At 46.4% G+C, this 57,671-nt stretch carries 48 protein-coding genes, 3 tRNA genes, 6 rRNA genes and 1 riboswitch (2 of these 58 running past the window's edge); of the genes, 14 read left to right on the top strand and 43 right to left on the bottom strand.

Going from position 1 to position 57,671, the window contains the following annotated elements; genetic code table 11:
• Nucleotides 1–596, bottom strand: the 5' portion of a protein-coding gene (gene murB, locus FR741_RS00860) for a UDP-N-acetylmuramate dehydrogenase (RefSeq protein ID WP_167426149.1). Its footprint begins 448 nt before the window's first position; 596 of the gene's 1,044 nt are visible here — the first part of the coding sequence; its start codon is at nt 594–596; the stop codon falls past the left edge of the window.
• Between the two features lie 101 nt (nt 597–697).
• On the opposite strand from murB, the gene FR741_RS00855 reads away from it, so the two are divergent.
• Together FR741_RS00855 and pssA are read left to right on the top strand one after the other, a co-directional pair.
• Nucleotides 698–1,129 carry a GNAT family N-acetyltransferase gene (locus FR741_RS00855; protein ID WP_031780708.1) on the top strand — a complete coding sequence of 144 codons (432 nt, stop codon included), beginning with the start codon at nt 698–700 and terminating at the stop codon, nt 1,127–1,129.
• A gap of 71 nt (nt 1,130–1,200) precedes the next feature.
• Nucleotides 1,201–2,541, top strand: a complete 1,341-nt coding sequence (gene pssA, locus FR741_RS00850) for a CDP-diacylglycerol--serine O-phosphatidyltransferase (protein ID WP_031780707.1) — start codon at nt 1,201–1,203, stop codon at nt 2,539–2,541.
• Between the two features lie 487 nt (nt 2,542–3,028).
• Here the strand turns inward: pssA and FR741_RS00845 are convergent.
• The 9 genes from FR741_RS00845 to FR741_RS00805 all read right to left on the bottom strand — a co-directional run bounded on the left by FR741_RS00845 (nt 3,029) and on the right by FR741_RS00805 (nt 13,650).
• Nucleotides 3,029–3,105 (bottom strand) — tRNA-Asp (locus FR741_RS00845).
• 46 nt (nt 3,106–3,151) lie between these two features.
• Nucleotides 3,152–3,268: ribosomal RNA gene (gene rrf / locus FR741_RS00840) — 5S ribosomal RNA — on the bottom strand.
• Between the two features lie 85 nt (nt 3,269–3,353).
• Nucleotides 3,354–6,243, bottom strand: a 23S ribosomal RNA gene (locus FR741_RS00835).
• A 262-nt stretch (nt 6,244–6,505) separates the two neighbouring features.
• Nucleotides 6,506–6,581, bottom strand: a tRNA-Ala gene (locus FR741_RS00830).
• Nucleotides 6,582–6,623: 42 nt separating this feature from the next.
• A tRNA-Ile gene (locus tag FR741_RS00825) sits at nt 6,624–6,700 on the bottom strand.
• Nucleotides 6,701–6,766: 66 nt separating this feature from the next.
• Nucleotides 6,767–8,319, bottom strand: a 16S ribosomal RNA gene (locus FR741_RS00820).
• 329 nt (nt 8,320–8,648) lie between these two features.
• A 5S ribosomal RNA gene (gene rrf / locus FR741_RS00815) occupies nt 8,649–8,765 on the bottom strand.
• Nucleotides 8,766–8,929: 164 nt separating this feature from the next.
• Nucleotides 8,930–11,819: ribosomal RNA gene (locus tag FR741_RS00810) — 23S ribosomal RNA — on the bottom strand.
• Between the two features lie 278 nt (nt 11,820–12,097).
• Nucleotides 12,098–13,650 (bottom strand): 16S ribosomal RNA (locus FR741_RS00805).
• Together the 16S, 23S and 5S rRNA genes with 3 tRNA genes alongside form the textbook arrangement of a ribosomal RNA operon.
• A gap of 554 nt (nt 13,651–14,204) precedes the next feature.
• On the opposite strand from FR741_RS00805, the gene FR741_RS00800 reads away from it, so the two are divergent.
• Nucleotides 14,205–14,660: an RNA-binding protein gene (locus FR741_RS00800; protein ID WP_031780357.1), complete on the top strand. Its 456-nt coding sequence runs from the start codon at nt 14,205–14,207 to the stop codon at nt 14,658–14,660.
• On the opposite strand, the gene murI is transcribed toward FR741_RS00800, so the two are convergent.
• The 3 genes from murI to btuB are packed head-to-tail and all read right to left on the bottom strand — an operon-like array spanning nt 14,623 to nt 18,045.
• On the bottom strand, nt 14,623–15,426 hold the full coding sequence (gene murI / locus FR741_RS00795) for a glutamate racemase (protein WP_109170351.1): 804 nt from the start codon (nt 15,424–15,426) through the stop codon (nt 14,623–14,625). The genes FR741_RS00800 and murI overlap by 38 nt on opposite strands.
• Nucleotides 15,427–15,466: 40 nt before the next feature.
• Nucleotides 15,467–16,150 carry a Dph6-related ATP pyrophosphatase gene (locus tag FR741_RS00790; RefSeq protein WP_005393709.1) on the bottom strand — a complete coding sequence of 228 codons (684 nt, stop codon included), beginning with the start codon at nt 16,148–16,150 and terminating at the stop codon, nt 15,467–15,469.
• A gap of 59 nt (nt 16,151–16,209) precedes the next feature.
• Complete coding sequence (gene btuB / locus FR741_RS00785; RefSeq protein WP_167426148.1) at nt 16,210–18,045, bottom strand: TonB-dependent vitamin B12 receptor; 1,836 nt, start codon at nt 18,043–18,045, stop codon at nt 16,210–16,212.
• A gap of 56 nt (nt 18,046–18,101) precedes the next feature.
• A riboswitch (cobalamin riboswitch) is annotated at nt 18,102–18,298 on the bottom strand.
• Nucleotides 18,299–18,484: 186 nt separating this feature from the next.
• Between btuB and trmA the strand changes: the two genes are divergently transcribed.
• Entirely contained in the window at nt 18,485–19,594 is a 1,110-nt protein-coding gene (gene trmA / locus FR741_RS00780) for a tRNA (uridine(54)-C5)-methyltransferase TrmA (protein ID WP_053304467.1), read from the top strand.
• 67 nt (nt 19,595–19,661) lie between these two features.
• Here trmA and FR741_RS00775 read toward each other — a convergent pair whose 3' ends face one another.
• Nucleotides 19,662–20,027, bottom strand: coding sequence for a YijD family membrane protein (locus FR741_RS00775; RefSeq protein ID WP_005378634.1), 366 nt, complete (start codon nt 20,025–20,027; stop codon nt 19,662–19,664).
• Nucleotides 20,027–20,668: an HTH-type transcriptional repressor FabR gene (gene fabR, locus FR741_RS00770; RefSeq protein ID WP_005378632.1), complete on the bottom strand. Its 642-nt coding sequence runs from the start codon at nt 20,666–20,668 to the stop codon at nt 20,027–20,029. The genes FR741_RS00775 and fabR overlap by 1 nt, the downstream gene beginning before the upstream one ends.
• Before the next feature lie 263 nt (nt 20,669–20,931).
• Between fabR and sthA the strand changes: the two genes are divergently transcribed.
• Nucleotides 20,932–22,362, top strand: coding sequence for a Si-specific NAD(P)(+) transhydrogenase (sthA, locus tag FR741_RS00765; RefSeq protein WP_167426147.1), 1,431 nt, complete (start codon nt 20,932–20,934; stop codon nt 22,360–22,362).
• Between the two features lie 57 nt (nt 22,363–22,419).
• Here the strand turns inward: sthA and dinF are convergent, their stop codons facing one another.
• From dinF to lexA, 3 genes are all read right to left on the bottom strand, one after another.
• Nucleotides 22,420–23,769 (bottom strand): MATE family efflux transporter DinF, encoded by a 1,350-nt coding sequence (dinF, locus tag FR741_RS00760; RefSeq protein ID WP_167426146.1) that lies wholly within the window; start codon nt 23,767–23,769, stop codon nt 22,420–22,422.
• A gap of 55 nt (nt 23,770–23,824) precedes the next feature.
• A complete protein-coding gene (locus tag FR741_RS00755; protein ID WP_005393777.1) occupies nt 23,825–24,619 on the bottom strand; it encodes a class I SAM-dependent methyltransferase in 795 nt (264 codons plus the stop codon).
• 199 nt (nt 24,620–24,818) lie between these two features.
• Nucleotides 24,819–25,442, bottom strand: a complete 624-nt coding sequence (gene lexA, locus FR741_RS00750) for a transcriptional repressor LexA (protein ID WP_005393778.1) — start codon at nt 25,440–25,442, stop codon at nt 24,819–24,821.
• Between the two features lie 368 nt (nt 25,443–25,810).
• On the opposite strand from lexA, the gene plsB reads away from it, so the two are divergent.
• Complete coding sequence (gene plsB, locus FR741_RS00745; protein ID WP_167426145.1) at nt 25,811–28,237, top strand: glycerol-3-phosphate 1-O-acyltransferase PlsB; 2,427 nt, start codon at nt 25,811–25,813, stop codon at nt 28,235–28,237.
• 67 nt (nt 28,238–28,304) lie between these two features.
• Here the strand turns inward: plsB and ubiA are convergent, their stop codons facing one another.
• The gene (gene ubiA / locus FR741_RS00740; protein ID WP_005393780.1) at nt 28,305–29,159 is read right to left on the bottom strand and encodes a 4-hydroxybenzoate octaprenyltransferase; all 855 of its coding nucleotides are present in this window, start codon (nt 29,157–29,159) and stop codon (nt 28,305–28,307) included.
• The gene (locus tag FR741_RS00735) at nt 29,160–29,699 is read right to left on the bottom strand and encodes a chorismate lyase (protein WP_167426144.1); all 540 of its coding nucleotides are present in this window, start codon (nt 29,697–29,699) and stop codon (nt 29,160–29,162) included.
• 161 nt (nt 29,700–29,860) lie between these two features.
• On the opposite strand from FR741_RS00735, the gene FR741_RS00730 reads away from it, so the two are divergent.
• Entirely contained in the window at nt 29,861–30,271 is a 411-nt protein-coding gene (locus tag FR741_RS00730) for a flagellar basal body-associated protein FliL (RefSeq protein ID WP_046874381.1), read from the top strand.
• Between the two features lie 58 nt (nt 30,272–30,329).
• On the opposite strand, the gene glpG is transcribed toward FR741_RS00730, so the two are convergent.
• The 6 genes from glpG to ftsY form a co-directional block, all read right to left on the bottom strand.
• Nucleotides 30,330–31,172 carry a rhomboid family intramembrane serine protease GlpG gene (glpG, locus tag FR741_RS00725; protein ID WP_005393785.1) on the bottom strand — a complete coding sequence of 281 codons (843 nt, stop codon included), beginning with the start codon at nt 31,170–31,172 and terminating at the stop codon, nt 30,330–30,332.
• Entirely contained in the window at nt 31,172–31,492 is a 321-nt protein-coding gene (glpE, locus tag FR741_RS00720; RefSeq protein ID WP_167426143.1) for a thiosulfate sulfurtransferase GlpE, read from the bottom strand. The genes glpG and glpE overlap by 1 nt, the downstream gene beginning before the upstream one ends.
• Nucleotides 31,493–31,985: 493 nt before the next feature.
• Nucleotides 31,986–32,843 (bottom strand): RNA polymerase sigma factor RpoH, encoded by an 858-nt coding sequence (gene rpoH / locus FR741_RS00715; protein WP_005378693.1) that lies wholly within the window; start codon nt 32,841–32,843, stop codon nt 31,986–31,988.
• 177 nt (nt 32,844–33,020) lie between these two features.
• On the bottom strand, nt 33,021–33,989 hold the full coding sequence (gene ftsX, locus FR741_RS00710; RefSeq protein ID WP_005393793.1) for a permease-like cell division protein FtsX: 969 nt from the start codon (nt 33,987–33,989) through the stop codon (nt 33,021–33,023).
• Nucleotides 33,979–34,653, bottom strand: a complete 675-nt coding sequence (ftsE, locus tag FR741_RS00705) for a cell division ATP-binding protein FtsE (RefSeq protein WP_005393800.1) — start codon at nt 34,651–34,653, stop codon at nt 33,979–33,981. The genes ftsX and ftsE overlap by 11 nt, the downstream gene beginning before the upstream one ends.
• A 22-nt stretch (nt 34,654–34,675) precedes the next feature.
• Nucleotides 34,676–35,917, bottom strand: coding sequence for a signal recognition particle-docking protein FtsY (ftsY, locus tag FR741_RS00700; RefSeq protein ID WP_167426142.1), 1,242 nt, complete (start codon nt 35,915–35,917; stop codon nt 34,676–34,678).
• Nucleotides 35,918–36,147: 230 nt separating this feature from the next.
• On the opposite strand from ftsY, the gene rsmD reads away from it, so the two are divergent.
• The gene (gene rsmD, locus FR741_RS00695; protein ID WP_012841297.1) at nt 36,148–36,747 is read left to right on the top strand and encodes a 16S rRNA (guanine(966)-N(2))-methyltransferase RsmD; all 600 of its coding nucleotides are present in this window, start codon (nt 36,148–36,150) and stop codon (nt 36,745–36,747) included.
• Between the two features lie 25 nt (nt 36,748–36,772).
• Nucleotides 36,773–37,039 carry a DUF1145 domain-containing protein gene (locus FR741_RS00690; protein ID WP_005378704.1) on the top strand — a complete coding sequence of 89 codons (267 nt, stop codon included), beginning with the start codon at nt 36,773–36,775 and terminating at the stop codon, nt 37,037–37,039.
• 57 nt (nt 37,040–37,096) lie between these two features.
• Here FR741_RS00690 and FR741_RS00685 read toward each other — a convergent pair whose 3' ends face one another.
• From FR741_RS00685 to FR741_RS00670, 4 genes are all read right to left on the bottom strand, one after another.
• A complete protein-coding gene (locus FR741_RS00685) occupies nt 37,097–37,681 on the bottom strand; it encodes a YhgN family NAAT transporter (protein ID WP_005393807.1) in 585 nt (194 codons plus the stop codon).
• A gap of 107 nt (nt 37,682–37,788) precedes the next feature.
• On the bottom strand, nt 37,789–38,010 hold the full coding sequence (locus FR741_RS00680; protein ID WP_005393809.1) for a YecH family metal-binding protein: 222 nt from the start codon (nt 38,008–38,010) through the stop codon (nt 37,789–37,791).
• A 69-nt stretch (nt 38,011–38,079) separates the two neighbouring features.
• On the bottom strand, nt 38,080–38,700 hold the full coding sequence (locus FR741_RS00675) for a lysoplasmalogenase (RefSeq protein WP_005393811.1): 621 nt from the start codon (nt 38,698–38,700) through the stop codon (nt 38,080–38,082).
• 1,082 nt (nt 38,701–39,782) lie between these two features.
• A complete protein-coding gene (locus FR741_RS00670) occupies nt 39,783–40,151 on the bottom strand; it encodes a hypothetical protein (RefSeq protein WP_005393815.1) in 369 nt (122 codons plus the stop codon).
• A gap of 328 nt (nt 40,152–40,479) precedes the next feature.
• On the opposite strand from FR741_RS00670, the gene FR741_RS00665 reads away from it, so the two are divergent.
• Nucleotides 40,480–40,809, top strand: coding sequence for a DUF2500 domain-containing protein (locus FR741_RS00665; RefSeq protein ID WP_012841295.1), 330 nt, complete (start codon nt 40,480–40,482; stop codon nt 40,807–40,809).
• On the opposite strand, the gene FR741_RS00660 is transcribed toward FR741_RS00665, so the two are convergent.
• From FR741_RS00660 to rhtB, 7 genes are all read right to left on the bottom strand, one after another.
• Nucleotides 40,806–41,819: an acyltransferase gene (locus FR741_RS00660; RefSeq protein ID WP_005393819.1), complete on the bottom strand. Its 1,014-nt coding sequence runs from the start codon at nt 41,817–41,819 to the stop codon at nt 40,806–40,808. The genes FR741_RS00665 and FR741_RS00660 overlap by 4 nt on opposite strands.
• Nucleotides 41,820–42,097: 278 nt before the next feature.
• Nucleotides 42,098–43,315: an organoarsenical effux MFS transporter ArsJ gene (gene arsJ / locus FR741_RS00655; RefSeq protein ID WP_167426141.1), complete on the bottom strand. Its 1,218-nt coding sequence runs from the start codon at nt 43,313–43,315 to the stop codon at nt 42,098–42,100.
• Between the two features lie 256 nt (nt 43,316–43,571).
• Entirely contained in the window at nt 43,572–44,066 is a 495-nt protein-coding gene (locus tag FR741_RS00650) for a cyclin-dependent kinase inhibitor 3 family protein (RefSeq protein ID WP_152815605.1), read from the bottom strand.
• A gap of 12 nt (nt 44,067–44,078) precedes the next feature.
• Nucleotides 44,079–45,080 (bottom strand): ArsJ-associated glyceraldehyde-3-phosphate dehydrogenase, encoded by a 1,002-nt coding sequence (locus FR741_RS00645; RefSeq protein ID WP_167426140.1) that lies wholly within the window; start codon nt 45,078–45,080, stop codon nt 44,079–44,081.
• A gap of 42 nt (nt 45,081–45,122) precedes the next feature.
• Nucleotides 45,123–45,458, bottom strand: coding sequence for a metalloregulator ArsR/SmtB family transcription factor (locus FR741_RS00640; protein ID WP_005393826.1), 336 nt, complete (start codon nt 45,456–45,458; stop codon nt 45,123–45,125).
• 155 nt (nt 45,459–45,613) lie between these two features.
• A complete protein-coding gene (locus tag FR741_RS00635; protein ID WP_074190029.1) occupies nt 45,614–46,837 on the bottom strand; it encodes an EAL and HDOD domain-containing protein in 1,224 nt (407 codons plus the stop codon).
• 24 nt (nt 46,838–46,861) lie between these two features.
• Nucleotides 46,862–47,479 (bottom strand): homoserine/homoserine lactone efflux protein, encoded by a 618-nt coding sequence (gene rhtB, locus FR741_RS00630; protein ID WP_005393828.1) that lies wholly within the window; start codon nt 47,477–47,479, stop codon nt 46,862–46,864.
• 65 nt (nt 47,480–47,544) lie between these two features.
• Between rhtB and FR741_RS00625 the strand changes: the two genes are divergently transcribed.
• Together FR741_RS00625 and FR741_RS00620 are read left to right on the top strand one after the other, a co-directional pair.
• Complete coding sequence (locus FR741_RS00625) at nt 47,545–48,552, top strand: alpha/beta fold hydrolase (protein ID WP_167426139.1); 1,008 nt, start codon at nt 47,545–47,547, stop codon at nt 48,550–48,552.
• A gap of 237 nt (nt 48,553–48,789) precedes the next feature.
• A complete protein-coding gene (locus FR741_RS00620; RefSeq protein ID WP_005393831.1) occupies nt 48,790–49,614 on the top strand; it encodes a Cof-type HAD-IIB family hydrolase in 825 nt (274 codons plus the stop codon).
• A gap of 53 nt (nt 49,615–49,667) precedes the next feature.
• Here the strand turns inward: FR741_RS00620 and FR741_RS00615 are convergent, their stop codons facing one another.
• The gene (locus FR741_RS00615; RefSeq protein WP_109170341.1) at nt 49,668–50,138 is read right to left on the bottom strand and encodes an EVE domain-containing protein; all 471 of its coding nucleotides are present in this window, start codon (nt 50,136–50,138) and stop codon (nt 49,668–49,670) included.
• Nucleotides 50,139–50,185: 47 nt separating this feature from the next.
• Between FR741_RS00615 and FR741_RS00610 the strand changes: the two genes are divergently transcribed.
• Together FR741_RS00610 and FR741_RS00605 are read left to right on the top strand one after the other, a co-directional pair.
• Complete coding sequence (locus tag FR741_RS00610) at nt 50,186–51,736, top strand: COG3650 family protein (protein WP_167426138.1); 1,551 nt, start codon at nt 50,186–50,188, stop codon at nt 51,734–51,736.
• Entirely contained in the window at nt 51,736–52,350 is a 615-nt protein-coding gene (locus FR741_RS00605; protein ID WP_167426137.1) for a tRNA-uridine aminocarboxypropyltransferase, read from the top strand. The genes FR741_RS00610 and FR741_RS00605 overlap by 1 nt, the downstream gene beginning before the upstream one ends.
• Before the next feature lie 73 nt (nt 52,351–52,423).
• On the opposite strand, the gene FR741_RS00600 is transcribed toward FR741_RS00605, so the two are convergent.
• From FR741_RS00600 to dapF, 5 genes are all read right to left on the bottom strand, one after another.
• Entirely contained in the window at nt 52,424–54,910 is a 2,487-nt protein-coding gene (locus tag FR741_RS00600; RefSeq protein ID WP_053807596.1) for an EAL domain-containing protein, read from the bottom strand.
• 138 nt (nt 54,911–55,048) lie between these two features.
• Nucleotides 55,049–55,765, bottom strand: coding sequence for a 5-amino-6-(5-phospho-D-ribitylamino)uracil phosphatase YigB (yigB, locus tag FR741_RS00595; RefSeq protein WP_167426136.1), 717 nt, complete (start codon nt 55,763–55,765; stop codon nt 55,049–55,051).
• Between the two features lie 8 nt (nt 55,766–55,773).
• Nucleotides 55,774–56,706, bottom strand: coding sequence for a tyrosine recombinase XerC (gene xerC / locus FR741_RS00590; RefSeq protein WP_167426135.1), 933 nt, complete (start codon nt 56,704–56,706; stop codon nt 55,774–55,776).
• A complete protein-coding gene (locus FR741_RS00585) occupies nt 56,672–57,403 on the bottom strand; it encodes a DUF484 family protein (RefSeq protein WP_174856084.1) in 732 nt (243 codons plus the stop codon). Before FR741_RS00585 ends, xerC begins: the two co-directional genes overlap by 35 nt.
• Nucleotides 57,397–57,671, bottom strand: the 3' end of a protein-coding gene (gene dapF / locus FR741_RS00580) for a diaminopimelate epimerase (protein ID WP_006743008.1). Its footprint extends 556 nt past the window's final position; only the last 275 of its 831 coding nucleotides appear in the window; the start codon falls outside the window, past its right edge — the gene reads right to left on this strand; it ends in the stop codon at nt 57,397–57,399. The genes FR741_RS00585 and dapF overlap by 7 nt, the downstream gene beginning before the upstream one ends.

Below are 57,671 nucleotides of genomic sequence, written 5' to 3'. Positions count from 1 at the left end.
TCTTTTAAAGGACCATATTGATTAATCGGTTGCCATTGCTTAGCCAACTTAAGCCCTAGTGCGGTAATAAAGCACTTTTCATGCAAAGCGTGTTTAAAAATGGAGTCTCGGTAGCCAAAGTCACAGTCTCTGGCGCTCATTCTTCTATGTTCAAATGTAGTTAGATCAAGAACATCCACGTAATCACAAATGTCTTTTAGCTCTAGCCCATAGGCTCCAATGTTTTGAATAGGAGCCGAGCCTGCACAGCCAGGGATCAGGGCTAGGTTTTCTAACCCACCAATTCCCTGACTCACACACCAGGAAACCAACTCAGGCCAGTCTTCACCACCTGCAATATGCAACAGGTATTGGTCATCCGTTTCCGTCACATGTTTACCCATGATTCGATTAACGATCACTAACCCGTCAAAATGCTCAGTGAAAAGAACATTACTTCCTTTACCTAAAAAAAGTTTCGGTAAATGGGTGAATCTCGGGTCTTGAAATAGTTGGGTAACCTCCTCGAGCGACTCGATGGTCGCTAAATAGGAACACGACTGTTCAATCCCAAAAGTATGGTAAGCCTTAAGGCTTGCATTTGTTTTAATTTGCATAGTAGGTTTGCAACGTCAGATAAGATTCTCTTAAACTGTCGACATTCTACATTAGTTATCTTTTAACCGCAGTGACAATACCTGACTCATTAATCATAGAAGTGTTAAATCCTATCAAGCTCCCTCTCATTAAGAGGTTGTACAAAGCGCATTACCCTTCGGGTCGAGCCAAAAAGGATGAACTGATCATTACAGCGAGCCATAAAGGTGAAATCGTTGCGTTACTACGCTTAAAAACCGTAGATAGATCTCGATTGCTGACGGGAATGCTGGTCATTCCAACACTTAGGGGAACTGGCATTGGAAAAGAACTACTAACTCATTGTAAAAACAATGTTTTCACTGATGGCGATTATTGCTTCGCGTTTACACATCTCGAATCCTATTATTCCAAGCATGGATTCAAAACCATTGATTGCTCTGAGCTACCACACCCGCTAAAAATGGCATTTCAACGCTATGTAGATAGCGGTAAAGATCTCATTCCAATGCAATTCATCTCTTCAACGACATCAAAACGCGCGCTTTTGTAGCCAGGTAAATCATATCTTTGATAAAATGGCAGGTTCGCAATATTGCACTAAACTAAGGTACTCATACCGATATGATAGTAAGTAGGAATCCATTCGAACAGTTGCCAAGTCTCGCTGTCAATCCGGAAGACTTTGATGTTCTGTATTCAGCAGAATCATTCAGGACTCGTCTTTTGGATGCAATCAGTAAAGCAACGTCGCGAATTTACCTAGTCGCTCTATATCTGGAAGATGATGAAGCTGGACGTGAAATCCTCACTGCGCTTTATGAAGCGAAACAGCGTAATCCTGGGTTGGACATCAATATCTGTGTCGACTGGCATCGAGCGCAGCGTGGCCTTATTGGTGCGGAAACATCTGAGGGTAATTCTGCGCTTTACAAAGCGTATGCCAATAAGTACCAACACCCGATCCCTGTCTATGGTATACCTGTGCGTGGCAGAGAGGTTTTTGGGGTACTGCATTTAAAAGGCTTCATTGTCGATGATACTGTCATCTACAGTGGGGCAAGCTTAAATAACGTTTATCTGCACTATCACGAACGGTATCGCTTTGATCGTTACCATGTGATTCGACATGAGTCTTTAGCTAATTCAATGGTGCAATTCATTCAGGAAGAGATGATTGCTCACCCAGCTGTCAATGATCTTGCTGGAAAAGATAAGCCAGAAACCAAAGAAATTAAGTCGGCGATTCGTCAACTGAGAGCTTCACTTGCTCAAGCTAATTATCAGTTTGAAGACCAACCTGCAACAGAGGAAAGTGTAAAAATCACCCCGCTAGTTGGTCTAGGCAAACGCCGCAATCTGCTCAATCAACAGATTGTAAAGTTACTAGCGGCCGCCCAAAACGAAATCTTTATCTGTACGCCTTACTTTAACTTCCCTAAAGCGCTGCATCGTGAAGTGAAGCGAGCCATGAAACGCGGTGTGAAAGTAACTATTGTTGTGGGCGACAAGACAGCAAACGATTTTTATATTGCCCCTGAGGAAGACTTTAAAACCATTGGTGGACTTCCATATCTGTATGAAGTAAACCTACGCCGCTTTGCGAAAGCAAATGAAGCGAATATCGCTGCGCGTAAACTGTCAATTCACCTCTGGAAGCATGACAATAATAGCTTCCATCTCAAAGGCATTTGGGTTGATAAACGCTATATGCTACTGACGGGGAATAACTTAAATCCTCGGGCTTGGTCACTTGATCTAGAAAATGGACTTCTCATCCAAGACAATTATGCGAAACTCACTGATAAGTTCGAAGATGAGGTTTCGCGTATCCTTGAGCATACCCACCTTATCTGTACTTATAAACAGTTAGAAAAAGTGGAAGATTATCCGATAGGGGTGCAACGGTTAGTAAGAAAAATAACCCGCCTAAAAGCAGATGGGGTTTTAAAACGCATCCTGTAAGCATAATTAACTTCAAAGCTCAGCATTTTCCTGCTGGGCTTTTTTATTATTCCTAGATCCAACAGCTTAATACTCTATTAGACCTCTATATTAGTAGACTTCAGTAAATAAGCTTGCGAGACGCAACTTAACCCCAAACGCAACAACCTAGAATCTAGAAAGGCAATACATGCGTTAGTGGCTAGGTGCTTAATAACTCAGTCTTCCGATCTTACTCTTTCTTACACTACGCTAGTGAATAAGCTTTCTAACACGTAATAAAGGGGAGCTTTAATGAGTCAGCATAGGGGATAAAAACTAGCGCTCGAGACTGGGATCCTGTTCAGCAGGAACTGCGCATCAACTCGTTCATGACAGGGCTTAGAAAGCATAGCGAAGAGGGAAGTCTGCCTCTCGATGCAAGGTTTCAATATGGAAATGAGGTTAAGGTAAGTCGGGTAACCAAAACGAAAAAAGCCCCAGTCTTTCGACTGAGGCTTAATATAAGTGGCGGAGTGGACGGGACTCGAACCCGCGACCCCCGGCGTGACAGGCCGGTATTCTAACCAACTGAACTACCACTCCGCAGTGGTATCACTCGCTTGTAATCAGCAAGTGTCCATAATTTAAAGCCTGGCGATGTCCTACTCTCACATGGGGAAGCCCCACACTACCATCGGCGCTATTTCGTTTCACTTCTGAGTTCGGCATGGAAGTCAGGTGGGTCCAAAACGCTATGGTCGCCAAGCAAATTCTTTAATTCGGAAAGCTGTTTTCGTTCTTACACATTCAATGTTCTTTCATTGAGTCCATCAAAACCCCTTGGGTGTTGTATGGTTAAGCCTCACGGGCAATTAGTACAGGTTAGCTCAACGCCTCACAACGCTTACACACCCTGCCTATCAACGTCGTAGTCTACGACAACCCTTTAGGATACTTAAAGTATCAGGGAGAACTCATCTCAAGGCTCGCTTCCCGCTTAGATGCTTTCAGCGGTTATCGATCCCGAACTTAGCTACCGGGCAATGCGTCTGGCGACACAACCCGAACACCAGAGGTTCGTCCACTCCGGTCCTCTCGTACTAGGAGCAGCCCCTTTCAATTCTCCAACGCCCACGGCAGATAGGGACCGAACTGTCTCACGACGTTCTAAACCCAGCTCGCGTACCACTTTAAATGGCGAACAGCCATACCCTTGGGACCGACTTCAGCCCCAGGATGTGATGAGCCGACATCGAGGTGCCAAACACCGCCGTCGATATGAACTCTTGGGCGGTATCAGCCTGTTATCCCCGGAGTACCTTTTATCCGTTGAGCGATGGCCCTTCCATTCAGAACCACCGGATCACTATGACCTGCTTTCGCACCTGCTCGAATTGTCATTCTCGCAGTCAAGCGGGCTTATGCCATTGCACTAACCTCACGATGTCCAACCGTGATTAGCCCACCTTCGTGCTCCTCCGTTACGCTTTGGGAGGAGACCGCCCCAGTCAAACTACCCACCAGGCACTGTCCGCAACCCCGATAAGGGGTCGACGTTAGAACATCAACACTACAAGGGTGGTATTTCAAGGACGGCTCCACGCAATCTAGCGACTGCGCTTCAAAGCCTCCCACCTATCCTACACATGTAGGGTCAATGTTCAGTGCCAAGCTGTAGTAAAGGTTCACGGGGTCTTTCCGTCTAGCCGCGGGTACACTGCATCTTCACAGCGATTTCAATTTCACTGAGTCTCGGGTGGAGACAGCGTGGCCATCATTACGCCATTCGTGCAGGTCGGAACTTACCCGACAAGGAATTTCGCTACCTTAGGACCGTTATAGTTACGGCCGCCGTTTACCGGGGCTTCGATCAAGAGCTTCGACCGAAGTCTAACCCCATCAATTAACCTTCCGGCACCGGGCAGGCGTCACACCGTATACGTCATCTTGCGATTTTGCACAGTGCTGTGTTTTTAATAAACAGTTGCAGCCACCTGGTATCTGCGACTCTCAATAGCTCCATCCGCGAGGGACTTCACCGTCGAGAGCGTACCTTCTCCCGAAGTTACGGTACCATTTTGCCTAGTTCCTTCACCCGAGTTCTCTCAAGCGCCTTGGTATTCTCTACCCGACCACCTGTGTCGGTTTGGGGTACGATTCCTTACAATCTGAAGCTTAGAGGCTTTTCCTGGAAGCATGGCATCAATGACTTCACATCCGTAGATGCTCGACGTCGTGTCTCAGCCTTAAAAAGAGCCGGATTTACCTAACTCTTAAGCCTACGCACTTGAACCTGGACAACCGTCGCCAGGCCCACCTAGCCTTCTCCGTCCCCCCATCGCAATTGTAAGAAGTACGGGAATATTAACCCGTTTCCCATCGACTACGCCTTTCGGCCTCGCCTTAGGGGTCGACTTACCCTGCCCCGATTAACGTTGGACAGGAACCCTTGGTCTTCCGGCGAGGAGGTTTTTCACCCCCTTTATCGTTACTCATGTCAGCATTCGCACTTCTGATACGTCCAGCATGCGTTACCACACACCTTCAACCGCTTACAGAACGCTCCCCTACCCAATGCACTAAAGTGCATTGCCGCAGCTTCGGTTTACTACTTAGCCCCGTTACATCTTCCGCGCAGGCCGACTCGACCAGTGAGCTATTACGCTTTCTTTAAATGATGGCTGCTTCTAAGCCAACATCCTGGCTGTCTGAGCCTTCCCACATCGTTTCCCACTTAGTAGTAATTTGGGACCTTAGCTGGCGGTCTGGGTTGTTTCCCTCTCCACGACGGACGTTAGCACCCGCCGTGTGTCTCCCGGATAGTACTTACTGGTATTCGGAGTTTGCAAAGGGTTGGTAAGTCGGGATGACCCCCTAGCCTTAACAGTGCTCTACCCCCAGTAGTATTCGTCCGAGGCGCTACCTAAATAGCTTTCGGGGAGAACCAGCTATCTCCAGGTTTGATTGGCCTTTCACCCCTAGCCACAAGTCATCCGCTAATTTTTCAACATTAGTCGGTTCGGTCCTCCAGTTGATGTTACTCAACCTTCAACCTGCCCATGGCTAGATCACCTGGTTTCGGGTCTATATCCAGAGACTGAACGCCCAGTTAAGACTCGGTTTCCCTACGGCTCCCCTAGATGGTTAACCTTGCCACTGAATATAAGTCGCTGACCCATTATACAAAAGGTACGCAGTCACAGGACAAGCCTGCTCCTACTGCTTGTACGTACACGGTTTCAGGTTCTATTTCACTCCCCTCACAGGGGTTCTTTTCGCCTTTCCCTCACGGTACTGGTTCACTATCGGTCAGTCAGTAGTATTTAGCCTTGGAGGATGGTCCCCCCATATTCAGACAGGATATCACGTGTCCCGCCCTACTCGATTTCACTGAATATGCGTCGTCAGTTACGGGGCTATCACCCTGTATCGCCAAGCTTTCCAGCTTGTTCACCTAACGCCTATAAAGCTTAAGGGCTAGTCCAATTTCGCTCGCCGCTACTTTCGGAATCTCGGTTGATTTCTTTTCCTCGGGGTACTTAGATGTTTCAGTTCCCCCGGTTCGCCTCGTTATGCTATGTATTCACATAACGATACTTACTTATGTAAGTGGGTTTCCCCATTCGGAAATCCCAGACTCAAGTGGTTTTTACTACCTAATCTGGGCTTATCGCAAGTTAATACGTCCTTCATCGCCTCTGACTGCCAAGGCATCCACCGTGTACGCTTAGTCACTTAACCATACAACCCGAAGGAGTTTCGAATTGATGTTAAACAACCAAAGTTGTCTCTCATTATTTGAATGAGCGAGAGACATTCGATTTTGCCGGACTCAAATTCCAAGAACACTTGAATGTGTTATTAGTTGTATTCATAAATGAATACTTTGAGAACTTTACAAACAACAATAAATTGTTGTTTTGTCAGCTTTCCAAATTGTTAAAGAGCTAGATTTTCTGATGAAAACCATTTTTAAAGATTCTTTTTCAAGAACACTTAAAGATGGTGGAGCTATGCGGGATCGAACCGCAGACCTCCTGCGTGCAAGGCAGGCGCTCTCCCAGCTGAGCTATAGCCCCATCAAGGTGTCGATACTGTCGCCAATTCCTTGGGAAGGAAATTGGTGGGTCTGAGTGGACTCGAACCACCGACCTCTCGCTTATCAGGCGAACGCTCTAACCACCTGAGCTACAGACCCAGTATCGTCTCTTTACTTTATAAACCGTATCAATCTGTGTGAACACTCATCGCAATAATCATCGTATAAGGAGGTGATCCAGCGCCAGGTTCCCCTAGCGCTACCTTGTTACGACTTCACCCCAGTCATGAACCACAAAGTGGTAAGCGTCCCCCCGAAGGTTAAACTACCTACTTCTTTTGCAGCCCACTCCCATGGTGTGACGGGCGGTGTGTACAAGGCCCGGGAACGTATTCACCGTGGCATTCTGATCCACGATTACTAGCGATTCCGACTTCATGGAGTCGAGTTGCAGACTCCAATCCGGACTACGACGCACTTTTTGGGATTCGCTCACTTTCGCAAGTTGGCCGCCCTCTGTATGCGCCATTGTAGCACGTGTGTAGCCCTACTCGTAAGGGCCATGATGACTTGACGTCGTCCCCACCTTCCTCCGGTTTATCACCGGCAGTCTCCCTGGAGTTCCCGACATTACTCGCTGGCAAACAAGGATAAGGGTTGCGCTCGTTGCGGGACTTAACCCAACATTTCACAACACGAGCTGACGACAGCCATGCAGCACCTGTCTCAGAGTTCCCGAAGGCACCAATCCATCTCTGGAAAGTTCTCTGGATGTCAAGAGTAGGTAAGGTTCTTCGCGTTGCATCGAATTAAACCACATGCTCCACCGCTTGTGCGGGCCCCCGTCAATTCATTTGAGTTTTAATCTTGCGACCGTACTCCCCAGGCGGTCTACTTAACGCGTTAGCTCCGAAAGCCACGGCTCAAGGCCACAACCTCCAAGTAGACATCGTTTACGGCGTGGACTACCAGGGTATCTAATCCTGTTTGCTCCCCACGCTTTCGCATCTGAGTGTCAGTATCTGTCCAGGGGGCCGCCTTCGCCACCGGTATTCCTTCAGATCTCTACGCATTTCACCGCTACACCTGAAATTCTACCCCCCTCTACAGTACTCTAGTCTGCCAGTTTCAAATGCTATTCCGAGGTTGAGCCCCGGGCTTTCACATCTGACTTAACAAACCACCTGCATGCGCTTTACGCCCAGTAATTCCGATTAACGCTCGCACCCTCCGTATTACCGCGGCTGCTGGCACGGAGTTAGCCGGTGCTTCTTCTGTCGCTAACGTCAAACAACGCCGCTATTAACGACGCCGCCTTCCTCACGACTGAAAGTACTTTACAACCCGAAGGCCTTCTTCATACACGCGGCATGGCTGCATCAGGCTTGCGCCCATTGTGCAATATTCCCCACTGCTGCCTCCCGTAGGAGTCTGGACCGTGTCTCAGTTCCAGTGTGGCTGATCATCCTCTCAGACCAGCTAGGGATCGTCGCCTTGGTGAGCCCTTACCTCACCAACTAGCTAATCCCACCTAGGCATATCCTGACGCGAGAGGCCCGAAGGTCCCCCTCTTTGGCCCGTAGGCATCATGCGGTATTAGCCATCGTTTCCAATGGTTATCCCCCACATCAGGGCAATTTCCTAGGCATTACTCACCCGTCCGCCGCTCGACGCCGTTATCGTTCCCCGAAGGTTCAGATAACTCGTTTCCGCTCGACTTGCATGTGTTAGGCCTGCCGCCAGCGTTCAATCTGAGCCATGATCAAACTCTTCAATTTAAGATTTTGTTCGGCTCAATGAATACTGAACATTACATAAGTAATGTTTGAATTGACTGTGCTGAATCTTTCGATTCAATGGTCACTTCGTTTCATTGAAACCTAATTTGAAACCCCTCTTTATTAAGAGAAATTTCTAATTGGATTATCATCAACGAGTGCCCACACAGATTGATAGGTCTATATTGTTAAAGAGCTTGGCTTTCAGTGCCTTAGCACTTAAGCGAGGTGCGTATAATACGCTTTCCACTTTGAAAGTCAACATAAAACTCTAAAAAGATTAGAACTTTATGGTGACTTGCTTAAATCTTAAGCAAGTGCAAAATAAAGCCTGGCGATGTCCTACTCTCACATGGGGAAGCCCCACACTACCATCGGCGCTATTTCGTTTCACTTCTGAGTTCGGCATGGAAATCAGGTGGGTCCAAAACGCTATGGTCGCCAAGCAAATTCTTTATCAATTTGCTCGCAAATTCAAACGCACTTTAGTGCGGCCCTTTAGGGTGAGATTTGCTTGCAAATCGAATAATTCGGAAAGCTGTTTCTTAATTCTCGTTCTTACACATTCAACGTTCTTTCATTGAGTCCATCAAAACCCCTTGGGTGTTGTATGGTTAAGCCTCACGGGCAATTAGTACAGGTTAGCTCAACGCCTCACAACGCTTACACACCCTGCCTATCAACGTCGTAGTCTACGACAACCCTTTAGGATACTTAAAGTATCAGGGAGAACTCATCTCAAGGCTCGCTTCCCGCTTAGATGCTTTCAGCGGTTATCGATCCCGAACTTAGCTACCGGGCAATGCGTCTGGCGACACAACCCGAACACCAGAGGTTCGTCCACTCCGGTCCTCTCGTACTAGGAGCAGCCCCTTTCAATTCTCCAACGCCCACGGCAGATAGGGACCGAACTGTCTCACGACGTTCTAAACCCAGCTCGCGTACCACTTTAAATGGCGAACAGCCATACCCTTGGGACCGACTTCAGCCCCAGGATGTGATGAGCCGACATCGAGGTGCCAAACACCGCCGTCGATATGAACTCTTGGGCGGTATCAGCCTGTTATCCCCGGAGTACCTTTTATCCGTTGAGCGATGGCCCTTCCATTCAGAACCACCGGATCACTATGACCTGCTTTCGCACCTGCTCGAATTGTCATTCTCGCAGTCAAGCGGGCTTATGCCATTGCACTAACCTCACGATGTCCAACCGTGATTAGCCCACCTTCGTGCTCCTCCGTTACGCTTTGGGAGGAGACCGCCCCAGTCAAACTACCCACCAGGCACTGTCCGCAACCCCGATAAGGGGTCGACGTTAGAACATCAACACTACAAGGGTGGTATTTCAAGGACGGCTCCACGCAATCTAGCGACTGCGCTTCAAAGCCTCCCACCTATCCTACACATGTAGGGTCAATGTTCAGTGCCAAGCTGTAGTAAAGGTTCACGGGGTCTTTCCGTCTAGCCGCGGGTACACTGCATCTTCACAGCGATTTCAATTTCACTGAGTCTCGGGTGGAGACAGCGTGGCCATCATTACGCCATTCGTGCAGGTCGGAACTTACCCGACAAGGAATTTCGCTACCTTAGGACCGTTATAGTTACGGCCGCCGTTTACCGGGGCTTCGATCAAGAGCTTCGACCGAAGTCTAACCCCATCAATTAACCTTCCGGCACCGGGCAGGCGTCACACCGTATACGTCATCTTGCGATTTTGCACAGTGCTGTGTTTTTAATAAACAGTTGCAGCCACCTGGTATCTGCGACTCTCAATAGCTCCATCCGCGAGGGACTTCACCGTCGAGAGCGTACCTTCTCCCGAAGTTACGGTACCATTTTGCCTAGTTCCTTCACCCGAGTTCTCTCAAGCGCCTTGGTATTCTCTACCCGACCACCTGTGTCGGTTTGGGGTACGATTCCTTACAATCTGAAGCTTAGAGGCTTTTCCTGGAAGCATGGCATCAATGACTTCACATCCGTAGATGCTCGACGTCGTGTCTCAGCCTTAAGAGAAACCGGATTTACCTAATTTCTCAGCCTACGCACTTGAACCTGGACAACCGTCGCCAGGCCCACCTAGCCTTCTCCGTCCCCCCATCGCAATTGTAAGAAGTACGGGAATATTAACCCGTTTCCCATCGACTACGCCTTTCGGCCTCGCCTTAGGGGTCGACTTACCCTGCCCCGATTAACGTTGGACAGGAACCCTTGGTCTTCCGGCGAGGAGGTTTTTCACCCCCTTTATCGTTACTCATGTCAGCATTCGCACTTCTGATACGTCCAGCATGCGTTACCACACACCTTCAACCGCTTACAGAACGCTCCCCTACCCAATATACAAAAGTATATTGCCGCAGCTTCGGTTTACTACTTAGCCCCGTTACATCTTCCGCGCAGGCCGACTCGACCAGTGAGCTATTACGCTTTCTTTAAATGATGGCTGCTTCTAAGCCAACATCCTGGCTGTCTGAGCCTTCCCACATCGTTTCCCACTTAGTAGTAATTTGGGACCTTAGCTGGCGGTCTGGGTTGTTTCCCTCTCCACGACGGACGTTAGCACCCGCCGTGTGTCTCCCGGATAGTACTTACTGGTATTCGGAGTTTGCAAAGGGTTGGTAAGTCGGGATGACCCCCTAGCCTTAACAGTGCTCTACCCCCAGTAGTATTCGTCCGAGGCGCTACCTAAATAGCTTTCGGGGAGAACCAGCTATCTCCAGGTTTGATTGGCCTTTCACCCCTAGCCACAAGTCATCCGCTAATTTTTCAACATTAGTCGGTTCGGTCCTCCAGTTGATGTTACTCAACCTTCAACCTGCCCATGGCTAGATCACCTGGTTTCGGGTCTATATCCAGAGACTGAACGCCCAGTTAAGACTCGGTTTCCCTACGGCTCCCCTAGATGGTTAACCTTGCCACTGAATATAAGTCGCTGACCCATTATACAAAAGGTACGCAGTCACAGGACAAGCCTGCTCCTACTGCTTGTACGTACACGGTTTCAGGTTCTATTTCACTCCCCTCACAGGGGTTCTTTTCGCCTTTCCCTCACGGTACTGGTTCACTATCGGTCAGTCAGTAGTATTTAGCCTTGGAGGATGGTCCCCCCATATTCAGACAGGATATCACGTGTCCCGCCCTACTCGATTTCACTGAATATGCGTCGTCAGTTACGGGGCTATCACCCTGTATCGCCAAGCTTTCCAGCTTGTTCACCTGACGCCTATAAAGCTTAAGGGCTAGTCCAATTTCGCTCGCCGCTACTTTCGGAATCTCGGTTGATTTCTTTTCCTCGGGGTACTTAGATGTTTCAGTTCCCCCGGTTCGCCTCGTTATGCTATGTATTCACATAACGATACTTACTTATGTAAGTGGGTTTCCCCATTCGGAAATCCCAGACTCAAGTGGTTTTTACTACCTAATCTGGGCTTATCGCAAGTTAATACGTCCTTCATCGCCTCTGACTGCCAAGGCATCCACCGTGTACGCTTAGTCACTTAACCATACAACCCGAAGGAGTTTCGAGTTGATAATCAAATCACCAAAGTTGTCTCTCATTATTTGAATGAGCGAGAGACATTCGATTTTGCCGGACTCAAATTCCAAGAACACTTGAATGTGTTATTAGTTGTATTCATAAATGAATACTTTGAGAACTTTACAAACAACAATAAATTGTTGTTTTGTCAGCTTTCCAAATTGTTAAAGAGCAATAATAGCTCGAAGCTTACGCTTCAAAAACTATCAATCTGTGTGAACACTCATCGCAATAATCATCGTATAAGGAGGTGATCCAGCGCCAGGTTCCCCTAGCGCTACCTTGTTACGACTTCACCCCAGTCATGAACCACAAAGTGGTAAGCGTCCCCCCGAAGGTTAAACTACCTACTTCTTTTGCAGCCCACTCCCATGGTGTGACGGGCGGTGTGTACAAGGCCCGGGAACGTATTCACCGTGGCATTCTGATCCACGATTACTAGCGATTCCGACTTCATGGAGTCGAGTTGCAGACTCCAATCCGGACTACGACGCACTTTTTGGGATTCGCTCACTCTCGCAAGTTGGCTGCCCTCTGTATGCACCATTGTAGCACGTGTGTAGCCCTACTCGTAAGGGCCATGATGACTTGACGTCGTCCCCACCTTCCTCCGGTTTATCACCGGCAGTCTCCCTGGAGTTCCCGACATTACTCGCTGGCAAACAAGGATAAGGGTTGCGCTCGTTGCGGGACTTAACCCAACATTTCACAACACGAGCTGACGACAGCCATGCAGCACCTGTCTCAGAGTTCCCGAAGGCACCAATCCATCTCTGGAAAGTTCTCTGGATGTCAAGAGTAGGTAAGGTTCTTCGCGTTGCATCGAATTAAACCACATGCTCCACCGCTTGTGCGGGCCCCCGTCAATTCATTTGAGTTTTAATCTTGCGACCGTACTCCCCAGGCGGTCTACTTAACGCGTTAGCTCCGAAAGCCACGGCTCAAGGCCACAACCTCCAAGTAGACATCGTTTACGGCGTGGACTACCAGGGTATCTAATCCTGTTTGCTCCCCACGCTTTCGCATCTGAGTGTCAGTATCTGTCCAGGGGGCCGCCTTCGCCACCGGTATTCCTTCAGATCTCTACGCATTTCACCGCTACACCTGAAATTCTACCCCCCTCTACAGTACTCTAGTCTGCCAGTTTCAAATGCTATTCCGAGGTTGAGCCCCGGGCTTTCACATCTGACTTAACAAACCACCTGCATGCGCTTTACGCCCAGTAATTCCGATTAACGCTCGCACCCTCCGTATTACCGCGGCTGCTGGCACGGAGTTAGCCGGTGCTTCTTCTGTCGCTAACGTCAAACAACGCCGCTATTAACGACGCCGCCTTCCTCACGACTGAAAGTGCTTTACAACCCGAAGGCCTTCTTCACACACGCGGCATGGCTGCATCAGGCTTGCGCCCATTGTGCAATATTCCCCACTGCTGCCTCCCGTAGGAGTCTGGACCGTGTCTCAGTTCCAGTGTGGCTGATCATCCTCTCAGACCAGCTAGGGATCGTCGCCTTGGTGAGCCCTTACCTCACCAACTAGCTAATCCCACCTAGGCATATCCTGACGCGAGAGGCCCGAAGGTCCCCCTCTTTGGCCCGTAGGCATCATGCGGTATTAGCCATCGTTTCCAATGGTTATCCCCCACATCAGGGCAATTTCCTAGGCATTACTCACCCGTCCGCCGCTCGACGCCGTTATCGTTCCCCGAAGGTTCAGATAACTCGTTTCCGCTCGACTTGCATGTGTTAGGCCTGCCGCCAGCGTTCAATCTGAGCCATGATCAAACTCTTCAATTTAAGATTTTGTTCGGCTCAATGAATACTGAACATTACATAAAGTAATGTTTGAATTGACTGTGCTGAATCCGAAGATTCAATGGTCACTTCGTTTCATTGAAACCTAATTTGAAACCGAAGTTTCTAATTGGATTATCATCAACGAGTGCCCACACAGATTGATAGGTTTATATTTTTAAAGAGCTTTTCTAACTTATCCAGCAACTTAGTTGCTCGTCGTTAGGGGTGCGTATCTTACTCCGCACCGTGAGAGAGTCAAGCATTTTTTCAAATTTCTTTTTCTCTCACTTCCGACTCGCTGTGTGACTTTCGTCTCACTCCGTGTCGGTGGATGCGCAGTATAGGGAGTTGAGAAATTAGTACAAGCGTTTTTTGCAAAAAAACTTTCAACAGGTCATTAGTTAGCCAAAAGCGTGATATTTGCATATTTCTTCGTCACATTTGAGACATATCACAGCAATTGGTTGGAAAAACACCAACCATATACGTAAGATTCATGTGTCTATTCTGTTAATGGACAATCGATCTCTTTATCACTATGTGTAGTAATTAAAATGACGTCTAAAAAAAATCTGATTTTATGTGCTGGGCTGGCCGTCGTTGGGGGAATCGTCTTCTCTCAAGTCACCATCCCACCAGCCTTGAGTTTTCTCATTGGTGTTATCGCTACTGCTTTTTTATTTTCATTTTCTAGCCAGACACCTTCTATTCAATCAACGGACTCGGATCCATCGACTAAAACTCTGTATGTCGGCAACCTTCCTTATAAGGCCAATGAGAGTCACGTTCGCGATTTGTTTGCTGAATATGGACAGGTCTATGCAGTACGCTTAATGAAAGATAAGCGCACTGGAAAAAGAAGAGGGTTTGGTTTTGTCGTGATGGCTGCGGCAGATGCCAAGCCAGCTATCGCTAAACTTAATGAAAAGGAATATATGGAAAGAACGCTAAAAGTGAGAATTGCGAACGATCCTAAACACCCGGATGGTGGTAAACCAGAACAGGATTAAAACCTAGCTTCTTTAAACAAATGTTCAGTGCATCTTCCTGCCAAGGAGTTGCACTGGCATAAATCGACTTACTTCCCTCTTCCGTATCCTCAATTTCATCACTTAATAGTAATGCTTTTACTCGACGTGCAATGGCTGCACCCGAATCAATTAAAGTAACGTCCCCACCCAAAGCTTGATGAATTTCCTCTTTGATTAAAGGGAAGTGAGTACAACCGAGCACCGCAACGTCTACTTTATCGCGAAGCGGAAGCAGGATTTTTGTCAATTCGTCTAGAGAAACGCTGTTGCCTCGCAACTTCTCTTCGGCCATATCCACCAAGCGAGTTGATCCCAACAGCTCAACTGGTTTGCCTTGCGCAAAGTCTCGTATTAACTCGTGAGTATATTGGCGTGTTACTGTCGCCGGAGTGGCGATCAGCCCTACCCCTTTTGATGCCAAAAGCGATGCGGGTTTAATCGCAGGGACAACACCAACAACGGGAATCGATAGATTTTCACGTAAGGAAGGAAGCACTATGGTGCTTGCCGTATTACAAGCAATGACAACAATGTCGACTTGGTGTTCTTCGACTAATGAAGAGACCAGTTGGTTAACTCGTGAAATGAGTACCGCCTGATCGAGTTCACCATAAGGGTAAGCCTGATTATCGAATAAGTATAAGTAGTCAAGCTGCGGCAATAGGCGATGTATCTCTTGGAATACAGAAAGACCACCAACACCGGAGTCAAAAACTAGGACTTTTTTCTTACTTGCTACTCGCACGAGCCTTACCTAAAGAACAGAAACGTTGCGATCATACTGCTTAGATTTGTTTTGGCAATGCTTTAGCATGGTATCTTTGATGGCTGAATCTATCTCCAGATTCTACATCTCGCTTCGTTAGCTCGATATGCCCTTGAAAAGACGGCGAAGACGTGACCAATGTGTGAAATTCACCATTTTCCCCACAGGGATCAATTTGACTTGGTAATGACTCTATTAGGACTTTGTCATACCAGCTACCACACCACTCTGGAGGGAGAACACTTCCGTCGATGGTGATCAACATAGTTTGAATACCACGCTCTATGATTTCCATCGCTAGCTTTTCGCTGCTCTCCCCTAATAGAGGAAAGACGCACTCCCAACCAGCAGGTTCAATATAGCTGCGTCGATACTCGGCAATGCCATTGCAAAACATATCGCCAAATGCGACAGCTTCTATATTCAGACCACTACTTTGTAATGCATTAACGATGGTCGATTGATAAATGTCGTTACTTGGAAAGACTTCAGGTAGCTCGATAGTAATGAGCGGAAGCGCAAGTAAGTCGGCTTGCATTTGTACGACTTCAAGCGGAGTTGCTTGGAAAGGGACTTCTTTCCCTACGTAAGTCGTGTACAAACCGACAACTTGATAATTTGGATTCTCGTTAAGGCGCTCAAGCGTTAATGTCGAATCTTTACCGCTGGACCAACTGATCACCACTTGCTTGGGTTTCTTCATTCGATTTTCCACCACAAAATATTAAAAACCGCCCGAAGGCGGTTTGTGTTCATTCACGATTAGAATTCGTAGCCAACGTTTAGATAGTACGCTCGCTCAGCGGCAGGGTAACCTTTTGCCATCTCATACTCTTCATCAAATAGATTATCGATACGAGCGCTAATAGAGGTCGACTCATTCGGATAGTAAGTCACAGCCGTATCAACCAACGAGTAAGAAGAAAGCGTGATATCTTGTGAAGGCCAAGTGCTGTAATCCACATCTGGACGCTTACCTACGTACTGATAGCTAACCGACCAGTCCACTTTATCGAAGCTAACTAAAGCGTTCCACTTATACATTTCTTTAGCGCGGCGCTGCAACTGATGCCCTTTATCGTCTTCAGCATCTTTGTAATCTGCACTCAACTGGTGTTGCACAATCCCTGTATCAAACTCAGCAACAAGCTCCACACCTTGGATACGTGTTTCACCATCGACATTCAAATATTTGTATGTGGTTGGATGGTAATCGATAAGATTCGTGATTTTATAGTCATAACCCGTGACGGACCAAAAAACGCCTTGTACATCACCGCTAAATGCTAGTTCCCAAGCATCTGACTCTTCCGGCTTCAGATCTTTCTCACCGTATGTTGGGTCATACTGTTGATATAGGTTTGGAGCCTTAAACGCAGTACCAAAAGAAGCTTTAACCCCAAACTCTGGCACAAACTGGTAACCAGCCGCTAAGCTGTAAGTGAACTCACTACCGTATTCTTCGTTATCATCCAAGCGAGCACTGCCCTCAAGCATTGCTTTATCAATACTAGTGGTTGCCATACCAAACAGAGCGCCATTGGTACGATCAAACGTTTTATTCGCACTCTTGTCTTTATAAGATTCGTTGCGCCAATCAATACCACCAGCAAACGTCGTATTGTTGTTTAGCAAGTAACTGTTGGTCCACTGGACATTTTGCTGCTCAAGTTCATCTTCAGTACCTGAGTGTTTGCCTTTTGCTTGCTCATAGTTCCAAGACTTCTGTTTCTGTGCCGTTACTTGTAGTTCTGACATCACATTATCAGACTGATACTTACCGCCCAGAGTGGCAGAAAGGTCGTCTTTTTCTGCTTCGTAATAACCGCGACTGCCGTAGCTGCTGTCATATTGATAAACATTTTCGTAAGCACGTAGGTTACCAAATACAGACCACTGGTCATTGAAGTTATGCACGTAACCTAGCAGACCATTCTTTGTATCAAAGCCATGGCGATCGCCGTCATTAACTCCCGGTACAGGACGAACGTTATAACCATCATCACTTTCACTACCAAGCGCGATATTCAGCTGGCCGCTCTCTGTGACTTTAATGCCAGATGCCACACTCAATTCTTGGTAATCTAAGCTACCTAAACCTGCGCTTAACTTCGTTTCTTCTTCGTCAGCACGTGCAATGGTGATGATGTTGATCACGCCACCAATCGCTTCTGAACCATAAAGTGACGCACGCGCACCACGCACGTACTCAATCCGTTGAACGTAAGTCAGTGGGATTTGGTTAAAGTCCACAGCGCCCTTAGCTGCACGCGCAAAACGTACGCCATCAACCAGTACTAGAACTTGGTCGGAACTGGTACCACGAACAAATAAAGACGCTAACTGACCACGACCACCATTTTGTGAAACTTGAATACCCGTAAGACGGCGCAACACATCTGGTAGGGTTTTCGCTTGAATGCGATCAATGTCTTGTCGAGTAACCACTTCGACATCTGCCAACGTACGGCTTTCGGCTTGCTCAAAACGGTTTGCAGTAACAACGATGGTTTCGTCAGTGGAGGTTTCTTGGGCCTGTAGATAAGAGACAGGTGAAAGCAGCGATGCCAAAGTGATCGCCAGTGCGGATTTTCTCATTGTATTGTCCTAAATCGCGTAATTCCTTCCGAGCCCTGTCGTCATGACAGTCCAGTGCTGTGGCTCAGTTGTTGGCAGGTATTCGGACTCAAGAGCACGGGTGTACCGCCTACTTGCTCGACTTCCCACATAAACTAATGCAGTGTCTGATGAGCGTTCGTTCTCTTTTACCGCTGCGCGTCAGTTTGGATTCACACCAGATTCCCATTTCAGCCATCTAGATTGCTAGATAGCACCAACTTGAGGCAAATATTATTCAGCTATTGATTATTTGTCCAGCCAATATTGTCCTTAGAAGTTGTAACGTTTTGATTGATTTTGCTTTCTACTCTGCCTGTACGCACTATCTTTAAATCAATTCCAGTACAAAACTGGACATCCTATTGAGATTGAATAAAATCTGCGCTCTTAAATTGAATGCACCATAAAAGGTAAGATCATGGCTACTCTTGATGTAAACCCACAACGCTACCAAGAACAACTGGCTGAAAAAGTCGAACGTCTCACGGATATGTTCGCGCCATACAACATGCCAGAACTGGAAGTGTTTGAATCACCAGAGCAGCACTACCGCATGCGTGCTGAGTTCCGTGTTTGGCATGAAGGCGAAGATCTTTACTACATCATGTTCAACCAAGAAACTCGTGAGAAATACCGAGTTGACCAATTCCCTGCAGCAAGCCGTCTGATCAACGACCTGATGCCGCTATTGGTTGAAGCGATGAAAGACAACGACTCGCTACGTCGTAAACTGTTCCAGGTGGATTTCCTATCGACGCTAAGTGGTGAGATTCTGGTTTCACTCCTTTACCATCGCCAACTTGATGAAGAGTGGATTGAAAACGCGAAAGCCCTTAAACAGCGCTTAAATGATGAAGGCTTCAACCTAAACATCATTGGTCGTGCTCGTAAGATGAAGATTGTCCTAGACCGCGACTACGTGATCGAGAAGCTCGATGTAAATGGTCAGAGCTACATCTACCAACAAGTTGAGAACAGCTTCACTCAGCCGAACGGCAAAGTCGCAGAGAAGATGCTGGAATGGGCGGTCGACTGCACCCAAGAAAGCACGGGCGACCTACTAGAACTTTACTGTGGTAACGGTAACTTCTCGCTGGCCTTGGCACAGAATTTCGACCGCGTCCTAGCAACTGAGCTAGCGAAGCCATCTGTGGTATCTGCACAGTACAACATCGCCGCCAATAAGATTGATAACGTACAAATCTTACGTCTATCAGCAGAGGAATTTACTCAAGCGATCGAAGGTAAGCGTGAATTCCGTCGTCTACAAGATGCAGGTGTGGATCTGAAGAGCTACAACTGCAACACGATTTTTGTCGACCCACCACGTGCTGGGATGGATGTCGATACTTGTAAAATGGTGCAAGGTTACGAGCGCATCATGTACATCTCTTGTAACCCTGAGACTCTAAAAGAGAACTTGGACATTCTATGCGAAACACACAACGTGACGCGTTTTGCTCTGTTTGACCAATTCCCTTATACCCACCATATGGAAGCGGGCGTGCTATTGGAACGCAAAGTGTAACCCACGGCGTCAAATACAAAAAAAGCGAGCTCAATGGCTCGCTTTTTTTGTATTTGATTCGTTTTGCTTATTCCGCAGAAGTCTTCTTGCTGACAAAACCTAACTTCTTACCAATCCATGCGAGTAAGATCATTGAAACCATGATCGCAAAGAAGTTTGAGCCTGCTTCTGGGTATTGCGCTTTAATAAACGCAGAGTGGCCAAACGCACCTACGAAGAAACACGCCAAGCCAACTAATGGGATATCTTCTGATACCGGATTATTTAGGTACTCTTGGTAAAGAGCTTGTACAGCCAGTACGAGTGCAATCAATGGGAAGATTGAAAACGATACTTCACTCATGGTCAACCATGACAACAAAGCATCACCACACATACCTGCAACCAGTGCCAAAATCAGCGTTTTCTTTTCAGATTTATTTCCATTCGACATTATTCTATCCCGCCTTTTAATCGGTTACGTTCACGTTCTTTGCGATACCAATAGGCCCCTTTGGCTATCATTCGCAATTGCATGATCAATCGCTCGGCGAGTTCATCGCGCTCACGTCGATCTAAATCTAAAGCTTCAGCCCCCGAACTGAAAACCAAAGTCACAGACGCTTCTGCTTGAGTATACGCCTCTTCTCTGGTCACGCCGGTGCTCATTAAATACTCGGTTAATTCTGCCGCAAAATGCTGGATTTCTCGAGCAACTGCAGTACGAAATTCAGCAGAAGTGCCGGAGCGCTCACGCAACAACAAACGAAAGACGTTCGGACTACTTTCAATGAATTCCATAAAGGTTTCGACCGAGGTACGAATTACGCTACCTTCTTTCACAATACGTTGACGCGCCTGACGCATCAGTTGACGTAGTAGCAAACCGCCTTCATCGACCATAGTTAAGCCTAGCTCATCCATATCTTTGAAGTGGCGGTAAAAAGAAGTCGGTGCAATCCCTGCCTCTCGGGCGACTTCTCGCAAGCTAAGGCTGGAAAAGCTGCGATCCGCACTTAATTGACTAAATGCCGCATCGATCAATGATCGACGTGTCTTCTCTTTTTGCTGTGCGCGGATTCCCATCGATTTCATTCTTAACTTGCTCTTTTTCTGTAGGGTACAAGAGCCTCAATATAACGCAATTTGCTCCTACGGAGAAAGATATGTTGCTTCGCTCGCTCTGAGCGCCGAGAACGTTACTATTGGCATGCATCTAATTGCAATGTTCTCGATGCAATTTATAGACATACAACATACCAAATCATCCTTTTGTTCGATTCTGCGTGATCACTTCCACTCTCTAACAGGCATTACGTGTACCAATAGAGTAAATGAGTTAAAATCGCGCTAAAGCAATGTTAAGCAAATATAACAAGGAAGGCATCATGGCGCATGTTAATCACTATGACGTGATCGTAATCGGTAGTGGCCCTGGCGGAGAAGGGGCTGCAATGGGATTAACCAAAGCGGGACTGAATGTTGCCATTGTCGAGAAAGAAAGCAGTGTCGGGGGCGGTTGTACTCACTGGGGTACCATTCCATCAAAAGCACTGCGTCATGCCGTTAGCCGCATCATCGAATTTAATAGCAACCCGCTATTTTGTCGAAACAACACCAGCGTTCATGCAACATTTTCTGACATTTTAGGTCATGCCAAGTCGGTCATTGATAAGCAAACTCGACTTCGTCAGGGCTTTTATGACCGTAACTCATGCACACTTTTGTTCGGGACCGCGCGATTTATCGATAACTACTCTATTGCAGTGATGCAAAGCGATGGTACAGAAGAAATCTATTCTGCGGATAAGTTTGTCATCGCGACTGGTTCTCGTCCGTATCAGCCTAACGACGTTGATTTCTTGCATGAGCGCATCTACGACAGTGATTCCATTTTGAGCCTGAAACACGACCCTCGCCATATCATCATTTACGGTGCAGGCGTTATCGGTTGTGAATACGCTTCTATCTTCCGCGGACTTGGAGTGAAAACCGACCTTATCAATACCCGAGACCGCTTGTTGGAGTTTTTGGATAACGAAGTGTCAGATGCGCTGTCTTACCACTTCTGGAACAGCGGTGTGGTAATTCGTAATGATGAGACCTATGAAAAAATCGAAGGCACAGAAGATGGCGTGATTATTCACCTACAATCTGGCAAGAAGATGAAGGCGGACTGTTTGTTGTATGCGAATGGTCGAACAGGTAACACCGATAAGTTGAATTTGGGTGCAGTGAGTCTGGAAGCGGATTCTCGCGGACAACTAAAAGTAAACCGTAACTACCAAACCGATATTGAGCACATTTACGCTGTAGGCGATGTCATCGGTTACCCTAGCCTTGCAAGCGCCGCTTATGACCAAGGGCGATTTGTCGCACAAGCCATTACGAAAGGTCAGGCAGAAAACTATCTGATTGATGATATTCCAACAGGTATCTACACCATCCCAGAGATTAGCTCTGTGGGTAAAACCGAGCAAGAGCTAACAGCTGCGAAAGTACCGTATGAAGTAGGACGCTCTTCGTTCAAGCATCTAGCTCGTGCACAGATCGCAGGGAAAGACATCGGTAGCTTGAAGATATTGTTCCATCGTGAAACCAAAGAAATTTTAGGGATTCACTGTTTTGGCGAACGTGCCGCGGAAATTATCCACATAGGTCAAGCCATTATGGAGCAAAAAGGCTCAGCGAATACCATCGAGTATTTCGTCAATACCACCTTCAACTATCCAACAATGGCCGAAGCGTATCGTGTCGCTGCGTTGAATGGTTTGAACCGCTTGTTCTAATCTATGCTTCTTGATAGCAGATATAAAAACAGCAGGCTTGGACCTGCTGTTTTTATATCAACATTGTGCGAAGAAGGTATCCTTACGCCATTGGCAGAGAAAGATAACCCCTAAGCCAATACCCCGCATCAACATAAAGCTCGTCATTGCAAACCACAGAGCGTGATTTTCCCACTCGGCGAACAAGTAAAAGACAACGAAGAAACTGCTGGTCGCGACAAACATACTATTGCGCATGTCTTTGCCTTTGGTTGCACCGACAAAAATGCCATCCAATAGAAAGCACCACATCGACGCCAATGGCATCACCACCAGCCAAGGTAGATACACCGCTGCTTGCTGTTGTACAGCCTCAATTGAAGTGATCATGGCGATCAACTCCGATCCCGCCAAACCAAAGAGCGCGGTCAGTCCTAAGCAAATAACCAAACTCCAAAAGAAAGTGCCGACAAGCGATGCACTCAATTGTTGCCTATCTTTGGCACCAACCGCCTTCCCTACCATGGCCTCTATTGCATAAGCAAAGCCATCCATGCCATACGAGATAATCATCAGAAAACTCATCAGAACCGCATTTGCAGCGACAACCTCATCACCAAAGCTTGCGCCTTGGAACGTCATAAAGCTAAAAGCCGCTTGCAGACACAAAGAGCGTAAGAAAATATCGCGATTCAATTTCACGAAGCGCCCTAACCCGTGTTGAGTGCTGGCTAGCAACTTTTGAGGTGATGGTAATTGCCTCTCTCGCCAAGTTTTCCAGACACACATGAGACCAAAACCCATGCCTGAGTAGTCAGCAATCACCGATGCCAGCGCAGCGCCTTCTACTTTCCACCCCAAACCCATCACAAACAACAAGTCGAGGGCAATATTAGTCACGTTGGTGATGATCACCATCCACATTGGGGCTTTGGAATTTTGCGTCCCGAGCAGCCACCCCAACAACACAAAGTTCATTAGCGCAGCGGGGGCACTCCACACACGGATAGAGAAATATTGCATGCCGTAGTGCTTCACTTCAGCACTGGCGTCACTCCAACCAAAGATCAAATCAGCAATCGGGTTATGGGCAATAAGAAAGACTAACGCAAACAGTAGCGCCATGAGTGAGCCTTGCATAAACACCAAGGCAAGTTGCTTTCGGTCTTCACCGCCATAGGACTGCGCCGCCAACCCAGTAGTCGACATACGCAAAAAACCAAGCAGCCAAAACGTCACGCTAATCATGGTGCTGCCCAACGCAACACCGCCCAAATACCAAGCGTGGTCTAGATGACCAATCACCGCAGCATCGACCAAACCGAGCAATGGAACAGTAATATTCGACAGCACCATAGGTATCGCTAAAGCTAAGACTTGGCGATGAACTTTTGGGTTAGATAAAGGAGAGAAGATTGAATTTGTCACAGGCACCTCATCAGTAAGATCGACGAGTGTACCTGAGCGCTTAACGACTAGCCAATTACCACTTGATGTGAACGAGGACTGGCGTGAGGCGATGCTTCAACATTGGAATCTTATTAAGCCAACGCTGCCAAGCTTTCCAACGAGAACAGAATCGATCGAATGGCGAAAAAGCTTTCACCCACTGTGCCCATGGTAACCATTGCAATATCTGTTCTGCAGGCGCTTCAAAGCCATGAGCATAACGATCAGAGCCAAGCTTTTGTCCCCATTTGGTTTCCGTTAAATCTCCTGCCAACACCATACACAGTTCAGCAGAGACAAAATGTCGACCCAAGGTTTGAATAAATTTCGCGACTTGGCGCTCTGTGCAATCGAGCAGTGCCATTTCACATAAAATGAGTACTGGTGCTTGCTCTGGAATGGCTAACGTCTCTAGCCACGACATTTCATCCACACTGCCACAGCGATGTTCATAACGTTCATTTTTGTGGAACAAGCGCTGACGCCATACCAAATTTTCCGTCACGTCCAGCTCTATCCAATGGCAGCGCCCATTATCCAAACGATAAAAGCGGGTATCTAGCCCAGCTCCGACATTGATTATCCAAGCATCGGGATACTGCTGTAAGAAATGACTAACCTGCTGGTCACAAAGCTGAGTCAGCGTCACGTGCAGCAATTGCTTCTGCGCAATATCACCACTCAAACAATCCGGCGCCATCTTACAACTCAAACACGCTTTAGCAGCTATCGGATCGTACACCAAGCCATTGTCGACCATGCTTTCACGGCTACGCAATAACAGTGGCTTTAATAAATGGTTAGGAACTTGATGTTTAGACTGAGACATGGGCATTTCCTGCGCCAGAGAGAAAACATAGATATTGAAATAGATGATAATGAATATCAATTACATTATAAAGCTTATAAATTGCTCAAAACAAACAAGGTCAAGATGATAAGCAAGCTTTTAGAGGAAGTAGAAAAAGAGAAAAGAAGAGAAAAGAAAAGACAAAACAGCCCAGATGAACTGGGCTGCTTAAACACACTTACATCCAATCGGTATTACGAATAATACCAACGGCTAAGCCTTCAATCGTAAGGTGCTGAGACGTTAAGTCCACTTGAATTGGGGCAAACTCTTCATTCTCAGCATGCAGTAATATGGTTGAACCTTTGCGCTCCAAACGCTTCACAGTCACATCATCATCAACACGCGCAACGACCACTTGACCGTCTCTCACGTCTTGGGTCTTATGCACCGCGAGCAAATCGCCATCCATAATCCCGATGTCTTTCATACTTTCGCCATTTACACGAAGTAAGAAATCCGCTTGCGGTTTGAACATCGCAGGATCGACTTGGTAATGCGCTTCTACGTGTTCCTGAGCCAATATGGGCTCACCCGCAGCAACTTGACCAATCAAAGGCAAGCCCTGTTCGTCATTAGCGGCAGAGTCATCAAGTAGGATACGAATCCCACGCGATGCACCTGGGATAATTTCAATTGCTTGCTTACGAGCAAGCGCTTTTAGGTGTTCCTCTGCGGCATTCGCAGAGCGGAAGCCAAGCTCACGCGCAATCTCTGCACGAGTTGGTGGCATTCCGGTGTCATCGATTTTACTTTTGATCAAATCGAAGACTTGTTGTTGGCGTGGCGTTAACGGCTTCATGTCTCACCTGTCTTTTTATACAGTTAACTGTGAGTATATCCAGTAAATGCTCAAATGAAAACCCAATTGGTTGTTTTTTAATTTATTTGTGGAGTGCACTTCGTTTGCTGACTAAGTTCATTATTCATGCGTTTAAAACACCGCCTTTTCAGTTAATCAAAGTAAAGCAACAACTTAGGAGTTCGACTAATTTACAGCCAATAAAATTAAAAGGTTTGACCAGTTTCTGGTATCCTTGCTGCGCTTAAATTTTATCGCCTAGGCTTATTTCTTTTGCCGTACTCATTTCTTTTTCTATAGAAGACATGCAAAGCGGACACTGAAATAAGGTTAGGCCTGTTTGAATACCTATTGAGGCTGTGAACTTTATGTCTTCTGGACAATCATTTTCACGTTCATTACTAAAACTACCTTTATCGGTACTGGTAAAGGGCACCACAATCCCGTCGAACCCGATTGAAGATCTGAATATCGACCTCGCTAAGCCGATTGTATATGCCCTACCGTTCCGCTCGAACGTGGATTTGCTGACACTGCAAAAACAAGCCATGAGCCTTGGTCTACCCGACCCGCTCAGCCCGCTGGAAATCAATGGCAAAACGCTGAACCGTTTCGTCTTTATCGCTGCGCGTCCAACTGTGATGAACAACGATAATGATGTCCCAACCGATTCTGTCTCTCTGTTCACTGACTTACTGGAACTACATAAACTGGACAGTGAGTTGGATGTTCAAATGATCCCTGCAACCGTGCTTTGGGGTCGTAAGCCAGGTAAAGAAGAGAACCAAAAGCCTTACCTTCAACCGATGAATGGTCCGCAAAAAGCCAAAGCGGTAATGGCGGCAGGACGCGACTGCTTAGTTCGCTTTAGTCCCGTGGTATCTCTGCGTTATATGGCAAACTCTCACGGTACCGACAGCGCAATTGCGCACAAATTGGCTCGCGTGGCGCGTATCCACTTCTCACGCCAGAAACTGGCTGCTTCAGGCCCAAACCTGCCACAACGCCAAGTGTTGTTTGCTCGTTTATTAAAATCCCCAGCAATTGAACTGGCGATCGCTGACGAAGCCAAGAGCAAAAATATCTCGATTGATAAGGCACGTAAAGAAGCCCACGACATCATGGATGAAATCGCCGCCGACTTCTCCTACGGTCTAGTGAAAAACGGCGACCGCATCCTGAGTTGGCTATGGACAAAGCTATACCAAGGGTTGCACATCAATAACGCCTCGACTGTGCGTCGTTTAGCGCAAGACGGCCACGAAATTGTGTACGTTCCGTGTCACCGTAGTCACATGGACTACCTACTGTTGTCTTACGTTCTATACCATGAAGGCATGGTGCCTCCGCACATTGCGGCAGGCATTAACCTGAACTTCTTCCCGGCCGGTCCTCTTTTCCGTCGCGGTGGGGCGTTCTTTATTCGTCGTAGCTTTAAAGGTAACAAACTGTACTCAACCATTTTCCGCGAGTATCTAGCTGAGCTGTTTGCCAAAGGCTATTCAGTCGAGTACTTCAGTGAGGGTGGTCGTTCACGTACAGGTCGCTTACTGCAAGCGAAAACGGGTATGCTGGCTATGACCATCCAAGCAATGCTACGTGGTCTAAACCGCCCAGTAACGCTAGTGCCGGTCTACATCGGCTACGAGCACGTAATGGAAGTAGGCACTTACGCGAAAGAGCTGCGTGGCAAACGCAAAGAGAAAGAAAACGCAGGGCTTGTACTGCGTACTCTGCGTAAACTGCGTAACTTTGGTTTGGGCTATGTGAACTTCGGTGAGCCAATTCAGCTCAACCAATACTTGAACGAGCACGCTCCTGAATGGACGAAAGACATCGACAGCATGGGTGGTAACAAACCACAATGGATGAATCCTGTGGTGAACGACCTTGCTAATAAAATGATGACGCACATCAATGATGCGGCGGCGGCAAACGCGTTGACCTTGTGTGCAACCGCACTGCTTGCTTCTCGTCAACGTGCACTTTCTCGTGACTCGCTGATCAATCAGATTGAGTGTTACTTAAAGCTACTCAAAAATAATCCGTACTCAAGCACCTCCACTATCCCTACCGAAAGTGCTGAGGAGTTGGTCGATCATGCAATTTCGCTTGATAAGTTCGTGATTGAAACCGATAGCATGGGTGACATCATTTCGCTGGATCGTAGCCAATCGATCCTGATGACCTACTACCGCAACAACATCATCCACTTGTTTGCTCTGCCATCATTAATTGCTCAGATGATCATTCGTCAGCGCAACCTTTCGGTAGAAAAGATTCAAGCGAATGTCGCGCAAATCTACCCATTCTTGAAGAAAGAGTTGTTCTTAAGCTATCAAGAAGACGAGTTGGATGAATTGGTCGTTAAAACACTGCATGAGTTTGCCGATCAGAAAATGATTAGCCTCGATGGTGATAAGCTGGAGATCAATCAGTCGAACAACCAGCCTTTGGTTCTGCTAGGTCGTACAATCACGGAAACACTGCAGCGCTACTCTATCGCGATGAACTTGCTTGTTGCTTACCCAGAGCTCGGTAAATCGGACCTAGAACAGAAGAGCCAAGATATTGCTCAACGTTTAGGACGCTTACACGGTATTAATGCGCCAGAATTCTTCGATAAAGGTGTGTTTACCGCTATGTTCAATACGCTCAAACAGCAAAAATACCTCGATAACGATGGTAACTGTGACACGAAGAAAACGCAGCAATTTGCACGATTACTATTCACTCTGCTTTATCCAGAAGTGAAACTGACGATCGAAGAGAGTATTCATCAACTTCAGTCGTAACCGTTTTACCTTCTTCCAAAATAAGAAAAAAGGCATCCAATCGGATGCCTTTTTGCTATTTCTTCGCTTACCAAAATGCGACCAATAACCCTATCGCTATCACCATGCCAACATAGTTGTTGTTGAGGAAAGCCTTAAAGCACAACTCCCGCTCACGGTGACGAATTAAGTGCTGCTGATAAACAAACAACGACGCTGCAATCAAAAGGGTCCAGTAGTAACTTTGTCCCAATTGGTAGAACTGCCCTAACCAAACCAACATCGCGAGCGTAATCAGTTGCAACACACCAATAATAAGTTTGTCATGACGACCAAACAAAATTGCCGTCGATTTAATGCCAATCTTTAAATCATCATCGCGATCGACCATCGCATATTGAGTATCATAAGCAATGGTCCATAAAGCGTTAATCAGAAACACAAACCAAACTATCAGTGGTAGCTCCCCGGTTTGTGCAGCCCACGCCATTGGAATTGCCCAGCTAAACGCCAAGCCTAAAAAGAGCTGTGGAATATGAGTGTAACGCTTCATAAATGGATAAATGAACGCCAACACGATGCCAGCGAAGGATAGCTGAATCGTCAACGGGTTCATGGTCAGCACTAACAAGAATGAGCTGATACCCAAAACCAAAAATAATCCAATCGCTTCTTTTGCTGTCACTTTCCCTGATGGCAGTGGGCGTTGTTTGGTACGTTTTACATGGCCGTCGACTTTGCGGTCAGCAAAATCATTAATCACGCACCCCGCGCTACGCATTAGGAATACACCCAATACAAACACGATAAATACATCCCAACTCGGCATCCCTTGGGCTGAGATAATTAGCGCCCAAATCGTTGGCCACATAAGTAACAGTGAACCAATCGGGCGATCCATGCGCATCAGTTGCCAATATGCTTTGGCTTTTTCTGCGGACATTTACACTGTCTCCTTAGCGTAAACTGGTGAATTAGATAAGAATAACTCGGCGACCAGCATCGGTTTGTGATTCATCCACAACCTTGAGCGTCGCGCTAACAAACGTCCTTCTGGTACGACTACCCATCCCATTTGCAAAGAGTCTCGCTCAACGTTGTCTGCGCTGAACACTGTTAGTCCTAATGGGATATCCCCTTGTTGAGCCAAATCATACTGCTGATCAACTAAGGTTGAGCGAGGAATTAATGTCCGTCCGATAACCCAGTTATCATTGTCACCACACAAAATTACCTCTCGCAGTAAGCAATCTTGTTCGGACAATAACTGGCTTTCGTCCTGTTTTAACGTCGCCGCAGTGACGATCTGATTTTGTAGCAATTCTACCGTTAATGCTTGGCAGTGTTGCTTTAAACGACGTGACAAAGACCCTTGCTCTTCAAGCCAGTGCTTGGCAAATTCATTTGGAAATTCGAATTCTTCGGGGTTTTGCCACTCTACTTCCAATAAAGAAGCAAGATAGAGTGATGTTGGCTGATTCATACTAGTATTCAATTGGAGGCTTTATGCGTACAATAAAGCAACAACTTACCGTCCATAGTAATGTATGTAACCGTAAGTTCCGTTATTTGTTATAGACGGCCCATTGTATCAAGACTGAAGCGATTCGAATATCGCGATCCAGAGAAAGAAAAGTTAGAAATATGTACAAACGTTATATAGCCCAAATTATTTTTGCGTTAACCATACTGTTCGCCGCACCAAGTTGGGCTGAAACGGAAGAAGCTGGACCTAAGTTGGCATACTTTACCCTTGAGCCTGATCTCACTACTAACTTTTACACCAAAGGCAAAAAGTTAGGTTATGTGCAAGTGCGCATCGACATCATGGTAATGAGCCAACAAGATTTATCGATTGTTGAGCATCACCAACCTTTGATTCGCGATGCAGTAATTGAATTACTGGGTAAGCAAACAGAAGATACTATTAAGTCCCTTTCTGGCCGAGAAGATCTGCGCAAAACCTTAGTGACGACCCTCAACGAAACACTTTTGCCCGAAACAGGTAAAACCATCATTGCCGATTTGTTGTTTACAAAATACCTTTACCAATAAACCCAAATCGTTTTGAACATAAAAAAGACCGCTCTTGAGCGGTCTTTTCATTTCAGCTTTAGGCTTGCTGTTGGTATTTCATCTTGCCTGAATCAAACAGCGCAATCGCCATCCCCGACAGTAAACCCACTAAGTGAGCGGTGTTTGCAATCGCCATGAACGGCTGCACAAAACCAAGAACTAACCATACCAACATAAAAACGATGATTGGCTTGGGTAGCGTAAGGCCTAAATGTGGCAAGCGGTAACCCAATATCCACAAATAGCCAAGCAGTGCATAGACCACGCCAGACAAGCCACCGAAGTTTGCCCCTTCAACATAGAATTGGCCAGCCCCAGAAAGCGCTGCTGATACTACAAAGAGTTGCAATAGCTTACCGGAACCGAGACGACGTTCGATGTCGCCCCCCAACTGCCACCACCATAGTAAGTTGAACACGATGTGAGTCACTGAAAAGTGCAGTAACGCATGACTCAGCCATCGCCACACTTGCCATTGTTGCCCCTCAAAAGCCGGGAAGTGCAACAACTTAAACACGCCATTGCCAAAGCCAAACATTTGTAACAAGTAGATGATGGTACACACCGTCATGATCAGCAAAGTCATTGGGCCGGCTTTTGCTTTGACCATGCTCATGATACTCGGGCTAGAATAATGAAAGGTGCTCTTGCGAGTATCGGCAACGTCCCACGAGGCGGCGCTGTATTTTGAATCAGACGGGTTAGCAAGGAACTGCTTAAGTTCGGCTTCCGCTTCTATTTCATGCTGGCTATCAGTCAGCCACAGCGCAAATTGCCCGTCTCCTTCTGGCATCATTTCGATGTCAATTTGGCGAGAGGCCATATAATCAATAAAGGCTTGCGCCATACGTGGATTATTTAACGTTACCAATCTTTTCATTAACTTCTCACTATCGGTAGTTCTGCTCGGTGCCAGGCTTCAAAGCCACCATCCACACTGTACACCTGTTCAAAGCCTTGGTTAACTAAATATTGTGCGGCACCTTGGCTACTAATGCCGTGGTAACACATCACCAGAATGGGTTGTTCGAACTCCACCTCATCCATAAACGCAACGATCGTATCGTTGGTTAAGTGATACGCGGACTCCGCATGCGCAACGGCAAACGATTGAGGGTCACGGATATCTACAAGCTTCGCATCACCCTGCTCGAGCAGCGCTTGCGCATCTTGTACATCGATATGCTTAAACTGATCCATTTACTTTCTCATTCTCTTATTAATATACCCAAGCAACCTCGAACCTAACGTGCTAATCAGCACCCGTGGTACAGCATAAAATCTATATTTGAAGCCGCTTGGGTATACTGCCGCTATTGTAACCTATCCAACGGCAAACTTAGACACATGGATAATCAGGGTTTTCAAAAGTGTACACATTCCAACCATTTGTGGATAAAGCTGTGAATTGCGTTGATAAAGTGTATTTGGATCTTTTGATCCACAATATGTAGTGATGATCCTGATCTAACTGTGTGTATATCTATAACTATCCCCAGATGGAAAAGTGCTTGAATCCCTTATTTTGTCCGGGTTTCGAACAGTTGATAAATAATTACTTCACAGAGTTATACACAGGTAGCACATAAAATCCGGATCGCAAACGCTATCGATTTTCGATCGACAATAAAAAAGCCGAGATCACATGATCTCGGCTTTCTATGAAAATCTTACTTTCAATTAGCAGTGGAAATTAAAATTCACCCACGGCCAATTTTAGTTTCTTCATTGCGTTTTTTTCTAGCTGGCGAATACGCTCGGCAGAAACACCGAACTCATCAGCTAAGTCTTGCAATGTTGCTTTCTCATCATCTAACCAACGAGAACGCACGATGCGCTGACTACGCTCATCCAAACTCGCTAACGCATGACCCAGACGATTGTTGGTATGCATTTCCCAGTTTGCAGCTTCGATGTTGTCAGCCACATCAGACGATTTGTCTTCTAGGTACAGCATTGGCGCTGTGTAAGCGTTTGAGCTGTCGTCTTCGTCAGTTGGCATATCAAAGGTTGAATCCACCGCCGCTAAGCGTGATTCCATCTCGCGAACTTCAGAAGGCTCAACACCTAACTCACGCGCAACGGTTTCGACTTCACCGTTGTTAAACCAACCCAAGCGCTTTTTCGACTTACGCAAGTTGAAGAACAACTTACGTTGCGCTTTAGTGGTCGCAATTTTCACGATACGCCAGTTACGTAGCACGTATTCGTGGATCTCTGCTTTGATCCAGTGGACAGCAAAAGACACCAAGCGAACCCCTACCTCTGGGTTAAAACGCTTAACGGCTTTCATTAGACCGATGTTACCCTCTTGCACAAGGTCCGCCATTGGCAAACCGTAGCCAGAGTAACCACGAGCAACATGAACAACGAATCGTAGGTGCGAAAGAATTAGACCTTTTGCAGCCTCAATCTCACCTTTGTAGTGTAATCGTTCTGCCAGCTCACGCTCTTCGTCTGCAGTCAGCATTGGGTAGCTGTTTACTGAGCGAATATAGCTATCAAGGCTATCTTGCGTGACTAGAGCCATCGGATACGCTTCTTTTGTCATTCAATTCCTCATCAATCTCTGATCTGGAGCATTACATTGCAAATTTAGCTTCGATATCTTGAACTCAAAATGAACAAGTTTCAAGAAGGGGAAGCAATTATCCATAAACATTCGGTCTAAACAAGGGATCCAGATTAGCTAGTGCTAATAAAATCCAAGTAGTAAGACCTTCATCACTTAAACTGGTTCAATTTCTTTTAAATGTCGTTGCGCAGAAAAGCGCGCCGCAATGCATCCCAAAAGACTACCAATGATGATTAATAACAAAGATTCATCCCAGCTTAGACCAATCAGGCGAAACTGGCTGTCGTACAATGCAGCAAGATCTTCCACCGCACTATTCATAACAATGGTCACTAAAGCCGTTACCAACCACGCGATGGTGGCACCTAATACGCCAAACCACATCCCCGTGTACAAATAAGGGCGCAGAATAAAACTGTCCGTCGCACCGATCAGTTTCATGGTTTGAATCTCTTCTTTATTCGCCAGCACATTAAATCGCAACGTGTTGCCAACGATTAAAAATACCGCACCGAGCATCAACACTGTCAGAGTAATGACAATAATACTCGCGAGAGTTTTGATCGCATCAAGACGCGCCAGCCAATCTTCATCAAGTCTCACGTCGGTCACGTCTTGTTGCTCTCGAACGTCTTTGGCTAATGACTGAATATCACTTTTTAGCTCCGAGGCTGGCGTAATTACCAACACACCGGGTAGCGCATAGCCACTTAAAAGACTGATAGCCTGATCGAATCCTGCATATTGGCTTAAATCAGATAGACCTTGTTGCGGTGAAATATATTCCACCTCTTTTACCAAAGGCCAAGTTTCAATTTGATCTTTGAGAACCATCACACGTGCATCCGGCATGCCTTCTACTAAGTAAGCACTAACTTGCGAGGGAGATGCCACATCTTCCGCGGCACCCGCGACGTTTTTTCCCAGTAGATACAAACAAGCTGGCATAGCAAGTGCCATTGAAATCACGGCTAGGGTCAGGATATTACCTAAAGGTCGTTGCCATAAGGCGCTAAAAGAGGATTTTGCTTGTTTTGCGTGGACAGAGAAAAAACCATCGGTATTTGCACGCTTGGCACTGCGGCCTTTCCCCTTCTTTTGGGAGTGCTTGTTACCTGCCATAGTCTTCTACCTCACTTAGGAAGCCTTGGTTTAATTCAAAATGACGATACTGTGGGCGAGTGTTTACTAACCCCACATCGTGCGTGGCGAGTAAGATGGTCACTCCCGCACGATTAAATTCTTCGAACAACCGCAATACGCGATTGGATAGTTCGGGATCGAGGTTACCTGTCGGCTCATCAGCCACCAGCAACGTTGGTCGATTGACTACGGCACGAGCAATACCGACGCGTTGTTGCTCACCACCAGAGAGTTGGCTCGGCAAGCAACGAGCCTTATCAAGCAAGCCCGTTTTATCTAACGCCGCAGAAACGCGGCGTTTGATTTCGTTTTCAGAAATCGATTCGATGCGCATCGGCAGAGCGACATTGTCGTATACGCTGCGATCCATCAATAGACGATGATCTTGAAAAACAATCCCAATATTGCGGCGCAAAAAAGGGATGTCTTTGCTTGGAATACGCGTGATGTCGTGGCCATTAAAATGGATTTTCCCATCGGTCGGGCGCTCTATCGCACAAATCAATTTCAGCAAGGTACTTTTACCAGCCCCGGAATGCCCGCCTAAAAACGCCATTTCACCGCGCCTCAGGTGAAAATCGACTTTTTGCAGTGCTTGTCGACCACCTCGGTAAGCTTTGCTCACTTGCTGAAATTTGATCACCGTTGATTTCCTCTAACTCTTTTTATTCTTCACGACTAAACAGTGCGTCAATAAACTCTTGAGTTTCAAATGGACGCAAATCTTCGATACCTTCACCCACACCAATGTAACGAATTGGAATACCGAACTGATCAGCAATAGCGAAAATTACGCCGCCTTTCGCTGTACCATCCAGCTTAGTCAAGGTAATCCCGGTTAGAGGGGCAACATCACTGAAAAGTTTCGCTTGGCTGATGGCATTTTGCCCTGTACCTGCGTCTAGCGTCAGCATGATCTCGTGTGGTGCAGAGTCATCAATTTTCTTCATCACACGTACAATCTTACGCAGCTCTTCCATTAGATTCGCTTTGTTCTGTAAACGACCCGCGGTATCGGCAATCACAACATCCACACCACGTGCTTTTGCCGCTTCAATCGCATCATAAATAACAGAAGCACTGTCTGCGCCAGTATGCTGGGCAATCACAGGAACGTTGTTACGCTCACCCCATACTTGTAGCTGCTCAACCGCTGCGGCACGGAAAGTATCGCCCGCTGCAAGCATCACTTTTTTACCTTGAGTTTGGAACTGCTTGGCAAGCTTACCGATAGTCGTGGTTTTACCCACGCCATTTACACCCACCATTAAGATAACGTAAGGCGTTTTGTTGCTATCGATTTCTAGTGGCTGCTCGACTTTAGAAAGAATCTCAGCCATTTCTTCTTTCAACAAACCATAAAGGGCTTCACCGTCTTTTAGATCGCCACGTGTGGCTTTTTCTGTCAGGTTGTTGATGATTTTTGTTGTGGTATTCATGCCCACATCAGCAATAAGCAGTTGCTCTTCTAGCTCTTCAAATAAGTCTTCATCGATTTTCTTACCGCTGAACAGACCGAAGAAGCCAGCACCAATATTTGCTTTTGTTCGGCTTAGGCTGCGTTTAAGACGAGCAAAAAAGCTCTCTGTTGGCTTTTCTTGCTCTTGAACGCGAGGTGCAGCAGACACTTGAGGCTCTTCTGCTTCTGCTTCTGCTTCTGCTTCTGCTTCTGCTTCTGCTTCTGCTTCTGCTTCTGCTTCTGCTGGGGCAGCCTCCGCTTTTTTCGATTCTTCTTCAAGTTCTGGCGTTGCTTCCGCTTGCTCAGCAGCCGCGTCGGTTTGCTGCTCTTCAGAAGGCGCATCCACTGCTTCTTCTTTTACTGTTTCTTCAGTTTTTGGTTTTGGGCTTTGTTCTTCGTCACCAAAACCTAGCCACGAAAGTAATCCGCGCTTCTTTTTTTCCGTCATCTGGGGCTATCCTAGATTGTTCTTTTATCTATTAATGACTCTTTTTTGACAAGATTATTATCTGTCTAAAAAAGGCTAATGACAAAGTTGTGAAAACTTTCCGATTAGGTAATTCTAATCTTATTAGTGTTACACTCTGTCATCTTGAATATTCTGGGCTGTATCCAAGCTCCAAGCTCACGGCTTGGGCGATTAGATATAGTATCACTTTATTAGCGGTCAAAAAATCTATGGTAAGACGTCGCCAGCAAAACTCATCACAAAAAAAGCCAACAACGGGCTTTGTTCGCATTATTAGTGGCTTATGGAGAGGCAGAAAACTTCCTGTACACGATGCTGAAGGCTTACGCCCAACGACCGATCGCGTCAAAGAAACGCTATTTAACTGGCTGGCTCAAGATGTGCCGCAAGCAAAATGTCTCGACTTGTTTGCTGGCTCTGGCGGCTTGGGATTTGAGTCAGCTTCGCGCCAAGCAGAGCAAGTGACCATGGTCGAGCTGAATCCACAAGCTTTTCAGCAATTACAGAAGAACGTGGCGTCTCTTAACGCGAACAACATCCAAGTAGTGAATACAGATGCCTTGAGCTTTTTAAAACAGCCGGGTACTGCGCATCATGTGGTGTTTATTGACCCACCTTTTCGTAAGGGACTATTGGATGAAACCGTGGCTCTGCTAGAACAAAATGGCTGGCTCGCGGAAGACGCGATGATTTATATTGAAACAGAAAAAGAACTCAATATTGCCGACTTACCAGAAAACTGGCAGTTACATCGAGAAAAAACAGCAGGCCAAGTGAGTTACCGTCTGTATGAACGTACCTCCGCATAACGCCTCGATTTAAAAGGACACTTAAATGAAAGCATTAATTATGCTGGCCAAAGCGGCTATCGCCTTTGTTTGGTTAGTATTGATCCTAAATATCTTTATGCCGTTTCCCGGTAATGCCGCGATTGCGCTGTACATCATGACCGCTTTTTTGTTCATCATGCACGGTTTACAAATGGCCATCTTCATTGGCGCATTTGGCGACAAAATTAAAATGAGCAGTTGGGAAAAATATTCCATCCTGATCTTTGGTATTTTTGCCCTGCTCGATATTCGTCGTAAACACATGATGTAATCGCCCAAATACTAAAAAGCCGCTCTCAAGAGCGGCTTTTTTATTGCGTTTATTCCGTCACCCAAGATAACTCTTAACACCATCCAAAAACATTTGAGTGGAGATCATCACCAGCAACAAGCCCATTAAACGCTCTACCGCTTTTAGACCACGCTCGCCCAACAAACGATTAAAGAAGCCATAAAACATTAGAATAAAAAATGTTGCGCCCCACGCAATCACAACTGATGCGGACATTTCCAACATTTTTTCTGGATGCTGTGAAGATAGCAAAAGCAATGCTGCAATCACTGAAGGGCCCGCGATCATAGGAATGGCCATCGGAACAATAAAGGGCTCCTCCCCTGCCGCCAGTCCAGTGATACTGCCAGCGCTCGGAAAGATCATCTTAATCGCGATAATGAAGAGAATAATGCCACCTGAAATGCTGAGCGTTTCTGGCTGGACATGCAAAAAACTTAAGATGCTTTGTCCTGCAAACAGAAACAACATCAAGATTAGTAAGGCAAACAGTAGTTCACGAATCAATACCTTACGGCGACGCTTAGGATCGATGTGCTTGAGAATAGACAACACAATCGGCAAATTACCGAGAGGGTCCATGATTAGAAACAGCATGGTCGCTGCAGAAAGAATGTCCATATTCTGGCCTCACCTAAAAAATGGCGGCCAGTGTATAGCAAACTGACAACGTGAGTACATGGTTGAGGGCGAAAACAGCATATTCACCCTCGCATCATAGCCGCCGCTTAGTGATTGCAGACACGCGCCATATTGACCACAAACTTACCTTCAAGCTCACGGATTTTGTCGCGCTTGAGCAAAAATGCTAGCAATGCATCTAAGTCTAGATCATTCAGTTTACAGGTGTGAAAGCGAACGGTGTTGCCAAAGTGCTGTGCCAGCGCTTCGCGATCCATTGGCGTTTCTCGAAGTAGGTTTAGCAGCTCGTGGGCATGGATTTCACTCATTATTGACTCCAGTCATCAAGAACAATACGTCCAGTTTACTGAAATCTTCGGGAGCTGCTTTGACTTAAATTAGTAAATGATAGAGGCAACAATGAGGGCGTGGGCAAAGAAGTAGCTACCACTTACCCACAAATAGGCGTGTTTCATCGGTTTTCGGTAACCGTGTATCGCATACGCCAACGCCGAATAGATCAAAACTAGGGTTCCGCTGAAACCGATAGCATTGGCATAGCTCGGAGCCTGCAACCAAACTTCACCCGCCGCCCAAGCAAGCTGAACCAACATCATCCCCATGATCACAACAGGAAACACCAGAGAGTCGAGTTGAGGTAGCAACAAAAAGAACGCCACGATACTCGCTGCGAGCAGTAGGGCCAACAACCACCAGACAATCTCACCATTAAGCTGCACCCAAAATGACTTGCTGTAGCACACCTGAGCAAGCAAATACGCAGCAAAGTAAATTAGCTTGCGAGTTTTAAACGAGTGCAGCGTATCTGCCACCATAGACACAATAAGCCCACCCGCAATCCAGTAGGTATATGTTGCGGATGCGCCTTGAGTTAACACCAACACAAGAAGAAGTAGCAGAGTAAAGATTTTAAACACGAGGGATTGTGTCGGGTTAGCTTGTTTTGCTCCCAACACGGAATACACACCTGATAGCCCTATCGCCAGCCAACTCCACATGCCGTATACACCTTTTACTTAAACTCGCCGCTAGTCTAGGTAGACCAGTTTTGATGTAAAGACACAATCTGCGAAAGTTGGATCTCGCTAGCGATTCGAAACATTTTGTAACCCTCAGTCTGCACAACAATTAAGTCGATGAGCCTTAATGACGGCCATAAATATGGGGCAGAGCCCTATCCCATGAGCCAAGTTCATCAAATCACACGGCACAGTAACCCGCGCTTATTAAAACAATTTAACTAAAAGCCAGCCCAATGGCCTTGGTAACCCATCACGTCAAAAACTGATGACTAAACCATCAGACTGCATACATCACAGGCAACAAGAATAAATAACAGACACAAAACAGAAAATCGTCTTGGTAGCGAGCTAAGATAGTAGAAACCACCGATGAACAGATTAGAACAACATGAAAAATCAAACTTAACTCAATAACAAAAACATCAAATAACGAACGTAAACTAATGATAAATAAAGCCACATTCTCAATAACCATCGAAAACACCGACTTCATAAACCATCAAATCACTAAACACTTTTTAAGCCCATATTTTCTCATTAGATAAGAAAATTCCCCTTCCACACCTCAACTCAATGATGCACCTCCATAGCACATCTTTTTATTTTCTCAATTTTTGAGAAACACAGACAAAATTGGCAATCAACATACCAACCGAAACAAAAAACAATTTCAAAGCCAACAACAAACCAATATTGACACTTTAAAATCATACACTTAAATCAAACACGAACAACAATAACACAATGCGAGCATTTTAAATACAACACAAAAAACACAGTTTCATTAGTCAAAAACACGTAAAAAAAGACAAGTTAAGTGTATTTTTTGAAAAGATTATCGAGCATATGTTGATCAAACCCCAAAAACAGTGCTATATTAAATTCATCGAGTTCATCAAAGATTAAGGGGTAGTGTTATGATTTCATCTTCTCAAAAACAAGGGCTGGTAATGATTGCAGTGGTTGTGGGTTTAATGACACTGCCAATGATGTACTAACCTGCTGATTAAAAATAAAAAAGGACGCAAATGCGTCCTTTTTTATTTATCTGTGCTTTTCTACTGTATGTGTTTGGACAAGATATCCCAATGCATGTAGTAGAAACCAAGAGCGGCGAGCGTAATCAACGTCATTAGCAAAATTGCTGCACGCCAAATAAAACGAGAGCTTCTTGGCGTTAGCTCTTTTTCACAAGCGTCACATGCCGCCATAAAGCCTTTCCGATCATCCAGCTTATAATCGTCTTCGTGAACCACTTTATTACGCACAGTAGCGATAAAACGAAGCTTCGCTATCACGTCATGTGGTAAACGTTCTTCACAACTATTAATAAGTTGGTGTAACCCTTTCCCTTCTGCATGGTACTGAGTACGCAAAAGTTTTTCGATCGTTCGGGTACGCATGACTACTTTTTCAATATCTGACATCGTAACCCTCCTTACCAGACCCTTCCCGTGTTAGTTATTTTTATTCTTCTATAAATTTAGAGCTTTTTCGAGCCGTTAAGTGCAATTTTACTTTCAATTTGTGCCCTTGAGCGCATATAGCCAGACAAGTGAAAGCTGCTTGGTTCAGCTTTAGTGACGTAGCTTGTAGATGAAGCAACGATTTCATCGCGCGCCCATTGAGGTAAACCGTGAAGTGCGCCGAATAAAATTCATGTCCCTTTCATTAGATTATGAATAAGTTATCTCAACTCATCGTTTCATCAGTGAGTTCTGTAGAATAGAGCTCAATGAAACATCGGAGGTTAACATGCCAATCTCACTTATTGTCGCCCTGTTCGCCCTTATTGCTTTGGGCGCATGGGTATTTTTTCGTTTCTATAGCAAGCACTATGTGGGCGAAGATGCTCCAGAACAAAGTGCACAGGTAACTATTTTAGATAAGCAAGCTATCGACGTCCCAGATGCACCACCAGGCCAAGACGACCAAGAATATTGGATTTATGTCCAACGCGGTTCTATTGGCCCTAAACGAGAGTTCCAAATTGGAGTGCACTACTACCATGCACTCAACCCTGGAGATAAAGGAACGCTAACCTATCGTGGTAACAAATTCCTTCACTTCGCCATCAAACGTTAAGGCAGTAACCAACGAGTCTTGGCAGAGCGAGAAAATAGATAGCTCATCGCCAAGGCTCCAGCTCCACTGATAATGATCCAGACTGGAATCACCCATGCGGGATGTCCGGTGTACCAACCAAACGCTTTCATCGGCCATAAGAAAATTGGGTGAAGTAAGTAAATCCCCAAGCTGTGCTGACTGATCACACTCACCACTTTTTGTACTTTTGGTGACAAGCCTTCCCCAAAGTAACGACCGATCATGAAAATCATCGAAGCCGCTAGAATGACATTCAGTGTTTTGTAAGAAAGCCAGCGTCCAACCGTGTACTTCTCCGCCTCTAAACTGTTCGTCACGACCATAGTAAATGTCACAGCCAACGCGACGAGGCCAAACCCTGTAAATAAGGTCACCATAGAGCGGTTCAAAGGCACTTTTTGAAATAGAACATAACCCAGAGGAAGGTAACCCATGTAGAGCCACATTTGGTTACTCCACGGACCATCAATCTTGAACAAAAACAGCGTGCTGGTGAAAAGCCAAAATGCGAGATAGGTATACAACACATTGTCATCAACGTTGCGTACCATCCATTGGAACAACGGAATCACAAAATACAGCGGTATAAAGTAATAGAAAAAACCGAGGTGGTAATACGTTGCGTGGAATGGGCTATTGCTTAACACCTCTTTTACGGTTTCAAAGTCAAACCCTTGAGCCGTCCAGCCAGAGAGGTATGCATAAAACATCGACCAAATAAGAAATGGGACTAAGACTTTGCCTAAACGCCTTTTGATATAATACTTACCGTCAAATGGTCGAGTGTCACTGAGCATCAACGCTCCGGTGATCAGAATGAAAACTGGCACCGCCCAGCGGGTAACGCTATTAACGCCTACGGCCGTCAACCACTGGTCAAACGGAATCACTCCTAACTCATTTCGATAAGGGGCCAAGACGTGAATGGCGATCACTGCCACCGCAGCAAAGCAGCGCAATAAATCAAAAAACAGAACCCTTTCTCTCATACCTTTCCCTACTTTGAGTCGCTTATCGTTTATAGCATAGGGTAAATCTCAGCCAGTGAAATGGTTAACAATCTGTTTTTGCTTATTTTTAACGCAACAATGACCTACAACGGGGATTTCATCGCCACTCTAATCAATTAACGAGAACCAAACATCAGCATTCACCCTCGATGCCAAACCCACACAGTTTGATTACATCAAACGGCGCATAAGAAACAAAAATGGCTCCAAGTTGGAGCCATTTTGTACGATCTACAGATAAAAACACCGGGCAAAATTTACGCTGTGGCAACGTTAGCTTTTGGCAACTTAATCGAAATCAACGTCGTCAGCGCCAAGAAAGCAAAGGAGACCCATAAGCACGCCGCAAGACCAGCCTCTTGGTAGATCCAACCCGATAATACCGTGCCAATCAAACGTCCCATCGCATTGGCCATGTAATAGAAGCCAACATCCAGAGACACACCATCGCCTTTGGCATAGCTCACAATCAGATACGAGTGAAGTGAAGAGTTAATGGCAAACACAGCACCAAAAATCATTAACCCCACAACAATTACCAACTCAGGCTGCCAGCCGATTTGCACACCATAAGCAATACCGCCCGTAATTAACGCAAGAATTCCTGCCCATACTAATGCTGCACTACCATCAGGCACGCGACCTTGCGCTTTGCCAGTAATACGCGGCGCAAAGCCTTGCACAAACCCATAAGCAATGACCCATGCGGCTAAAAAGCCACCGACCCACAAGTGATCCCAGCCAAACACACTGCCGAGATAAATAGGCAGAGCGACTACAAACCACACATCACGCGCCCCAAACAAGAACATACGTGCCGCAGATAAAATATTTATAGATTCGGACTTGGAGAAAATTTGGCGAAACTTAGGTTTGCTCTTTGCTTTACCCATGTCTGCTTCTAGCCAGATCATGCTGAAAACAAACACCAATGCCAGCGCACTCGACATAATAAACATCGAGTTTTGGAAGCCCACCCAAGACAACAGCAAGCCACCAACAAAAAAGCCCGCCCCTTTGAGTGCATTCTTCGAGCCTGTCAAAATCGCCACCCATTTGTAGAGTGCGCCTTGCTGCTCGTCTGGTACTAATGTTTTAATCGCACTCTTGGCACTCATCTTGTTGAGATCTTTGGCAATCCCCGACAAAGCTTGCGCCGCCATCACCCAAGGAATCGTCAGCCATGCGTTGGGTACTGCCAGCATCAACAACGCAAACACTTGCATCGCTAAACCAATGTTCATGGTTTTGTTCAGGCCTAACCTTGCGCCCAACCACCCACCAATCAAATTGGTCACCACACCAAAAAATTCATAGAAAAGGAACAGTGAGGCAATAGCTAACGTGGAATAACCCAAGTCGTGAAAATAGAGCACCACCAGCATACGCAGCGCTCCGTCGGTCACGGTAAAGTTCCAATAGTTAAACGTCACTAACATGTACTGACGAATACTTTTGTTCAATTGAGAAATCATATTGACCTCTTATGTACAGCGATAGAAGCATTTAGATCATCATGTGCCAAATGCTTATTAACCTGTACACCAACCATAAGGCGATACAACCTTAGTTCGAATTCACAAACACACCGAAATTTACAAACGGACAAAGATAACCAATAAAAACAAAATCTTAAATTAAAACCTTTAGTTTTACTGCTGACCTATTTTCCATTATATAAACTGGAACATAGCTTTTGGATCATGATGTTCCAAAAGCTATTTAAGCTGATCAAGCGTCTTGCGCCACGCGTTCGATGTACTCAAGCTGCACCGGTTTTGTAAACGCACCAGGGCGAAGAGCCTGCACTTCTCGCACGATATCTTCTAACTGCCATTTCTTCTCTAGCAGCAAGTGAGCCGCAAACAAACCTGTGCGACCCGAGCCGCCCATGCAGTGCATCGCGACTTTGCCACCTTGAGCAAGAATCGCATGCAGTTCCGGACTGGCTTGGTGCCACTTCGCCGCAAATTCGTCACTTGGTGCGCAGTCATCTTCAATCTCGATCTGGAACCATTTCATGCCCAGCTGCTGAGTGGTGTCACCCAAAGCCGCAACGTCTTTCGCTGCTAACTCGCTATCGTCCAATGCAGTAACGACCGCTTGAACCCCCTGCTCCTTCAACTGTTCCAACGACGCTTTCAACTCGACGCCTTTGGTACCCGGGCACGGTGTTAGGACTAATGCACCAGAGTCCAAATCTAATTGCCATGTAGGATGAGACATTGTGAACTCCTGTTATGCCAGACCAACGTTACGAACCAATTCTGCGGTGCGCGTTGCGTAACCCATTTCATTGTCGTACCACGCGTAAATCTTCACCATTCGTGAGCCAACCACCATGGTGGATTGTGCATCAACGATGGTTGAGCGTTGGTCGCCTTTGTAATCGATCGACACTAACGGACGTTCCTCAAAGCCAAGAATGCCTTTTAACTCACCTTCCGACGCCTCTTTCAGCAAAGCGTTCACTTCTTCTGCTGTGGTATCGCGTTTTACATCGAAGATGATGTCGGTCAATGACGCATTCGCCAATGGTACACGTACCGCGTGGCCGTTAATCTTGCCTTTTAAATCTGGGAAAATTTCCACAATGGCTGTCGCACTACCGGTAGTGGTCGGGATAAGACTCATGCCGCACGCACGAGCACGGCGCAGATCTTTGTGCGGTGCATCCAAAATGGTTTGCGTATTGGTCAAATCGTGAATTGTCGTGAAAGAGGATTGCTCAATGCCCAACTTCTCATGAATAACTTTCACCACAGGCGCTATACAGTTTGTTGTGCACGAAGCGGCTGTCACAATACGATGTTTTTCAGGATCGAAGATGTGGTCATTCACACCAACTACAATGTTCGCAATGCCTTCTTCTTTCACTGGCGCACTCACCACCACGCGCTTCACACCTTGATCGAGGTATTGGTCTAGGTACGAGGTTTTGCGGTATACACCTGTCGCTTCAATCACAACATCGCAGCCAGACCAGTTCACGGCGTCAATGTCACGTTGCTGAGTCGTGGCGATGCGCTTGCCATTGATGACGAGCTCATTGCCCTCAACCTGCACTTCATGGTGCCAACGACCTTGCACTGAATCGAACTCTAATAAGTGGCCAAGCGTCGCTGCATCACCTGCGACATCGTTGATTTGCACAAACTCTAACTCTGGCCAGTCGAATGCCGCTCGCAGTGCTAAACGACCAATTCGGCCAAAGCCATTAATTCCTACTTTAATTGTCATAGTTTTACCCTTTAATCTTCTACCTTGAATCTCTGTTTGCTATTAACAGCAAGCCTCACGACTTTTATCGTGCAAGCGTGTGATGTCGTCTTGGTACTCTTGCTTCAAACAGTTTGATGCCACTAAGTCTTCAATCAGCTTACGCATCCAACCTGGTAATTGCTGCGATAACTCGTAGTACACCCATTGCCCTCGGCGTTTATCCACCAAGATGCCACTAGAGCGTAACTGAGCAAGATGACGAGAAACTTTCGGCTGACTCTCTTGCAACGCAAACGCCAAATCACCCACGCAAGTTTCGCCTTCACGGGCCACCAGCATTAAACAACGTACGCGCGTTTCATCGGATAACAGCTTGAAAAACTGATGTGGAAGCATAATAAACATACCTATATATGGATATGCGTATATATTTATTTAACTCTGAGATGTCGTCAAGAGTGAACCCATCATCGTCATAAAAGTTTCACATCGAAACAGCCAATAAAGATTGAGAGAAGAACGGTTAGAGAGAATAAAGATACGGCAGAAATTTACGCGGTTGCGACGTTTTGACTCCAGCGAACCGCTTCGCCTAACGAGAGCTTGACCTCTTCCAAAGACAATCCCAACTGCGTCGTGATTTTTTCAACGCCTGACCAGTCGGCACGCTCGTAACACTCTTCGAGAGAAATCAGCGCACCATAAACCCCCTTTCGATGTAATAAGGCTTGTTGTACGGATTCGCTAAGTGGCAATTGCTTGACTAAAGATTCCACCGACAAATCAAGCATCGCATCTAAAATCGATAATAAGCCGACCATAAACCCTTGTTCGTTGAGGTGGGAAAATGGCTGATAACGCGACATTAATTGGCAGAACTGCGCTCGTTGTAATGAAAGGTGATACAGCTCTCGAGGCTTGTTACTAGAGATATACGACGCCACGACCAAGGAGACAAACTGCTTAAGATTATCCTGACCAAGGTAGATCAAGGCCTGACGAAACGAGCTAATTTCGACAGCGAGGTTTGGCGCTTGCGTATTTACAAAGCGCAATAATTTGTACGACAACGCGACATCTTGCGTAATGATGGTTTCAATACGAGTAAAGTCTGGCTCTGATGAGCAGACTTCACGAAAAAGCTGTAGCGCTAACACTTGCTCAGGGCTCACGTATTTTGTTTGCGAAACTAATGGCTTGCTAAAAAAGTAGCCTTGGAAAAACTTAAAGCCAGCCGCTTTGGCTTGCTCAAACTCTTCTGCGGTTTCAACACGTTCCGCCAAAAAGTGGTACTTGACGCGTTTAGCAAGGTGAGCTTTTACCAACGCACACGCTTTTTCCAGCCCCATTGCCATGATATCGAGTTTAACGATGTGCACGTAAGGTAAGAAGCGACGCCACTCCGGCGTTAAGGTGAAATCATCCAGCGCGATCAAATAACCTTCTCGATACAACTCGCGAATCGCATCGAGAAGATCATCGGTCGGCTGGCAAGTTTCCAGTACTTCGACGACGATTTTGTTTTTTGGCAAGCTGCGCGGTAAGCGGCGCACCAAGCTTTGATGAGGAAAATTGATAAAGCATCGCGAAGAAGCAATCACTGGGTTAGTGCCCAGAGATAGGAAATTCTCGACAATTAATCGGTATGTTGCTCGGTTTGACTCAATATGCGAAGGGTATGCATTACTCTCCCCATCTCGAAACAACAATTCATAACCCAGCGTCTGTCTTTTGCGGTTAAAGATCGGCTGGCGAGCAACATACGTTGTATTCATGCTAAAGAAGGACCTATAAATGGCTTATGACTTTGCAGCTGCTAATAATGCACCACAACCCATAAACATTGAACCGAAGACTTTGTTTATTTTCCCCATGATTTTATCGGAGCGAATAAAACGTCCCATTTGCGCCGCCAAGGTGGTGTAACCCAACATCACGCACGCGTCGATCACAACAGTCGTAACACCAAGCACCAACAGTTGCGTCAGTTGGTCTTGTGCCGGGTCAATAAACTGTGGAAACAACGCCACCAGAAAAACAATCGATTTAGGGTTCGTCAGGTTAATCAAAATAGCTTTGTACAAGAGTGCCATGCCAGACATGTCTTTGTGGCTCTCAGCCGCCACCAAGCTGGAGGTGTCTCGCCATTTCTGGATACCCAACCAAACCAAATAAGCCGCGCCAACCCATTTAATGACAGAAAATGCCGTTGCCGACTGTGCGACCAGCGCACCAATTCCCGCCCCAACTAACGCAATGTGAATGGCCAAACCAATTTGGAGACCGATCACAGCCCCCAAAGATTTGCGAGTACCGTAACTCAAACCATTGCTGATTGAGTTCACCGTGCCAGACCCCGGAGCCAAACTAAAAACGATTGCAGTTACTACATAAGCTAACCAGACGTGGGTATCCATTGCATTTCCTCAATAATTCTTCGATGATACATCGCGTAAACAACGTATCTTCGGGTAATCGACTAATGGCTACTAACCATTCACCTTTGACTTATACTCAAGAGTCATTATTTGAGCAAGCAATTGGTGGTCCGATCGCGGCACTTTGGCAAACTCGCCAAGAAGGCTTTGTTAAAGGAACTGAGAAAAAGAACATCTACTGGTGCAAACTGACCAACCCAGAACATAAAAAAGCCGTGCTCATCGTTAATGGGCGCATTGAATCTTCCTGGAAATACCAAGAACTGTTTTACGATCTCTATCGCCAAGGCTTCGACGTCTATTCCTTTGACCACCGCGGACAAGGTTTATCAGATCGTCTATTGTCTGACTCAGATATGGGTCACGTCTATGACTTTACTGATTATATTGACGATATGGACATGGTCGTAAACAAACACGACCTTAGCGACTATCAGCAATGTTTCATCATTGCCCACTCCATGGGCGGCGCAATCGCTACACGTTATCTGCAAACTCACCCAGAACATCCCTTTACCGGCTTGATTCTTAGTGCGCCTATGTTTGGTATTAATCTGCCATGGTACTTATCGCCAATAGCGATTCCTGTGACACAAATTATGTCAGCGGTATCCACTTTGCCACGTTATGCGCCAGGACATCAGGCCTACTTTCCTAAACCCTTTGAAGATAACCCGCTCAGCCAAAGCTATGGTCGCTACCAATGGTTCCGAAATCTCTATACGGAAAAACCGGAACTGCAAGTCGGTGGACCGAGCACACGATGGGTATGGCAAGGGCTAATGGCAGCAAAACAATGCTTTTTATTGACTCGCCAAGTCAAAGTACCGGTGCTCCTGATTCAAGCTGGGAGCGATCGTATTGTCAGTAATCTGGCACAGAAACGTTTCATCGATAAATTGCGTAAAACCAACCCACATGCGGAGCTACTTTCTATCGAAGGCGCACAGCATGAGATCTTATTCGAGACCGACCAGTATCGTAATCAAGCACTCGATGCAATCTTCCGCTTTATGAATGACCCGAAATCATCGCCAAACGAAAAAACATAATAAGAACTCTAGGCGACCATTTCACGGCCATGATTAAAGAGGAAATGTCTGCACATTGATTTACCCTCTTTTTCATCCTCATTTTGACGTACACTGCTTGGGTCTGGCTGCGTTGAACCACGTAGATGCAACCGACCCAAATTCCCCCGCATTCGGAGCAGTATGATCTAGTCAGTCTGCTGTACTCCGTTTGCAAATCACCTGTTCCATACTATCCAAACCGTTTACGAGGACTTCATGAGCACATCGCTACCTTGCAAAGAGATCACTAAAATCGTTGCCTCTGATCTGGATGGCACGTTACTCGCACCAAACCATCAGCTCAGTGCTTACTCAAAAGAGACGCTAAAAGCGCTGCATGAAAAGGGTTACACCTTTGTCTTTGCAACAGGCCGTCACCACGTAGACGTTGCGAGCATCCGTCGTCAGGTCGGTATTCCGGCTTACATGATCACCTCGAACGGTGCCCGTGTGCATGACCAGGAAGATCAGCTGATGTACAGCGAGAATGTCCCTGCAGAACTGGTTCAAGGCGTGATCGACACGATCAAGCACGATCAAGAAATACTTATCCACATGTATCAAAATGACAGTTGGTTGATGAACAAAGACGACGAAACATTGCGTGATTTCCATGACGAATTCACATACGTCTTATTCGATGAAGACCAAGCACCAACTGACGGTATTGCGAAAATCTTCTTCACTCACCCAGCACAAGACCACGAACGCTTGGTGGTGTTTGAAAACAAACTACGTGAACAATTTGGCGATAAGCTGAATATTGCGTTTTCAACACCATGGTGCTTGGAAGTAATGAGTGCAGGTGTGTCTAAAGGCCATGCTCTTGAAGCGGTAGCGAAAAAACTCGGCCTCACGTTAGAAAATTGCGTGGCATTTGGTGATGGCATGAATGACGTAGAAATGCTGTCGATGGCAGGTAAAGGATTGGTCATGGGTACATCACACGAGAAAGTGATGAAAGCATTGCCAAATAACGAAGTGATTGGCAGCAATGCAGAAGATGCGGTTGCACACTACCTACAAGATCACTTGCTGTAAGCTGCAATACTCCAAACAATAACAAAGGGCTGCACATTCGCAGCCCTTTTCTTTTATCGCTGACTTGGCAACTTCTCTTTGCCAAGGATCGCTTCCCACTCTTCTTCTGTCACTGGCATGATCGACAAGCGATTTCCACGTTTCACCAATGGCATGTTCTCAAGTTCTGGCATCGCTTTCATCACCGATAACGGAATCACTCGCGCCGTTTTACGCACGAATTCGACATCCACCATAATCCAACGCGGGTTGTCTGGGTCTGACTTTGGGTCGAAATAATCACTTTCAGGATCGAACTGGAAATGATCGGGATAGGCTTCTCTCACGACTTTAGCAATACCGGCAACACCAACATTCTTGCAAGAAGAGTGATAAATCAGGACTAAATCGCCCACCTTCACTTGGTCACGCATCATATTGCGCGCCTGATAATTACGAACTCCCTCCCAACATGAAACCTTTTGGGTTCGAAGCGTGTCAATAGAAAAGGTATCTGGTTCAGTTTTAAATAACCAATATGCCATAATGCCATCCGATGCCGATTGAGTAACAATAATGAGGAAGATATAACATGAAGGCTTTGAAAAACCCAGTGGCGCTTGCCACTCTGCTGGTTCTGCAAGCATGTAGTTCGCAGCCGCCACAATCTGGCGCTGCCGACCCAGCTTCTCCACCAGCCACCTTAGATAAGCCAGACACCATTCAACCTCAAACCTTTATGCTACGTGGAAAAGTGATCGTCGGTCACGAGAGCCAATACATCATGCCTTGTGGCAGCGACAAGCAATATTGGTTACAACTGTCACCACAGCAAATGCAACGAGCAATTCAGTTAAATAACGAGCCTTACCAGACCATGTATGGCGAGGTTATCGGCCATCTCAACCCACCGGGCATCGATGGGTTTTCTGCCGATTTCGATGCTAACTTTGTCGTGGAACAAGTGAACTTCCTCACAACGGAAAATCCAAACCGTTGTCAGCAACCAAACAAACCAACTCGCGTGTTTGGTAATGAGCCTTCTTGGTCGGCAAGCTTTGAGGCTAATGGACTGACATTCCAGCCAATCGGAAAACAAACCTCAAAATTAGCGATTAAGAGCAGTCAACTTCAACCTCGCCAGCGCACATATCAACTACAAGATGGTGAACTTCTCCTAACAGAAAACCTCTGCTCAGATACGATGAGTGATTCTTTGTATGGCTGGAAAGCGACGCTAAAACATGATGGCGACACTTATCAAGGTTGTGGTACAGCTGCAAACGTGGACGCTACGCTTGGCTGGGTGAATACCTATGTCGCGACTTCAACCCAATCACAAGGTTTTGAGGTGCAAATGACCTTAAACCCAGACCACAGCGCCACAACAAAATACAGTTACGCCAATGGGCAAGCACCGTTAATCGAGCGTGGGTACTGGCAACAATTAAGTCCGTCTCAGGTTCAAGTCGTCATGACGCATCATCAACAACAAAGACTGATGTCAGAGCGACTGTTTACGCGAGAAGGTAATCAGCTCAAAGCGACCAAAGAAAAAGTCGGCAATTTGGTTTATCCGATTGCCGATGGCGGCTTAGTGCTTTATCCAGCCACCATTCGTGATGAGGGCATGATGCAACCAGCCGAGAAACGCGCCAACAAGCCCATCAGCAGTGCAGACGTGCCTTCTAGTGCGGAGTTTGACTCCAAAGTAGATGCCGCCGTGCGCAACTACTTCTTCATTCACCAAACCAACCCCAACAACAACCAGTACCGTTGGCTAACTTACGACCTCAGCGGCGATGGTAACGAAGAGCTATTAGTACAGCTGGATTGGTGTGGTTCCGGTGGCTGTACATTGCTGATATTTGAACATCACGAAAAAGAGTGGCGCTTCAATAGCCGCATCACACTGGTACAAAGCCCAATTATGCTCGGCCAACAAACCTCTCATGGCTGGCGAGATCTAATTTTTAATGTCAGCGGTGGCGGAGCTAAGGCAGCCCAACACGTGATGCAATACAGTGGGGTTAGCTACCCACTCAACCCAAGCATGGCACCAACGGCAACGCCAAACCAAATCAGTGGCGTGCGTCTGTTCTCGGATGGGGTTAGCCCTGTGCGCGAAGGAGTTCGTCTGTAATGTCGCAACCGTGTCCAAATTGTGGTTTTCAATTCAACTGTATGTGCTCACTGGTGCCGAAACTTACCAGCGAGCACAACATCTTACTGTTGATGCATCCGAATGAACTGACGCGTGATACTAATACTGGCCAGCTACTAGAGCAGTGCCAACTCAATATTGAGCGAGTAATCTGGGACCGAAAACAACCACCAGCAGACTTGCTCGCTCGATTAGCTGATCCATCGCTGTATCCAGTGCTTCTGTTCCCAAGTGAAGAAAGCGTCACACTCGAACATGTGGCGATCCAAAGCCAACAACAAACCAAAACTCCGCTGTTTATTATTTTGGATGCCACCTGGCAAGAGGCGCGCAAGATGATCAACAAGAGCCGTTGGTTAGAAAGTATCCCTACTATGGCGCTGTCTGCCTCGGCGGACTCGCAATATCAGCTGCGACGCAACCAACAACAAGGTAACTTGTGCACGTTTGAAGTCGCCGCATATTTACTCGGACAACTAGGCGAGCAAAATAACCAGCAAAAAATGCTCACATTCTTTGCTCACTACCTTGCGCTATTTCAAGCCGAAAAAAGTGGACACGCTCTCAAGCAATCACCGAACTCAAGCAACTAAAACCAAATTGCTCAAAATAAAAAACGCAGACAAGGCTGCGTTTTAATTTGGAATGGTTTCACGTGAAACAGCATTAAAATAATCGGGTCGGCTCACCCAGATAATAGCCTTGCAGATAGTCGACGCCCATATCCTGCGCGATTTTGCACACCTCTCGATTGTGGACAAACTCCGCCACCGTCTCCGCGTTAAACACCTGACATAAACGCACCAACTGAGAAGCTATTTTGCGCTGCTTTAAGTCTTTATCGATATCACGGATCAAGCTGCCATCGAGCTTTATGACTTCCGGCTCCAGCTTTAGGATTTCATCAATATTGGAATAGCCTGAGCCAAAATCATCAACAATGATACGCGCTCCTAAGCTTCTAAAATGACTGCATACTTCGATCATTCGACCGTAGTCTTTGATTTGCTCAGATTCCAACACTTCCAAACCAATTCGCCTAGGGTCATTGAGCTGACAAATTTCATGCTCTAAAAGCATTAAAGTTTTATCACTAAGCAAATCTTGCGGCGATAAGTTAATAGAAAAGTCACCTTGCTTATCTCGCATGTAATGTAACGTAGAATGGATCATGTGCCGACTCAATCGGGTATAAAGGTGCGTATCGGAAATAATAGGCAGGAAGCGCCCTGGCGCAATCACCGTTCCATCCTCCTCCAAAATGCGAACCAAACATTCTTGGCTTGCCAATTTATGGCTATCCGCATGCACTATCGGCTGGCTATAGGTGATGATGTTCTGTTTGAGAATGGCTTTACTGACGCAACTCAACCATCCAAGTTGCTCTTTACGTACATCCTCACTGACTTCGATGTCTTTCGCATTGCAGATATGGGTATTACTGCGCACACCGGAACGCCTCGCTTCAATGCCTTTGAGCAATAGCTCATCCGCAGAAGCTGATGGAAAATCTCGACGACTCACTAAGCCACCGCACAGCGAGATAGAAAGATAATCTATTTCGCGCAGACCAATTGGCTCAAAATTAGTTTGCTCTACCGCGTCGGCAAAACGAGTAAAGTGCTGTTTGATGGTTTCGCTGCTTTGGTCAGCTTTAAATATGAACGCCCACTCACCAACCCCAATACTATAAAGCTGCAAAGCCGTTGGCATGCCAAAACGCTTTCGCAGTCGATTCGTAAAATGCATTGAGAGGTCTTTAAGTAGCTGATCCCCTACTCTATAACCGTATTTTTCATTGATATGGCTGAAGTTAAGTAGCTTTAGAGTCAGCAAGTGCTCATCCAAATCAATGCTACTCAGCCGCTCTTGCAGCGCGACTCGGTTTTGTAATCCAGTGCGACTATCTCGCCGATAGCTTTCTTGTAACTTGCGCGTTTGGCGATCGAGTTGATACCCCATATGCGCGTTCATATGGTTGAGGTCGCCAATCGCATTTCGAATCAAGCTAAACAATGGTGAAATAGAGGAGCTAACGGGCGACTTAGGCAAGTTCAATGCTTGTACTTCATCTCCCTCTCGCATCGCTAAATACGTCAGACTGTGATGAAGAATTTCTGGCTGTCCAATACCGCCATGCAGTTCCCCCATACAATAACTACCAAACGTCGTCGCGATATCTTTGAAGGCTTGGACTTCGTCGCTGCTGTCAATAAAGTCTAACCGTGACGCGCAGTTAAAAATCATCACGACTTCAGGTTGGTGCATGGCTAACTCAACCACACCATGTCGCACCTGTTCGAGCGTTAATGAGGGGTGGTTATAGCAAAATTGTACTTCGTCACCAAGACACCAAGGCCTGTCGAAACTCATACTGCCATCAGCGTGTAGCTCCGTTACCGTGCAAACTTCCTTGCGCCCCAAACTTTCTCGATACAAAGGAAAGCTGAGCAACTGACTCAGCGTCACATCATGGCCATCCGCCAAGTAACGCTTGTATACGTCCAACGCTTTCTGTTCACCTAAGCAATACAAGCGCGTTCCTTTTGCATGGGTGACTTTATGTGGCATGCCAATCGGGTTCCATTCCGAATACGCATCCGTCCATAACTTCAAGGTATCACTGTGCAAAGCTACGGCGACCACAGCGTTATCGTAAACTCGGTTTTGATATAGCACCCAACAGCCATCATCAATACTTTGCGCCAACCCTCCAGAGATCACGACTTCTTCACTGGCGAAGGTTTGAAACAAGGGATAGTCACGTCGTTCAATTTGCACAGCAAAGCTGAGGATCACTTGCGAATTATGCTGCAACAGAAGCGAGCGTTTGAGCTCTCCACCATCAATATCGGGGGAGTAAGAGTAGGTTTGGACGGCAGAAGTAAGCGTGGTTTGTTCGAACTCAGTCACACTGATCAGGCAGCCAGAGGTAAATATCTCCCCCTCCAGAATGACATTACGCGTACTATGCCCCATGACATGAGCATTCGGCAGCAACAATAAAACAGCGTCCGCAAGTGTGGTCGTAAAGTCGCGTGATTGAGTCGACAATATTTGCACCAAATATTGTTTACTTGAAGAGAACTGAGAAGTGACTAAAAAGTCATTTAACTGACTGACATCATGAACCAGTTTTGAAAAAGCTCGCATGCACCTACCACTGCCGTAACACTATCTTCACCACGACGTGTGGCGTTACTCTTTTTACTTAATAGTGAATAATTTACGTGGCTTTACGCTGCTTTTCTAGACACAAAATGAGATTAGAATGGATTAATGCGAAAGCAATTAAAAAAGTGTGAGTAACGGCTGCAAACTATTGATTTCAATATCAGGTAAAGTACGTGTTTTTGAATGGTTAATGATATTTTTATTCATATCATTGAACCAACAAGCCGCAAAACCAGCCGACTTTGCACCATGCACATCCGTGGTTAGGTGATCACCGACATGCAGAATATTCTCTGCTGGAATATCCAAGAACCGTTTCGCCTTAGTAAACATATCGGTGGCGGGTTTCGCTAACCCATCTGGCCCCGCTTTGAGTACACATTGAAAATACGGCGTTAAGCCAATTTTATCTACATCGACGTTGCCGTTTGTGAGCGCCACGAGCGGAACTCGCTCTCCCAGTTGTGTCAAAACATCTAAGCTTGATTGGGGCACTTCAAACTGACTGCGCCAATCCAAAGCGAGCTGCACACCCTCTTCAGCTGCGGCTTGAGCTTGCGCTTCATCATAGCCAACTGAAAGAAAACCATGCTTTAGCTGCACTAAACGCCAAAGCGTCACATCGCTTCTGAGATCCGGTCTCTGCTGGAGCACATGTTTTTTTACCTGCATCCAATCAGCCTTATCCATGTGCGCCACGGCAGGATGTGTTTGCTGCAACCAAGCCAGCAACTCACGCTCCATACGGATAATCACCGGGTAATTGTCATACAGCGTGTCATCAAGATCGAAGGTCATGGCCTTAATAGGCTCGATACGGCGATAAAATTTCATACTTCGGCTCACTCCCCGTTCTTTTTACGTGCGCGTGGGTGGGCTTGGTCGTAGGCTTGCGCTAAATGTTGGAAATCCAAGTGCGTGTAGATTTGGGTCGTCGAAATGTTCTCGTGCCCTAAAAGCTCTTGCACCGCACGTAAGTTATTGCTGGATTCGAGCATATGTGTCGCAAACGAGTGACGCAATTTATGCGGACTAATATGGCTCGCCACAGACTGTTTCTGTCCCCATTCTGCCATACGTTTTTGCACGCTACGGTGCGAAATACGCGTTCCGAGTTTAGACACAAACAAGGCGGGTTCACCTGGCGCAGCAAGATCGCCCCTGACTTTCAACCACTTGGCAACCCATTCAGTTGCCATGCCAGAGAATGGAACTTTACGTTCTTTGTCGCCTTTACCGATAACACGAAGCTCGCCACTGCGCAGTTGTACATCACGTACATCCACACTCACCAACTCAGCCAAACGCAAGCCAGCACCGTACATCAGCTCCATCATGGCACGATCACGCACAGCCAACGGGTCGTCTTCGTTGACCTGAAGCAGTTGGCTCACTTCATCAACATCGAGGTTTTTCGGCAACGGGCGCTTTTTACGTGGCGCTGAAACCCCTTTGGCAGGATTAGCTGACATCTCGCCACGCAGAATAAGGAAATCGAAAAAGCTACGCAGCGATGAGAGGCGCGTCGCCAAACTGCTGGCTTTCATGCCTTCCCGCATGCCCTTACCTGCTAATTGGCGTACCCAGCCTGCATCCACTTGAGACCAATCTTTAAGTCCCATTTCAGCCAAGTGCTGCGCCATAGTTTCTAGCTGCTGTTTGTAATTGCGTTGAGTATGTAGGCTGAGCCCCTTTTCGCTTCGTAAGAATTCATAGAAGCGCTCAAGAGGCTTTTGCAGACTATTTGGCAGAGGAGTGTTGGGAGTTGTCGTCATCGTAACTTTGCCATACCAATGTTTGAGCGAGATGTGCCACTACTAATGATAGGTGACGCAAAAACAAGGTATCCATATCTGGTTGAAAATGACCGCCATCCTCACTAGAGAACGCTAGCACGCCCAGTGTTTGCTGTTTCACGAGCGGCAGTACCACATAGGACCCCATTTCCGGCACATCCATATTGCCAAACAAAGCTTCACGATCCACTTTTCTCAGACGCCCTAAGTACGCGTCTTTGCCATTTAAGAGAGTGGTCGCAAAACGTTGATAACTTTCCTTACTCAATTGAATCGATGCGTCGCATTGACTAAACAATCGAACAAACCCGCGTAAGCCAAGTGCTTTAGCTTTCTCTTCAATAGAATGAATGACTTGTTTAAAGTCACCACACTTTAGAATCTGCCCCTGCAAATCCATAAATTCGTAAAAGGTGCGATCGTTGTTCGCCGCAAGCGACATCAGTGTGGTGATCTCTTCTTCTAACTCTTCAATGCGCTGACGTTGGCGATTCATTTGTATGTGCACCAAAGACACCGCACCCAAGTCTGAGTGTGGGAAAGATAGACGATCCACAAGCTCTGGACGCTGCACAAAAAAATCGGGATGATCTTTGAGGTACTCGGCCACCACTTCAGCCGTTAAGGCATCTGCTTCTACTTGAGACAAACCGTTTCCTTTTTCTTCTACTAGCAAGACAATTGACCATCAAATACATGCGTTGTAGGTCCGGTCATAAACAACGGCTTACCCGGACCTTGCCACGCAATTCGCAGCTCACCACCTGGTAGAGAAACCTTAACATTTTCATCCAGCAGACCCTGAAGAATCCCTACCGCTACCGCCGCGCATGCGCCGCTACCACAAGCTTGTGTTTCACCTGCGCCTCGCTCGTAAACTCGAAGACGAATATGGTCACGACTCACCACCTGCATAAAGCCAGCGTTGACGCGCTCTGGAAAAC

It is taken from the genome of Vibrio diabolicus (assembly GCF_011801455.1).
GTDB classification, from domain to species: Bacteria; Pseudomonadota; Gammaproteobacteria; order Enterobacterales; family Vibrionaceae; genus Vibrio; species Vibrio diabolicus.
The sequence above is the reverse complement of the archived record's forward strand: the minus strand, read 5'-3'. Positions and strand labels throughout refer to the sequence as shown.

Bases quoted from the DNA above. Each gene is read 5' to 3' on its own strand.
- pssA (WP_031780707.1), top strand. From the start codon at position 1,201: ATGATAGTAAGTAGGAATCCATTCGAACAGTTGCCAAGTCTCGCTGTC.
- FR741_RS00800 (WP_031780357.1), top strand. From the start codon at position 14,205: ATGACGTCTAAAAAAAATCTGATTTTATGTGCTGGGCTGGCCGTCGTT.
- FR741_RS00790 (WP_005393709.1), bottom strand. From the start codon at position 16,150: ATGAAGAAACCCAAGCAAGTGGTGATCAGTTGGTCCAGCGGTAAAGAT.
- btuB (WP_167426148.1), bottom strand. From the start codon at position 18,045: ATGAGAAAATCCGCACTGGCGATCACTTTGGCATCGCTGCTTTCACCT.
- trmA (WP_053304467.1), top strand. From the start codon at position 18,485: ATGGCTACTCTTGATGTAAACCCACAACGCTACCAAGAACAACTGGCT.
- FR741_RS00775 (WP_005378634.1), bottom strand. From the start codon at position 20,027: ATGTCGAATGGAAATAAATCTGAAAAGAAAACGCTGATTTTGGCACTG.
- fabR (WP_005378632.1), bottom strand. From the start codon at position 20,668: ATGAAATCGATGGGAATCCGCGCACAGCAAAAAGAGAAGACACGTCGA.
- sthA (WP_167426147.1), top strand. From the start codon at position 20,932: ATGTTAAGCAAATATAACAAGGAAGGCATCATGGCGCATGTTAATCAC.
- FR741_RS00755 (WP_005393777.1), bottom strand. From the start codon at position 24,619: ATGTCTCAGTCTAAACATCAAGTTCCTAACCATTTATTAAAGCCACTG.
- lexA (WP_005393778.1), bottom strand. From the start codon at position 25,442: ATGAAGCCGTTAACGCCACGCCAACAACAAGTCTTCGATTTGATCAAA.
- plsB (WP_167426145.1), top strand. From the start codon at position 25,811: ATGTCTTCTGGACAATCATTTTCACGTTCATTACTAAAACTACCTTTA.
- ubiA (WP_005393780.1), bottom strand. From the start codon at position 29,159: ATGTCCGCAGAAAAAGCCAAAGCATATTGGCAACTGATGCGCATGGAT.
- FR741_RS00735 (WP_167426144.1), bottom strand. From the start codon at position 29,699: ATGAATCAGCCAACATCACTCTATCTTGCTTCTTTATTGGAAGTAGAG.
- FR741_RS00730 (WP_046874381.1), top strand. From the start codon at position 29,861: ATGTACAAACGTTATATAGCCCAAATTATTTTTGCGTTAACCATACTG.
- glpG (WP_005393785.1), bottom strand. From the start codon at position 31,172: ATGAAAAGATTGGTAACGTTAAATAATCCACGTATGGCGCAAGCCTTT.
- glpE (WP_167426143.1), bottom strand. From the start codon at position 31,492: ATGGATCAGTTTAAGCATATCGATGTACAAGATGCGCAAGCGCTGCTC.
- rpoH (WP_005378693.1), bottom strand. From the start codon at position 32,843: ATGACAAAAGAAGCGTATCCGATGGCTCTAGTCACGCAAGATAGCCTT.
- ftsX (WP_005393793.1), bottom strand. From the start codon at position 33,989: ATGGCAGGTAACAAGCACTCCCAAAAGAAGGGGAAAGGCCGCAGTGCC.
- ftsY (WP_167426142.1), bottom strand. From the start codon at position 35,917: ATGACGGAAAAAAAGAAGCGCGGATTACTTTCGTGGCTAGGTTTTGGT.
- rsmD (WP_012841297.1), top strand. From the start codon at position 36,148: ATGGTAAGACGTCGCCAGCAAAACTCATCACAAAAAAAGCCAACAACG.
- FR741_RS00690 (WP_005378704.1), top strand. From the start codon at position 36,773: ATGAAAGCATTAATTATGCTGGCCAAAGCGGCTATCGCCTTTGTTTGG.
- FR741_RS00685 (WP_005393807.1), bottom strand. From the start codon at position 37,681: ATGGACATTCTTTCTGCAGCGACCATGCTGTTTCTAATCATGGACCCT.
- FR741_RS00680 (WP_005393809.1), bottom strand. From the start codon at position 38,010: ATGAGTGAAATCCATGCCCACGAGCTGCTAAACCTACTTCGAGAAACG.
- FR741_RS00675 (WP_005393811.1), bottom strand. From the start codon at position 38,700: ATGTGGAGTTGGCTGGCGATAGGGCTATCAGGTGTGTATTCCGTGTTG.
- FR741_RS00670 (WP_005393815.1), bottom strand. From the start codon at position 40,151: ATGTCAGATATTGAAAAAGTAGTCATGCGTACCCGAACGATCGAAAAA.
- FR741_RS00665 (WP_012841295.1), top strand. From the start codon at position 40,480: ATGCCAATCTCACTTATTGTCGCCCTGTTCGCCCTTATTGCTTTGGGC.
- FR741_RS00660 (WP_005393819.1), bottom strand. From the start codon at position 41,819: ATGAGAGAAAGGGTTCTGTTTTTTGATTTATTGCGCTGCTTTGCTGCG.
- arsJ (WP_167426141.1), bottom strand. From the start codon at position 43,315: ATGATTTCTCAATTGAACAAAAGTATTCGTCAGTACATGTTAGTGACG.
- FR741_RS00650 (WP_152815605.1), bottom strand. From the start codon at position 44,066: ATGTCTCATCCTACATGGCAATTAGATTTGGACTCTGGTGCATTAGTC.
- FR741_RS00645 (WP_167426140.1), bottom strand. From the start codon at position 45,080: ATGACAATTAAAGTAGGAATTAATGGCTTTGGCCGAATTGGTCGTTTA.
- FR741_RS00640 (WP_005393826.1), bottom strand. From the start codon at position 45,458: ATGCTTCCACATCAGTTTTTCAAGCTGTTATCCGATGAAACGCGCGTA.
- FR741_RS00635 (WP_074190029.1), bottom strand. From the start codon at position 46,837: ATGAATACAACGTATGTTGCTCGCCAGCCGATCTTTAACCGCAAAAGA.
- rhtB (WP_005393828.1), bottom strand. From the start codon at position 47,479: ATGGATACCCACGTCTGGTTAGCTTATGTAGTAACTGCAATCGTTTTT.
- FR741_RS00625 (WP_167426139.1), top strand. From the start codon at position 47,545: ATGGCTACTAACCATTCACCTTTGACTTATACTCAAGAGTCATTATTT.
- FR741_RS00620 (WP_005393831.1), top strand. From the start codon at position 48,790: ATGAGCACATCGCTACCTTGCAAAGAGATCACTAAAATCGTTGCCTCT.
- FR741_RS00615 (WP_109170341.1), bottom strand. From the start codon at position 50,138: ATGGCATATTGGTTATTTAAAACTGAACCAGATACCTTTTCTATTGAC.
- FR741_RS00610 (WP_167426138.1), top strand. From the start codon at position 50,186: ATGAAGGCTTTGAAAAACCCAGTGGCGCTTGCCACTCTGCTGGTTCTG.
- FR741_RS00605 (WP_167426137.1), top strand. From the start codon at position 51,736: ATGTCGCAACCGTGTCCAAATTGTGGTTTTCAATTCAACTGTATGTGC.
- FR741_RS00600 (WP_053807596.1), bottom strand. From the start codon at position 54,910: ATGCGAGCTTTTTCAAAACTGGTTCATGATGTCAGTCAGTTAAATGAC.
- yigB (WP_167426136.1), bottom strand. From the start codon at position 55,765: ATGAAATTTTATCGCCGTATCGAGCCTATTAAGGCCATGACCTTCGAT.
- xerC (WP_167426135.1), bottom strand. From the start codon at position 56,706: ATGACGACAACTCCCAACACTCCTCTGCCAAATAGTCTGCAAAAGCCT.